This is a genomic window from Mucilaginibacter sp. (genome assembly GCF_036568825.1).
Taxonomy (GTDB): domain Bacteria; phylum Bacteroidota; class Bacteroidia; order Sphingobacteriales; family Sphingobacteriaceae; genus Mucilaginibacter.
In genome coordinates, this window is record NZ_DATCRU010000020.1 from 1 (window position 1) to 57,671 (window position 57,671).

Annotated in this window: 58 protein-coding genes (1 of these 58 running past the window's edge); 28 read left to right on the forward strand and 30 right to left on the reverse strand. The window is 41.0% G+C overall.

Annotated elements, in window-relative coordinates; translation table 11 throughout:
- Positions 1-500, forward strand: a 500-nt coding sequence (locus VIM89_RS04100; RefSeq protein WP_488154859.1) for a glycosyltransferase family 2 protein, incomplete at its 5' end; no start/stop codon positions are given.
- The gene (locus VIM89_RS04105) at positions 487-1,302 is read left to right on the forward strand and encodes an SDR family oxidoreductase (protein ID WP_488154860.1); all 816 of its coding nucleotides are present in this window, start codon (positions 487-489) and stop codon (positions 1,300-1,302) included. The genes VIM89_RS04100 and VIM89_RS04105, both read left to right, overlap by 14 nt.
- 12 nt (positions 1,303-1,314) lie before the next feature.
- Here the strand turns inward: VIM89_RS04105 and VIM89_RS04110 are convergent, their stop codons facing one another.
- Both VIM89_RS04110 and VIM89_RS04115 read right to left on the reverse strand, forming a co-directional pair.
- The gene (locus VIM89_RS04110; RefSeq protein WP_488154861.1) at positions 1,315-2,160 is read right to left on the reverse strand and encodes a PI-PLC domain-containing protein; all 846 of its coding nucleotides are present in this window, start codon (positions 2,158-2,160) and stop codon (positions 1,315-1,317) included.
- Positions 2,161-2,238: 78 nt separating this feature from the next.
- On the reverse strand, positions 2,239-2,778 hold the full coding sequence (locus VIM89_RS04115) for a DUF2911 domain-containing protein (protein ID WP_488154862.1): 540 nt from the start codon (positions 2,776-2,778) through the stop codon (positions 2,239-2,241).
- Positions 2,779-2,939: 161 nt separating this feature from the next.
- Between VIM89_RS04115 and VIM89_RS04120 the strand changes: the two genes are divergently transcribed.
- The gene (locus VIM89_RS04120) at positions 2,940-3,548 is read left to right on the forward strand and encodes an alpha-ketoglutarate-dependent dioxygenase AlkB family protein (protein WP_488154863.1); all 609 of its coding nucleotides are present in this window, start codon (positions 2,940-2,942) and stop codon (positions 3,546-3,548) included.
- Here VIM89_RS04120 and VIM89_RS04125 read toward each other — a convergent pair whose 3' ends face one another.
- Positions 3,549-4,139 (reverse strand): hypothetical protein, encoded by a 591-nt coding sequence (locus VIM89_RS04125; RefSeq protein ID WP_488154864.1) that lies wholly within the window; start codon positions 4,137-4,139, stop codon positions 3,549-3,551. It lies immediately after the preceding gene.
- A 212-nt stretch (positions 4,140-4,351) separates the two neighbouring features.
- Positions 4,352-4,723 (reverse strand): winged helix-turn-helix domain-containing protein, encoded by a 372-nt coding sequence (locus VIM89_RS04130; protein ID WP_488154865.1) that lies wholly within the window; start codon positions 4,721-4,723, stop codon positions 4,352-4,354.
- Positions 4,724-4,898: 175 nt separating this feature from the next.
- Between VIM89_RS04130 and VIM89_RS04135 the strand changes: the two genes are divergently transcribed.
- Together VIM89_RS04135 and VIM89_RS04140 are read left to right on the forward strand one after the other, a co-directional pair.
- Positions 4,899-5,420, forward strand: coding sequence for a DUF892 family protein (locus VIM89_RS04135; protein ID WP_488154866.1), 522 nt, complete (start codon positions 4,899-4,901; stop codon positions 5,418-5,420).
- Positions 5,421-5,687: 267 nt separating this feature from the next.
- The gene (locus tag VIM89_RS04140; protein WP_488154867.1) at positions 5,688-7,538 is read left to right on the forward strand and encodes a M1 family metallopeptidase; all 1,851 of its coding nucleotides are present in this window, start codon (positions 5,688-5,690) and stop codon (positions 7,536-7,538) included.
- A gap of 105 nt (positions 7,539-7,643) precedes the next feature.
- Here VIM89_RS04140 and VIM89_RS04145 read toward each other — a convergent pair whose 3' ends face one another.
- From VIM89_RS04145 to VIM89_RS04170, 6 genes are all read right to left on the reverse strand, one after another.
- Positions 7,644-7,976: a YtxH domain-containing protein gene (locus tag VIM89_RS04145; protein ID WP_488154868.1), complete on the reverse strand. Its 333-nt coding sequence runs from the start codon at positions 7,974-7,976 to the stop codon at positions 7,644-7,646.
- A gap of 128 nt (positions 7,977-8,104) precedes the next feature.
- Positions 8,105-8,299, reverse strand: a complete 195-nt coding sequence (locus VIM89_RS04150; protein ID WP_488154869.1) for a cold-shock protein — start codon at positions 8,297-8,299, stop codon at positions 8,105-8,107.
- Positions 8,300-8,379: 80 nt separating this feature from the next.
- Positions 8,380-9,036 (reverse strand): HAD family hydrolase, encoded by a 657-nt coding sequence (locus VIM89_RS04155; protein ID WP_488154870.1) that lies wholly within the window; start codon positions 9,034-9,036, stop codon positions 8,380-8,382.
- Positions 9,037-9,184: 148 nt separating this feature from the next.
- Positions 9,185-10,675: an L-arabinose isomerase gene (gene araA / locus VIM89_RS04160; RefSeq protein ID WP_488154871.1), complete on the reverse strand. Its 1,491-nt coding sequence runs from the start codon at positions 10,673-10,675 to the stop codon at positions 9,185-9,187.
- A gap of 53 nt (positions 10,676-10,728) precedes the next feature.
- Entirely contained in the window at positions 10,729-11,424 is a 696-nt protein-coding gene (araD, locus tag VIM89_RS04165) for an L-ribulose-5-phosphate 4-epimerase AraD (protein ID WP_488154872.1), read from the reverse strand.
- Positions 11,417-13,069: a ribulokinase gene (locus VIM89_RS04170; RefSeq protein WP_488154873.1), complete on the reverse strand. Its 1,653-nt coding sequence runs from the start codon at positions 13,067-13,069 to the stop codon at positions 11,417-11,419. Before VIM89_RS04170 ends, araD begins: the two co-directional genes overlap by 8 nt.
- Positions 13,070-13,228: 159 nt before the next feature.
- Between VIM89_RS04170 and VIM89_RS04175 the strand changes: the two genes are divergently transcribed.
- Positions 13,229-13,993, forward strand: coding sequence for a hypothetical protein (locus VIM89_RS04175; RefSeq protein ID WP_488154874.1), 765 nt, complete (start codon positions 13,229-13,231; stop codon positions 13,991-13,993).
- Positions 13,994-13,995: 2 nt separating this feature from the next.
- Here the strand turns inward: VIM89_RS04175 and lysA are convergent, their stop codons facing one another.
- Together lysA and VIM89_RS04185 are read right to left on the reverse strand one after the other, a co-directional pair.
- Positions 13,996-15,207 carry a diaminopimelate decarboxylase gene (gene lysA / locus VIM89_RS04180; protein WP_488154875.1) on the reverse strand — a complete coding sequence of 404 codons (1,212 nt, stop codon included), beginning with the start codon at positions 15,205-15,207 and terminating at the stop codon, positions 13,996-13,998.
- A 121-nt stretch (positions 15,208-15,328) separates the two neighbouring features.
- Complete coding sequence (locus VIM89_RS04185) at positions 15,329-16,639, reverse strand: aspartate kinase (protein ID WP_488154876.1); 1,311 nt, start codon at positions 16,637-16,639, stop codon at positions 15,329-15,331.
- An 88-nt stretch (positions 16,640-16,727) separates the two neighbouring features.
- Between VIM89_RS04185 and VIM89_RS04190 the strand changes: the two genes are divergently transcribed.
- From VIM89_RS04190 to VIM89_RS04200, 3 genes are all read left to right on the forward strand, one after another.
- Positions 16,728-18,137 carry a phosphohexomutase domain-containing protein gene (locus tag VIM89_RS04190; RefSeq protein ID WP_488154877.1) on the forward strand — a complete coding sequence of 470 codons (1,410 nt, stop codon included), beginning with the start codon at positions 16,728-16,730 and terminating at the stop codon, positions 18,135-18,137.
- Between the two features lie 212 nt (positions 18,138-18,349).
- Positions 18,350-19,120 (forward strand): phosphatase PAP2 family protein, encoded by a 771-nt coding sequence (locus tag VIM89_RS04195; RefSeq protein WP_488154878.1) that lies wholly within the window; start codon positions 18,350-18,352, stop codon positions 19,118-19,120.
- A gap of 158 nt (positions 19,121-19,278) precedes the next feature.
- A complete protein-coding gene (locus VIM89_RS04200) occupies positions 19,279-20,079 on the forward strand; it encodes a phosphatase PAP2 family protein (protein ID WP_488154879.1) in 801 nt (266 codons plus the stop codon).
- A gap of 6 nt (positions 20,080-20,085) precedes the next feature.
- Here the strand turns inward: VIM89_RS04200 and VIM89_RS04205 are convergent, their stop codons facing one another.
- The 6 genes from VIM89_RS04205 to VIM89_RS04230 form a co-directional block, all read right to left on the reverse strand.
- Entirely contained in the window at positions 20,086-21,435 is a 1,350-nt protein-coding gene (locus VIM89_RS04205; RefSeq protein WP_488154880.1) for a DUF3472 domain-containing protein, read from the reverse strand.
- 4 nt (positions 21,436-21,439) lie between these two features.
- On the reverse strand, positions 21,440-22,567 hold the full coding sequence (locus tag VIM89_RS04210) for a phosphotransferase enzyme family protein (protein WP_488154881.1): 1,128 nt from the start codon (positions 22,565-22,567) through the stop codon (positions 21,440-21,442).
- 217 nt (positions 22,568-22,784) lie between these two features.
- Positions 22,785-24,092 carry an ammonium transporter gene (locus VIM89_RS04215; RefSeq protein ID WP_488154882.1) on the reverse strand — a complete coding sequence of 436 codons (1,308 nt, stop codon included), beginning with the start codon at positions 24,090-24,092 and terminating at the stop codon, positions 22,785-22,787.
- A gap of 219 nt (positions 24,093-24,311) precedes the next feature.
- Positions 24,312-24,665 (reverse strand): hypothetical protein, encoded by a 354-nt coding sequence (locus VIM89_RS04220; protein ID WP_488154883.1) that lies wholly within the window; start codon positions 24,663-24,665, stop codon positions 24,312-24,314.
- Positions 24,666-24,865: 200 nt separating this feature from the next.
- A complete protein-coding gene (locus VIM89_RS04225; protein WP_488154884.1) occupies positions 24,866-25,051 on the reverse strand; it encodes a hypothetical protein in 186 nt (61 codons plus the stop codon).
- A 34-nt stretch (positions 25,052-25,085) separates the two neighbouring features.
- Positions 25,086-26,099 carry a glycosyltransferase family protein gene (locus VIM89_RS04230; protein WP_488154885.1) on the reverse strand — a complete coding sequence of 338 codons (1,014 nt, stop codon included), beginning with the start codon at positions 26,097-26,099 and terminating at the stop codon, positions 25,086-25,088.
- Positions 26,100-26,293: 194 nt separating this feature from the next.
- On the opposite strand from VIM89_RS04230, the gene VIM89_RS04235 reads away from it, so the two are divergent.
- The 5 genes from VIM89_RS04235 to VIM89_RS04255 all read left to right on the forward strand — a co-directional run bounded on the left by VIM89_RS04235 (position 26,294) and on the right by VIM89_RS04255 (position 30,885).
- Positions 26,294-26,872 carry a phosphohydrolase gene (locus VIM89_RS04235; RefSeq protein WP_488154886.1) on the forward strand — a complete coding sequence of 193 codons (579 nt, stop codon included), beginning with the start codon at positions 26,294-26,296 and terminating at the stop codon, positions 26,870-26,872.
- Between the two features lie 110 nt (positions 26,873-26,982).
- A complete protein-coding gene (locus tag VIM89_RS04240; protein ID WP_488154887.1) occupies positions 26,983-28,605 on the forward strand; it encodes an ArnT family glycosyltransferase in 1,623 nt (540 codons plus the stop codon).
- Positions 28,606-28,650: 45 nt separating this feature from the next.
- Positions 28,651-29,769, forward strand: coding sequence for an XdhC family protein (locus VIM89_RS04245; protein ID WP_488154888.1), 1,119 nt, complete (start codon positions 28,651-28,653; stop codon positions 29,767-29,769).
- A complete protein-coding gene (locus VIM89_RS04250; protein ID WP_488154889.1) occupies positions 29,766-30,362 on the forward strand; it encodes a nucleotidyltransferase family protein in 597 nt (198 codons plus the stop codon). The genes VIM89_RS04245 and VIM89_RS04250 overlap by 4 nt, the downstream gene beginning before the upstream one ends.
- Positions 30,363-30,393: 31 nt before the next feature.
- The gene (locus tag VIM89_RS04255) at positions 30,394-30,885 is read left to right on the forward strand and encodes a hypothetical protein (RefSeq protein ID WP_488154890.1); all 492 of its coding nucleotides are present in this window, start codon (positions 30,394-30,396) and stop codon (positions 30,883-30,885) included.
- A gap of 70 nt (positions 30,886-30,955) precedes the next feature.
- Here VIM89_RS04255 and VIM89_RS04260 read toward each other — a convergent pair whose 3' ends face one another.
- Positions 30,956-31,147, reverse strand: coding sequence for a hypothetical protein (locus VIM89_RS04260; protein ID WP_488154891.1), 192 nt, complete (start codon positions 31,145-31,147; stop codon positions 30,956-30,958).
- A 410-nt stretch (positions 31,148-31,557) separates the two neighbouring features.
- On the reverse strand, positions 31,558-32,283 hold the full coding sequence (locus VIM89_RS04265) for a DUF4397 domain-containing protein (protein WP_488154892.1): 726 nt from the start codon (positions 32,281-32,283) through the stop codon (positions 31,558-31,560).
- A 144-nt stretch (positions 32,284-32,427) separates the two neighbouring features.
- Between VIM89_RS04265 and VIM89_RS04270 the strand changes: the two genes are divergently transcribed.
- The 3 genes from VIM89_RS04270 (at position 32,428) to VIM89_RS04280 (ending at position 36,398) form a co-directional block, all read left to right on the forward strand.
- Positions 32,428-32,748, forward strand: a complete 321-nt coding sequence (locus VIM89_RS04270; protein WP_488154893.1) for a phosphoribosylpyrophosphate synthetase — start codon at positions 32,428-32,430, stop codon at positions 32,746-32,748.
- A 136-nt stretch (positions 32,749-32,884) separates the two neighbouring features.
- The gene (locus VIM89_RS04275) at positions 32,885-34,657 is read left to right on the forward strand and encodes an ABC transporter ATP-binding protein (protein ID WP_488154894.1); all 1,773 of its coding nucleotides are present in this window, start codon (positions 32,885-32,887) and stop codon (positions 34,655-34,657) included.
- Positions 34,638-36,398 (forward strand): ABC transporter ATP-binding protein, encoded by a 1,761-nt coding sequence (locus VIM89_RS04280; RefSeq protein WP_488154895.1) that lies wholly within the window; start codon positions 34,638-34,640, stop codon positions 36,396-36,398. Before VIM89_RS04275 ends, VIM89_RS04280 begins: the two co-directional genes overlap by 20 nt.
- A 90-nt stretch (positions 36,399-36,488) precedes the next feature.
- Here VIM89_RS04280 and VIM89_RS04285 read toward each other — a convergent pair whose 3' ends face one another.
- Both VIM89_RS04285 and VIM89_RS04290 read right to left on the reverse strand, forming a co-directional pair.
- Complete coding sequence (locus tag VIM89_RS04285; RefSeq protein ID WP_488154896.1) at positions 36,489-37,676, reverse strand: Gfo/Idh/MocA family protein; 1,188 nt, start codon at positions 37,674-37,676, stop codon at positions 36,489-36,491.
- A 131-nt stretch (positions 37,677-37,807) separates the two neighbouring features.
- Positions 37,808-38,656 carry a phytanoyl-CoA dioxygenase family protein gene (locus tag VIM89_RS04290; RefSeq protein ID WP_488154897.1) on the reverse strand — a complete coding sequence of 283 codons (849 nt, stop codon included), beginning with the start codon at positions 38,654-38,656 and terminating at the stop codon, positions 37,808-37,810.
- Positions 38,657-38,819: 163 nt separating this feature from the next.
- On the opposite strand from VIM89_RS04290, the gene VIM89_RS04295 reads away from it, so the two are divergent.
- Entirely contained in the window at positions 38,820-39,524 is a 705-nt protein-coding gene (locus VIM89_RS04295) for an NUDIX hydrolase (protein ID WP_488154898.1), read from the forward strand.
- A gap of 4 nt (positions 39,525-39,528) precedes the next feature.
- On the opposite strand, the gene VIM89_RS04300 is transcribed toward VIM89_RS04295, so the two are convergent.
- The gene (locus VIM89_RS04300) at positions 39,529-41,673 is read right to left on the reverse strand and encodes a sensor histidine kinase (protein WP_488154899.1); all 2,145 of its coding nucleotides are present in this window, start codon (positions 41,671-41,673) and stop codon (positions 39,529-39,531) included.
- Positions 41,674-41,791: 118 nt separating this feature from the next.
- On the opposite strand from VIM89_RS04300, the gene VIM89_RS04305 reads away from it, so the two are divergent.
- Both VIM89_RS04305 and VIM89_RS04310 read left to right on the forward strand, forming a co-directional pair.
- A complete protein-coding gene (locus VIM89_RS04305; RefSeq protein ID WP_488154900.1) occupies positions 41,792-42,238 on the forward strand; it encodes a response regulator in 447 nt (148 codons plus the stop codon).
- Between the two features lie 148 nt (positions 42,239-42,386).
- Positions 42,387-43,403 (forward strand): PorP/SprF family type IX secretion system membrane protein, encoded by a 1,017-nt coding sequence (locus VIM89_RS04310; RefSeq protein WP_488154901.1) that lies wholly within the window; start codon positions 42,387-42,389, stop codon positions 43,401-43,403.
- A 38-nt stretch (positions 43,404-43,441) separates the two neighbouring features.
- Here the strand turns inward: VIM89_RS04310 and rpoN are convergent, their stop codons facing one another.
- Positions 43,442-44,917, reverse strand: a complete 1,476-nt coding sequence (gene rpoN / locus VIM89_RS04315) for an RNA polymerase factor sigma-54 (RefSeq protein ID WP_488154902.1) — start codon at positions 44,915-44,917, stop codon at positions 43,442-43,444.
- A 186-nt stretch (positions 44,918-45,103) separates the two neighbouring features.
- Here rpoN and mscL point away from each other — a divergent pair, with 186 nt between their 5' ends.
- Positions 45,104-45,517, forward strand: coding sequence for a large-conductance mechanosensitive channel protein MscL (gene mscL / locus VIM89_RS04320; RefSeq protein ID WP_488154903.1), 414 nt, complete (start codon positions 45,104-45,106; stop codon positions 45,515-45,517).
- An 80-nt stretch (positions 45,518-45,597) separates the two neighbouring features.
- Here the strand turns inward: mscL and VIM89_RS04325 are convergent, their stop codons facing one another.
- Entirely contained in the window at positions 45,598-46,476 is an 879-nt protein-coding gene (locus tag VIM89_RS04325) for a ChaN family lipoprotein (protein ID WP_488154904.1), read from the reverse strand.
- 166 nt (positions 46,477-46,642) lie between these two features.
- Between VIM89_RS04325 and rpmH the strand changes: the two genes are divergently transcribed.
- The 4 genes from rpmH (at position 46,643) to tsaB (ending at position 48,193) form a co-directional block, all read left to right on the forward strand.
- On the forward strand, positions 46,643-46,801 hold the full coding sequence (gene rpmH / locus VIM89_RS04330) for a 50S ribosomal protein L34 (RefSeq protein ID WP_302903301.1): 159 nt from the start codon (positions 46,643-46,645) through the stop codon (positions 46,799-46,801).
- Between the two features lie 70 nt (positions 46,802-46,871).
- Positions 46,872-47,264, forward strand: a complete 393-nt coding sequence (rnpA, locus tag VIM89_RS04335; protein ID WP_488154905.1) for a ribonuclease P protein component — start codon at positions 46,872-46,874, stop codon at positions 47,262-47,264.
- Positions 47,261-47,503: a membrane protein insertion efficiency factor YidD gene (gene yidD / locus VIM89_RS04340; RefSeq protein ID WP_488154906.1), complete on the forward strand. Its 243-nt coding sequence runs from the start codon at positions 47,261-47,263 to the stop codon at positions 47,501-47,503. The genes rnpA and yidD overlap by 4 nt, the downstream gene beginning before the upstream one ends.
- Positions 47,504-47,509: 6 nt before the next feature.
- Positions 47,510-48,193, forward strand: coding sequence for a tRNA (adenosine(37)-N6)-threonylcarbamoyltransferase complex dimerization subunit type 1 TsaB (gene tsaB / locus VIM89_RS04345; protein WP_488154907.1), 684 nt, complete (start codon positions 47,510-47,512; stop codon positions 48,191-48,193).
- Between the two features lie 6 nt (positions 48,194-48,199).
- Here the strand turns inward: tsaB and VIM89_RS04350 are convergent, their stop codons facing one another.
- Both VIM89_RS04350 and VIM89_RS04355 read right to left on the reverse strand, forming a co-directional pair.
- Positions 48,200-49,621 carry a DUF5723 family protein gene (locus tag VIM89_RS04350; RefSeq protein ID WP_488154908.1) on the reverse strand — a complete coding sequence of 474 codons (1,422 nt, stop codon included), beginning with the start codon at positions 49,619-49,621 and terminating at the stop codon, positions 48,200-48,202.
- Between the two features lie 150 nt (positions 49,622-49,771).
- The gene (locus tag VIM89_RS04355; protein ID WP_488154909.1) at positions 49,772-51,361 is read right to left on the reverse strand and encodes a hypothetical protein; all 1,590 of its coding nucleotides are present in this window, start codon (positions 51,359-51,361) and stop codon (positions 49,772-49,774) included.
- A gap of 81 nt (positions 51,362-51,442) precedes the next feature.
- On the opposite strand from VIM89_RS04355, the gene VIM89_RS04360 reads away from it, so the two are divergent.
- Together VIM89_RS04360 and priA are read left to right on the forward strand one after the other, a co-directional pair.
- The gene (locus VIM89_RS04360) at positions 51,443-51,829 is read left to right on the forward strand and encodes a DUF423 domain-containing protein (RefSeq protein WP_488154910.1); all 387 of its coding nucleotides are present in this window, start codon (positions 51,443-51,445) and stop codon (positions 51,827-51,829) included.
- Between the two features lie 5 nt (positions 51,830-51,834).
- Positions 51,835-54,321 carry a replication restart helicase PriA gene (gene priA, locus VIM89_RS04365; protein ID WP_488154911.1) on the forward strand — a complete coding sequence of 829 codons (2,487 nt, stop codon included), beginning with the start codon at positions 51,835-51,837 and terminating at the stop codon, positions 54,319-54,321.
- 62 nt (positions 54,322-54,383) lie between these two features.
- Here priA and VIM89_RS04370 read toward each other — a convergent pair whose 3' ends face one another.
- On the reverse strand, positions 54,384-54,785 hold the full coding sequence (locus tag VIM89_RS04370) for a GxxExxY protein (RefSeq protein WP_488154912.1): 402 nt from the start codon (positions 54,783-54,785) through the stop codon (positions 54,384-54,386).
- Positions 54,786-54,876: 91 nt separating this feature from the next.
- On the opposite strand from VIM89_RS04370, the gene VIM89_RS04375 reads away from it, so the two are divergent.
- On the forward strand, positions 54,877-55,533 hold the full coding sequence (locus VIM89_RS04375) for a protein-L-isoaspartate(D-aspartate) O-methyltransferase (protein WP_488154913.1): 657 nt from the start codon (positions 54,877-54,879) through the stop codon (positions 55,531-55,533).
- Between the two features lie 215 nt (positions 55,534-55,748).
- Here VIM89_RS04375 and smpB read toward each other — a convergent pair whose 3' ends face one another.
- Together smpB and VIM89_RS04385 are read right to left on the reverse strand one after the other, a co-directional pair.
- On the reverse strand, positions 55,749-56,201 hold the full coding sequence (smpB, locus tag VIM89_RS04380; protein WP_488154914.1) for an SsrA-binding protein SmpB: 453 nt from the start codon (positions 56,199-56,201) through the stop codon (positions 55,749-55,751).
- Positions 56,202-56,227: 26 nt separating this feature from the next.
- On the reverse strand, positions 56,228-57,671 hold part of the coding region annotated (locus VIM89_RS04385) for an Nramp family divalent metal transporter (RefSeq protein ID WP_488154915.1) (this coding region is incomplete at its 5' end). Its footprint extends 425 nt past the window's final position; 1,444 of 1,869 annotated nt are visible.

The following is a 57,671-nucleotide window of genomic DNA, read 5'->3' on the forward strand; positions in this document are numbered from 1 at the left end:
GCGTAAGCGTGCGCATGGTTGATTTTAAAGGCGACTACCTGCATCATTCAAAACATACCTTAACAGGTGCCTGGGCTGCATTCATCAGGTTTGTCGGATTATCTTCTTATTTCCCTAAAGCTTATTCGGTTTCAAAAAGAAAAGCTGACTGGGTAGACGAGTTTGAAACCAAGGAAATAGACGTGTTGAATGACAACTGTATGATGCTGCGCCGATCGGTATTGGAAAAAACCGGTATGTTCGATGAGCGTTTTGGCATGTATGGCTATAACATCGACCTGTCGTACCGCATAAGGCTGCAAGGCTTCAAGAATTACTATTACTCAAAAACATATATCATTCAATTACCACGCAAGGCGGTTAACAAATTTAGCTGGAATTACTTCAGGCATTTTTATGGTGCTATGTTTATATTCGCAGCTAAATATTTGTTTAAACTGCCTGTGCTGAATATCAAAAACATAGGCGAGTTGTACCCATCGTCTTATGAAATTGAATGACAAAGTCGTAATCATCACCGGGGCATCATCAGGGATAGGCAAAGCATTGGCAATTGAGTTTGCCAGTCGCGGCGCCAATCTTGTTGTGGCATCCCGCCAGTATGTTGTCTTATGCGAACTCACTGAAAGCCTGATTAATAAATACAATATCCAGGCAGTTGCTGTGCAATGTGATGTGTCCAACGAAGAAGACTGCAGCCATCTTATCAAGCAAACCATTTTGACATTCAACCGGATTGATGTGCTGGTCAACAACGCAGGTATCAGCATGCGGGCTTTATTTAAAGATGTTGACCTGAAAGTTTTGAAAACGCTGATGGATGTTAACTTTTGGGGCACTGTCTATTGCACCAAATATGCACTGCCACATATTCAAAAATCACAGGGCAGCATTGTAGGCGTATCCTCCATTGCAGGATACAAGGGTTTGCCCGGACGAACAGGCTATTCCGCCTCAAAATTTGCCTTGAACGGCTTTTTGGATGCATTACGAATTGAGAACCTGAAAACGGGTGTTCACGTATTAACTGCCTGTCCGGGATTTACTGCATCCAACATCCGCAACACTGCATTAGCTAAAGACGGCACTCAGCAAGGCGAAAGCACACTGGAAGAAGATAAAATGATGACTGCCGAAGAGGTCGCAAAGATCATTACCGACGGCGTTGAAAATCGTAAGCGTACACTCATCATGACCGGTCAGGGTAAACTTACCGTTACGCTAAGCAAATTCTTCCCGGCGTGGCTGGATAAATTGGTTTATAAGACGTTTTCTAAAGAGAAGGATGCGTTGTTGAAGTAGCGTATATCACTTTTACTTATAGAAACTTTCAAAATACTGCGTACAATCGGCTATTTTATCCGTGTTGATCACATCTGCACCAGCCAGTCTTAGCTGCTCCCACACATTGGCATTATCAGGCGTTCCCCAAAAACGAAATGGTTTATCAATGGCATGTGCTGCGTCAATTACTTTTTTAATCCCAGCTAAATCTTTGGCAGGTAATTCGCCTTCACCTTTCCAGTGAGAATAAGTCTCAAAGTTATCACTGATCAATACCACCTTTGCCAAATCGGCCTGGGCGTAGTTGTGTGCAGGCAGACCATCAAAGTTGATGATATCCGGATAAGTATGAAATGTTGAGTCAGGCGGACGGTTACCACTAACAAATACCTGTATAGCCATCGGATTAACTTTCCTGTTAAAAACTGACGGATATTTATTAATCTCTTTTAAAAGCAGGGAATAAACATCTTTCCATTGGTCCTTTACATCAATCATCAGTCTGAAAGTGTAATTCGGATCAGAGCTTACCCGGTTATTATATTTTTTGAAAAGGGATACGATCGGGCCAATATACATTGAAATAAGTGTCCGGCCCGGCGTAATATCTGTTGTATCATGACCAATCATTAATGAGTCCTTCATCGCTGGAGTTCTGGGAAGAAACACATCTGCTTCTATTTCGGCGGCGTGATGAAAATATGCATCCGTGAAAGGAACAGCGTGCTGATAATCATTGTGCGAATGAATCTGCACATGGTCATGGTAATCGGATGCTGCTGATGTTTTTGAGGTTGTGCCTGGATTATTGCAACTGATAACAGACAGGGAGACTAGGACAGGTAATAATTGACGAATGGTAAGGTTGTTCTTCATTTTTAAGGTAGATTATCAAAGAAAAACCCACGAGTTATTTAAAACTCGCAGGTTTAAACACTTTTAGGCGACTGATGTTTATTTTGCGCTTACAAAAACGTCTGTATATTCCCATCTGAAGCCAAAGCCATTTTTCATTACGGCGAATTCAAGCTTTTCGTTTAATTCGCTTGTCTTTTTAGGCTTTACGCTAACAGTCAGCACTGTTTTGGCAGGATCCATATTTGCGCTGCCATCTTTTTTATCTCCCCATTGCCCTGTTTCTGAATTGAAGAATATTTTCCATTCTTTTTCGCCAGGTGTAGCAAAGAAACTGTATTTGCCTGCCGGTAGTTTTTTGCCTTCCACTACAATATCCTTATTGGTTTCAAATAGGGTCGCTTCATTGGCCCCGGCCCTCCAAAGTTTATCGTAGGGTAAAATTCCGCCGAAAATCTTTCTGCCTTTAACAGATGGGCTGCTGTAGTTGATCGTGATTGTGGCATCGCCGATCTTCCCGGTAGCAGTTGCAGGAGGGCTTGGCCTTTTAGATTTGTCTTCCTGGGCTTTTAACAGTCCGGGCAGCATGAGTGATAGCAGGATAATGGCCAGCACTTTTACAGGATAATTCTTTTTCATAGTACGATTTCTTGATTTTGGTTGTTAAGGATTTCTGACAATTGATTAAGAGATACAAATCTTGCAAAAAAAATTTAATGACAGTGTCGATTTGTTTAGCTTTTCTGTTAAGTTAAAAACAAGCTATGAATGAACAATACAAACGTTGAAATTTGCATACAATGGAACAATTAAGCTTTTTTGAACAATCAGGACAAAGTGCCGGTCTACCTGCCGGCCTGCTGGAATACCATGCAGGATTTTTCAATGCAGATGAAAGTCAGGATTTTTTAAATACTTTCATTAACACCGTTCCATGGATACAGGAAGATATACCGATGTATGGCAAACTGGTGAAAACGCCGCGCCTTACAGCCTGGTACGGCGACAGGGATAAAGAGTATATCTATTCGGGAACCAAACATTATCCAATTCCCTGGACTGAAGAATTATTGCAGATCAAAGAGAGAATAGAACCAGTTGCAGGAGTAAAATTCAACAGTGTTTTGCTGAATTATTATCGTGATGCTAACGATTCGGTTGCATGGCATAGTGATGATGAATACGAACTGGGTGTTAACCCAATCATCGCATCAATAAGTTTTGGGCAGGTGAGACGCTTTGATATCAGGCACAAACAGGAGCGCGACCGTAAATATTCCCTCTACCTCGAAAATAGCTCATTACTGATCATGAAAGGCGATTTGCAACACAATTGGGTGCATCAAATACCCAAATCAACTAAGCCACTGAAGGCAAGGGTAAATCTTACCTTCAGAGTGATCTATTAGTTAATTAAAAGTAAAGCCGAACTGCACGTTGAACCCGATAGAAGCCGGTGCCCCGTTGCCGAACCGTACCGGGAGCGAACCTGCAATAAAGTAGTTTACATATTTAGTGCGTGCATATACCTGGTTAAATACCGGCGTAAAACCGTAGCGTCCTGCTGTCTCAAAAGCCAAACGTGTAATAATGGTAAAGCCATGTTCAAAACGAAACATTGTTCCCGGATCGAATAACAGGTTACTCATCTTGCTGCTTGCGCTTGTAGCGGTAATAGTAGGTGTAAACTCGTAACTGAATCCGAAATGATCGCTGTACAAAACATTCACACCGACCGGAAAACCAATCTTGGTCGTTCCATTAAAATTCCAGGTGGTTGCATCTTTATCAATGGTTACTACAGGTACAATAAAGCTCAGGTAGCCAACTGCGCTGGGGTAAGTTTTTGAAGTTGCTGCGGATGGCGTAGCAGCAGGGTTCATTTTTGTTGAATCCGTCCTGGATTGTTGCGCTGATGCATTACCCGATAACAGTGTAAAAGGAATAACTATAATTAAGATTGTCCCGGGTAAATGTTTTGAACGTAAATTGTGCTTCATGATGTTAATTTTGAAATTATTAGCGGCTATTTTTCATTTAGTAGTGTAGGGCAGGTGAATCTTGCAGGATATTTACTTAAATAAGTAATTGTTAATCAAATTGCTAGATCTTTTATTTAAAGTTTAAAACAATTACAGGGTTGATGTAGGGCGAAGCTCGTTATATTTTCAAATATATAACGATATGCTGAAAATAGCCTAATAAAAATTGATTATTTTTTTAAACGTTCAGACTCGTTTTCTAAAAATGTTTTGAATCGCTTACGTAAAGCCTTATAATATTTGATAAGTTCAAGGCCTTCGGGAGTCAGGATTGACCCGCCACCTTTTTCTCCGCCGGCTTGGGGTACCACTACAGGAGAGACGGCCTGCGAATTCAGATGATTGATCAGTTCCCAGGCTTTTTTGTAGGACATATTCATAGCCTTTGCGGCGTTGCTTATTGAGCCGGTATCTTCGATCTTTTCAAGCAGTTCTAAAGGTCCGGGCCCAAAAAAGCGTTCCCCTTCTGATTCGAGCCATAATTTACCGCCAACTTTTATCTCAGGATCTTTCTTTAAAATATATTTTATCGATTTGGCCATGGTTCAACAAAATTAATGAAACGATGCAGCAAATTGCTTTTGCAGGTAACAATATCTACTTTTTAGTTATAGTAGAGATTGTTTCATTTTATGAAAGATTGAACAAGTAAATAAAAGGTGACAACACAATGTCAGAATTTTATTGTTAAGACCTTGATTATTAAAATTCTGACCTATGAACACTCTTAATATAACTCGTACCGAACTTGATTTAAAACAATTATTTATTCACCAGCTAAATAGGGTGAATTGTACTAAAGGATATCTCGCACGCAATCTGCCTAAGCTGCAGGAGATCGCCTCATTCAATACAATGAAACTAGCTATTCGCGAAAACCTGGAAGATGTATTTAAACAACAGGCACGGATTGACGAGATATATAATCTCCTGAAAACAAAGCCATCCGATGAGGGCTGTGAAGTTATCAAATCTGTTATCGATGAGGCTTATAATCTCAATAACAATTCCGGAAAATCAACCATCATTAATGATATGGATGTGATACTGTATATGCAGTTGATCGAAAATATCGAGTTGACATCATTCCGGATGTTGAAGATGATTGCCGGCTATATGGGCAATGCAGAGATCACACAAATGCTAACTGAGTGCTTTGATGAGAATGTAGATAATGATCGTTTATTTGTCTTAATATCAGAGGAATACCTGGAGAAGAAGGCCGAAAATCAAAAGTGATTTTATGGATTTTTGCAAAAAGAGAAGCCAGACCTTGCGATCTGGCTTCAGAAAAGTTATTTAATACCCCTATTAAAATAACTATGTCAAAGTAAGTGAATTATTGTGTTTTATCCAAATTTTGTAACCACTTATTTACAAAGTTTTTTAGTTTGAGCCTATCTGCCTTACTCACAAATAGTTGATTTTAGCATATAGCGACGGCCTGATTAATATGTATTTTGCTTCAAATTTTTTAGAATGTTAAAGACTACGTTATTATCAATTGTGCTCGCAATTATTTTTGTGCAGGCAAATTCACAGGAACTTTATATGCCCCGCGATATTAAGCTGGCATATAAAAAAGGTACGCGCTCACCAGATGGTCGCCCCGGGAAAAACTATTGGCAAAATTGGGGAAGATATGATATCAGCATTTCAGTTGCGCCACCAAACCCAAATGTTAAGGGAGTTGAACATATCACTTATGTAAACAATAGCCCCGATACACTCAGCAGGCTGAATATGAAATTGATCATGAATATTCACCGCCCCGGTGCAGCAAGATCCTCCAGCACATCTGCCGATTACCTGACCGACGGTATACAGGTGGATACTTTTAAAGTAAACGGCACAGCAAAAAACTGGAGCAATGTTACTGCCCGCGCCACTAACCAGGCTATCGCGCTAGCAAAGCCATTAATGCCACATGATTCAGTTAAGCTGGATATTGTTTGGCATTATCAATTAGCAAAGGGCCAGGGCAGGGAAGGTATAATCGATTCGACTTCTTTTTACCTGGCTTATTTCTATCCTCGCGTTTCTGTTTATGATGATTATAACGGCTGGGACAGGCTGGAGTTCCTGGACGCACAGGAATTTTATAACGACTTTAATGACTATAAACTGAATGTAACTGTGCCTAAAAACTTTATTGTTTGGGCAACTGGCACATTGCAAAATCCTAAACAGGTATTGCAACCGGAATATGCGGCCCGTTTAGAAAAATCTTTCACCAGCGATTCCACAATTCACGTAGCAACAGCGGAAGACTTGGCTAAGAAAAACATTACCGCTCAAAAAGACTGGAATACCTGGACATGGACAGCGAGTGATATCAGCGACATGGCAGTAGGAATCAGCGATCATTATGATTGGGACGCTGCCAGCGTATTGGTCGATGATGCTGCAAACCGTCGCGCCAGCATGCAGGCTGCATTCCCTGATAAATCACAGGATTTTCATCATTCTGTGCAATTCGGACGTAACGCCTTAGGCTGGTTCTCTCACAACTGGCCAGGCATTCCGTATCCATTCCCTAAGATGACAGCATTCCAGGGCTTTGCCGACATGGAATACCCAATGATGGTGAATGATAGTCATACAGGTGATTTGAAATTTGCCCAACTGGTGCAGGATCACGAGATAGCACATACTTATTTCCCATTCTATATGGGTATCAACGAAAGTCGTTATGCTTATATGGACGAAGGCTGGGCGACAACCTATGAGTTGTTGATAGGCAAGACAGAAACCGATGTTAAACACGCAGAAGATTTCTACAAACAATTCCGTGTTAATTATTGGATTCACGATAAATCAACTGCTGAAGATTTGCCGGTGATCACACCATCAAGCGAGGTACGCCAGGGTTATGGTAATAATGCGTACGGGAAGCCATCACTGAGCTATTTGGCTTTGAAAGATATGCTGGGCGATGAGCTGTTTAAGAAAGCATTGCACACTTACATGAACAATTGGCATGGCAAACATCCTATTCCATGGGATTATTTCAATTCGATGAACAGTGGATCGGGCAGAAATTTAAACTGGTTCTTCAATAACTGGTTCTTTACCAATTATTATGATGACCTGGCTCTGGAAAACGTAACTAAATCGGCTGCGGGCTATAAAGCTGATGTGAAAAATGTGGGTGGATTTGTTATACCGTTTGATGTTAAGGTAACTTATGCTGACGGTAAGACTGAAAGCTTCCATCAAACACCTGCTGTTTGGGAAAAAAATCAAAAGCAAATCGCTATCATGATCAAAACTACCAAAGCAATTAAATCGGTAGAATTGGATAACGGCATATTCATGGACGCTGATGAAAGCAACAATAAATGGACAGCTAAATAATAATATAATTCGTAGAGACGCTATGCACGGCGTCTCTACGAATTTCGCCCAAAAGAAAAATGCCCGTCAAGCGGGCATTTTTCCTAAGTGGGCTATCGATGGCTATTAAGCATCCTGAACGGAATCATTTAGCTCATCTGCGCCACTTTTTACCCTTGATTTTACGCTGTCAACTACACCGTCTTTATAATTTGACAGGTCGTTTACTGCGCTCCTGAATTTTGATTTAGATTTTTCGATGGTATCATTGCCGTATTCACGTACTCTGTTGGCGGCAGATTCAGCTTTATTGCGTGCTGAGCTGACAATATCATCAACATAATCTGCTATATCTTCTCTTAATTCAGAGCCGCTGCTTGGAGCCAATAGTAAAGCTACCGCAGCGCCAACTGCTGCACCTGCTAAAAGTGCCACTATTACTTTTGCCGAATCTTTCATTTTTCTTGTGTTTAAAAGGTTAATCTTTAAGAGTCTAACAACAGATAAAAGATAGTGTTTTTTAATTAAATAAAAAAGTCCCGTTGAAAAAACGGGACCAATACGATTACTGACTTAGGGAGTTATGATTAAATAACTTTTACATTTACCGCATTTAAGCCTTTACGTCCGTTTTGTACTTCGAACTCAACTTGATCGTTTTCGCGGATCTCGTCGATAAGGCCTGTTGAATGAACAAAGATATCCTGGCTACCATCAGAAGGGACGATAAAACCAAAACCTTTTGATTCATTGAAAAATTTAACTGTTCCTTGTTTTTGCATTATATTATTTTTTGAAAGTCCGCAAGATAGCTATAATATTTCGATAAATACAAGCGGTTGCCGCTGTACAAATTTTTATATCAATTATTTAATAAAGAATTAAAGAACGTATCGGTAAAGTCACCCGCAAAATGTAGTACGTTTTCAAAGGCTTTAAACTCATCTGACTGGTGGGTTGTCGTTAACACTACCGCATTCATTCCGGCATTTTGCGCTGCCTCAACACCTTTTGGAACATCTTCAAATACCAAACAGTCTGTAGGCTCTACGTTCAGTAATTGCGCAGCTTTTAGAAATGTTTCAGGATGAGGTTTGCTAAAAACAACATCATCAGCACTCACAATAGCTTTAAAGTAATGCCTGATATTCAGATTATTCAGAACAAAATCGATATTAAAAGGAATAGCGGCTGAACCTATTGCCATCGGTATTCCGGCTTGATAAGTCTTTTCCAGAAATTCCATCAAGCCAGGTAAAAGTTGCAAATTAGGCAGGAATTCTTGCTGATAACGTCTCTCTTTTTCAATAGATAGGCGATCCATTTCCTCATCTGTAAATTTCCCGGCGCCAAACATTCTCACCAACACTTCCTGGTTTTTGCCATACATCTGCGGTTTCACTTCATCCCAGGTAAAATGTCCACCCAGGATATCATTCAGTGTATACATCCAGCCACGGGTATGATATTCCATGTCGTTGATCATGGTACCGTTCAAGTCGAAAATAAAAGCGTGCATGTTAGTGATTAGAGATTAGTTGATCAGTGATTAGGTGTCTGAATCACTGATTTTTTAGATTTACCTTATTTCAAAGATTTTGATGGGCATAGTTACATAAAATCTGTGAAATCCTTTAATCAGTGTTAATCTGTGATTCAGACCAAAATCAACGGTAATACACCTCACTCCATTTCAGCTCATTCTTCAACTGGCGCAGGTTGGTTTCTTTGCCGATCAGTACACACTCAATGCCAGCCATCTCTGCAAAATCCTGTAAATGTTCTGCAGTTAGGTTTTGGCTATAGCAGGTATGATGTGCCCCGCCTGTTAGTATCCATGCTGCACAGCCTGTTTTCATATCTGGATATGGCTTCCATAGTACACGTGCTACTGGTAATTTAGGCAGATCGTGGGTTGGCGCTATAGCTTCCACTTCGTTTACCAATAAGCGGAAACGGTTGCCCATATCGATGATTGATGCATTGAGAGCTGGCCCGGAAGCTACATTAAACACCAATCGAACCGGATCAGCTTTGCCGCCAATACCAAGAGGATGGATTTCACATTTCGCTTTGCCATCTGCAATCGATTCGCATATTTCCAGCATGTGGGAGCCTAAAACCATCAGATTATTCGGATCGAAATGGTAGGTGTAATCTTCCATAAAAGCGTTGCCGCCTTTTAGTCCGCTGCCCATCACTTTCATGGCACGAACCAAGGCTGCAGTCTTCCAGTCGCCTTCGGCACCAAAACCGTAGCCTTTGCCCATCAGGCGCTGTGATGCAATTCCGGGCAATTGGACTATACCGTGTAAATCTTCGAAAGTGTCGGTATAGCCTTTATAGTTACCATCCTGTAGAAATGCAGTTAAGCCAAGTTCGATCTTCGCAGCATCACGTAAGGCATTATATTGATCGCCACCTTTTCTTAATGATGGAACAACTGCGTATTTTTCTTCATACTCATTGGTTAAAGTGTCGATCTCTTTGTCACTAATTGCATTGATCACTTTTACCAAATCTCCTACACCATGCGTATTAACAGAGTAACCGAATTTTAATTCAGCTTCCACTTTATCCCCATCGGTAACAGCTACATACCGCATATTATCGCCAAAGCGAACAAAACGAGCACCTTGCAGGTCATTCCAGCCTGTTGCAGCACGGCTCCAGGTATTGATTTGTTCCAGAACTTCATTGTCCTGCCAGTGACCAACAACGACTTTGCGTTCCAGGCGCATTCTCGACATGATGTAACCAAACTCACGGTCGCCGTGGGCGCTTTGGTTCAGGTTCATAAAGTCCATGTCGATGCTATCCCACGGAATATCACGGTTAAACTGGGTATGCAGATGAAGCAATGGTTTTTGTAATATTTTCAATCCTCCGATCCACATTTTAGCAGGGGAGAAGGTGTGCATCCAGGCGATGATACCGATGCAATTTTTTGCAGTATTGGCCTCCTGGCAAATGCTGTATATTTCTTCAGGGGATTTTACAGTCGGCTTAAAAACTACCCGCACAGGGATTTGTTGTGCTGAGTCTAATGCCCTAGCTATTTGCTGAGAATGTTCGGCTACCTGTTTCAAGGTTTCTTCGCCGTATAAATGCTGGCTGCCGGTTACAAACCAGACTTCAAAATCTTTTAAGTTGATCATATATGATATAATGAGTGAATGAGTGAATTAGTGAGTTAGTGAATTGTTATTGACTATTGTCCATAATAAGAATCCGGTCCGTGTTTGCGCTCGAAGTGCTTTTTAATCAGCGAATCCTTCATCCGTTTACATTCCGGGTTAATTTGTTCGGTTAAAAGCGCCATTTGGGCAATTGATTCCAGGACAGCGCTGCTGTAAACTGCTTTATCGGCATTTTTACCCCAGGTAAATGGTGCGTGATTACCCACCAGTATCATTTCCACCTGGTGATAATCGAGCTTGCGCTCATTCAGGCAATCCATTATCTGGAAGCCGGTTTGATACTCATAATCACCCTTGATCATATCGTCATGCATAGGTTGTGCACAAGGGATGTCCACTGTTTTATGATCAGCGTGCGTAGTGCCATAAATGGGAATATCACGCAGCGCCTGAGCCCAAGAAGTAGCATAAGTTGAATGTGTATGACAGATTCCGCCGATATCCCAATGCTTATATAAAACTGCGTGTGTTTTGGTATCGGATGACGGCCGCATATCGCCCTCTACCAGGTTTCCATCAAAATCAACGATCACCATATTTGCGGGTGAAAGCACCTCATAAGGAACGCCGCTTGGTTTTATTGCGAAAACGCCTAAATCACGATCCGCCTCGCTTACATTACCGAAGGTGAAAATCACCAGGTTCAATCTTGGCAATTTCATATTGGCCAGATAGGCAGCTTCGCGTATATGCTGATATTTACTCATGGTTATTAGTTGTGTTCTGTTCGATAAATTTGCCCAGTGCATGATACTTTTCGTACCGTTTTTGATATAATGCAGCTTTAGCCGGATCAGGGAAATATTCCTTATCAAATCCTCCGCCCATGGCTGCCATTGCTTCTTCTACATTAGGATAGATGCCTGCAGCAGTTGCAGCAAACATAGCGGCACCCAAAGCGCAGGTATGCTCAAACTGGTGAATGCGGATAGGCATCTGCATCACATCGGCCATCATTTGCATAATGTAGGGTGATTTTTTAGCCACACCGCCAATGCCGATCAATCCTTTTACTGGTACACCTTCACTATTAAAACGGTCGACGATGCTTTTCGCGCCAAAACAAGTAGCCTCGGCCCACGCTCTGAAAACACGTGGTGCGTCGCTGCCTAAACTTAAGTCGCTTATAGAACCTTTTAATAACTGGTTTGCATCTGGGGTACGACGTCCGTTCAGCCAGTCTACGGCCAGTTCTGCATTTTCATCTAGTGGTAATACAGCAGCCTGTTTGCTTAGCTCAGGAATGATTTTATTGGATATACTTTCCTGCAATTGCTTATCATCTATAAATTGCAGCGGCCACTCCAGCAGTTTCCTGAACCAGGCATAAGTATCGCCAAATGCTGATTGGCCCGCTTCCAGGCCTATCATGCCGGGAATTACCGAACCATCCACTTGTCCGCAAATGCCTTTGATCAGTTTGCCTTCCAGGTCCGATTTTGGCGCAACCAGCATATCGCAGGTAGAGGTGCCCATCACTTTGCTTAAATGATAAGGCTCAATTTGTCCGCCTACAGCGCCCATGTGTGCATCGAATGCACCTATGCCGACAATCACGTCAGTTGATAGACCTAACCTTTTCGCCCATTCTGCACTAAGCTTTCCTGCAGCCTGGTCTGATGTATAGGTTTCTTTTAAAAGGGTGGAGGTGTAGCCTTTTAATAATGGATCAAGCGATGAGAAGAATTCATCAGGCGGATAGCCACCAAATTCAGCAGCCCACAAAGCTTTATGTCCAGCCGAACAGCGTCCCCGTTTCATCTTATTAATATGGTCGCTACAGGTGAGTAGAAATGGTATCCAATCGCAATGTTCAACCCAAGAGTGGCAAGCTTTTCTAACCTGCTCGTCGGCTCTTAAAACATGCAACAGCTTTGCCCAAAACCATTCTGATGAATAGATGCCGCCAACATATTGCAGATAGTTGATATCGAATTTTGTTGCGTGGTCGTTGATCTCCCCGGCCTCTTTAACTCCTGTGTGATCTTTCCACAACACGAACATGGCATTGGGGTTATTTTCAAAGCCTGATGTTAAAGCCAGGGGAACACCAGCCTCATTAACAGCAACAGGTGTAGAGCCGGTTGTATCTACCGAAATGGCTTTAATACCTGATGCCACCGAAGCACCACCTGCCATTTTGATGCAGTTTTTAATAGTCTGCTCCAGGCCCTCTACATAGTCTAATGGATGCTGACGAAACTGGTTTTGGGCAGCATTGCAATATAATCCCTGTTGCCAGCGCGGGTAATAGAAGACCGACGAGGCCAGTTCCTTTCCATTCTTCGCGTCAACAATTACCGAGCGCACAGAATCAGTGCCATAATCAACACCGATAACAAATTGATCCATAATTATTTATAAATATAAACTAGTTGAAATTGGTAACGAAAAATAATAATTGTTAAAATAACACTTGTTTTTCCGTGGCGTAAACATAAACATTTTAAATAGTAATTTAAAAGTTAATAAAACGAATTGTTATATATTGCGTTTTAGATGCGTAATGAGATGATGAGACTTAAACTTCTACTCCTTTTATGCGTTGCTGGGATGTTGCTGAGTGCATGCTCTCATGTGTATGCTCCTGCGATGTACCACCAGGATATTGCCTATCAGCCCAAGCCCTCATCATTTGATGCCAAAAGCAGTCAGACATATGCATCTGTTGGCTTAAATAACTATACAGGCATTAATTATACCGATTTTCTTACCTCCGGACAGGTCAATCTAAGTGAGGGACACCAGTTTGATAACTTTAATGTGGCTTATGGTGCATTCGGCGTATTCGGCGACTACCAGTATTCAGGAAGTAAAACAGATGCCAACTATTTCTCAGATAAGTTTTTTGGAGCAGTAGGGGCACGGTTCTCAGCCAATGCTTTTGTTACCGATGGAAATGTAGATTTTCGATTTATTGGTGTAGAGATGGCTTACAGCCACGAATTTGGAGATTATGCTACCTACCGGCAGGAGTTGCTGAATCGCGGAGGTTATTTTGTTGACCCTCGTACCGATCTTTATACAATAGGCCTGACTACCGAGGTGTTATTTCACGGTAGAAATAATTCCATCCAGCATGGTATAAGAGGCTTTTTAGGAACTACTCTTGGCTATAATGATCTTGATGATAGCTATTATCATGATGACAATCTTGATACAAGGTTTTTTCGCCATTATTTCCCAAAGATCAGCTATTTCATCACTTTCAAGAATTACTTTGCAACAGCCGAAGCGGGAAATAACTTTTTTATTCGCTTTGGCTACAAATTCTGATCTTATTCGGAATACACACTCTGCACTTTATCGCGCAGATTATATCCTGACGACATCACCTCGCCATAGGCGCCTGCTGTGCGGATAGCAAAAATATCACCCCGGAATGATTCAGGTAATTCGACGTCTTTCTGGAAGCAGTCAGTACTTTCACATATCGGCCCAACCACGTCGTATTTAAGTTTGGCGGTTGGCGGTTGGCGGTTGGCGTTATTTTCACTTAGCTCATTCGCCTCGCTCCCTACACCTCGCGCCCCGCGTGTCAAATTCTCTATCTTCTGATAGGCTTGATACAACATTGGACGGATCAGTTCCGTCATCCCAGCATCCAGTACCAGGAAATTCTTTTTCTGGCCGATCTTTACATATAATACTCTTGATACTAACGCAGAGCATTGTGCCACCAGCGCGCGACCCAGCTCAAAATGTACTTCCTGACCGGGTTTTACTTTCAGGAAGTCTTTGAATACTTTAAAATATCCTTCAAAGTTGGCTACCGGGTTTGTATCGGGATTATAGTAATCTACACCAAGACCGCCGCCGGTATTCAATACCTTTACTGGGAAGCCGTGATCTTCAAACCAATCCTGCATCTCGTTAATGCGGGTGCAAAGGTTTTTATAAACTTCAAGGTCAGTTATCTGTGAACCGATATGGAAATGGATACCTGTAAATTGAAGACTGGTGCATTTTCTTAGCGCATCTATAACATCATTTAACTGCCAGGTATTGATACCGAATTTATTCTCATCAAGCCCCGTGGTAATAAAATGATGCGTATGTGCATCCACATTTGGATTGATGCGGATAGCGACTTTGGCTTTTTTGTTTTTTGCCTGAGCCAGCTCATTAATGATGAACAGTTCCTGAATAGATTCCACATTGAAACAGAAAATATCTGCATCCAACGCCGTGTTGATCTCTTTATCCGATTTTCCTACACCTGCAAACACCACTTTGCTCTTATCAAAACCATTAGCAATGGCAGTCGATACTTCGTTGCCGCTTACACAATCAGCCCCAAAACCATACGATTGAATTGCTGCTATAACCTTTGGGTTGAAATTGGCCTTCATGGCATAATGTACATGGAAGCCATATTTGTCAGAAGCAGTTTTGCAAGCCTCTAACGTTTTGCGGAGCAGACCCAAGTCGTAATAGTAAAACGGTGTTTCTAAACCTTGAAATCGTGTTATGGTATTGGTATCGAACATTTATTGATTCTATTCATTTTGCCGTCATTGCGAGGTACGAAGCAATCCCCGATTGGCATATCCGCCCTGTGTAGTTTGGGATTGCTTCGTACCTCGCAATGACGCTCTTTTAATAATCTATTTAAAACAATCTGTTGTGCAGACTGCGTAACGCCTCTGTTTTTTCTGTTGTATTTAATAATATAGACAGATTATGATCACTCCCGCCGTAGGAGATCATACGTAACGGGATATGCTTCAAAGCTTCCAATACACGTACTGCATAACCATGCTGCTCAGCACCAAAATCTCCTACTACGCAAATAATGGTTTGATTTCTATCGATATCAACAGAACCGAAGCTTAATAACTCGTTTTTTATCTCTTCAAGGTAAGTGGTATCATCAATAGTTAATGAAACCGCCACTTCCGAAGTAGTAATCATATCGATAGATGTCCTGTATCTTTCAAACACCTCGAACACACGACGTAAAAAACCATGTGCGAGTAGCATCCGGGTCGATTGTATCTTGATAGCAGTAATACCATCTTTAGCGGCAATGGATTTTATTTTATTCTTTTCGCTGTCGTTAGTGATCAATGTGCCCGGAGCTTTCGGATCCATTGTATTCAGCAAGCGAACGGGTATCTTATATTTCTGTGCAGGGAAAACGCTTTGCGGGTGCAATATTTTCGCGCCGAAGTACGCTAACTCGGCCGCCTCATCAAATGAAAGCTGTGCTATAGGTTTGGTGCCTTTCACAATCCGGGGATCATTATTATGCATACCGTCAATGTCGGTCCAAATCTGTACTTCCTCGCTGCGAATGGCTGCACCGATCAGCGATGCTGTATAATCACTACCGCCACGACGCAGGTTATCAATCTCGCCAAAGCTGTTACGGCAGATATAGCCTTGCGTAATGAACAGCTTATTATCCGGGTATTTATTTAATAATGGTGTAATATGCTCGGTAATATAATCTACTATCGGCTCATTATCCTCGTCTATCTTCATAAAATCTAGTGCAGGCAGTAATACTGATGACACACCGATCTCTTTCAGATAAACATGGTATAAGGTTGTAGATAGCAATTCTCCTTGTGCCAGGATGATCTTGTCCTCAATATTGGTGAACAGATCGTTTGACAGGTTGCTTAGCAGGTCAAAATGATAGTCGATCACTTCATTGCCTTGCTCCAGGTATTCGGGTTTGGCAAAAAGTTCCTTTATAAATATTTCGTATTTGTCTTTTAAAGCCTTTATCAGGTTAGCAGCTTTTGGTTTATCGCCCGCAAGGTAAGCCTGACCAATTTCAACCAAACTATTCGTAGTGCCTGATACTGCCGAAAGAACCACAATCTGCCTTTCAGAAGCATCGATTATATCCAGCAGTTTTTTCATCCTTTCAGGGCTTCCCACCGATGTACCGCCAAATTTTAAAACTTTCATTTTTTGTTTCTATTTAACACAAATGATTAATATTCTTGTATAGAAATTAAGGCGCTAAAAATAGGATTTTTAACCATTATAACCCACAATGATCAAAATTAAGTTTGGTACCGATGGCTGGAGAGCCATCATCGCAGATGATTTTACAGTTGAGAATGTAAAACGAGTAGCCTATGCAAACGCATTGTGGCTAAAGCAGGAATTTAAAAACCCATCGGCCGTTGTAGGTTGCGACCCGCGTTTTGCAGGCCCAATGTTTGCCGATGTTGTCACCCGCGTACTGGCGTCGCAGGGGGTGAAGGTTTACCGTGCCGAAAATACTTTTGTTTCTACCCCTATGATCTCGTTGGGAACCGTTAGAAAAGAAGCTTCAGCAGGTATTATCATCACCGCCAGTCATAACCCGCCGTCATATAACGGCTACAAGATCAAAGCCAGCTATGGCGGTCCGGCTACACCAGACGATATCGAAAAGGTAGAATCTCAGATACCTGAAAATTTATCGCTCGATCTGAAATCAATAGCTGATTATCAGAAAGACGGCTTGGTTGAGTTTATCAACCTCGAAGACATGTATGTGGCGCATGTAGAAAATAACTTCGACCTGGAACTGATCCGCACCAGCGGCTTAGGTTGGGCCTACGATGCCATGTATGGTGCAGGCATGAACGTAATGGAGCGTTTGTTCCCGGATATCACCCGTATTCACAGCGACCACAATCCTGGCTTTGCAGGTCAGGCTCCTGAGCCTATCCAGCGTAACCTGAAAGAGTTTGAAGATATCATCAAACTTTCAGAAGGGGAGATCGCTTCAGGTTTGGTAACGGATGGTGATGCTGACCGTATCGGTTTATATGACCAGGACGGCAACTTTGTGGATTCGCACCATATTTTATTGCTGCTGATCCACTACATGCATAAAGTAAAAGGTTTAAGCGGCGACGTATATTCAACCTTTAGCTGTACCAGCAAAATTCAAAAGCTTTGCGATGCTTACGGATTGAAAAATATCGTAACTAAGATCGGCTTTAAATATATCTGCGATCTAATTGTAAACTCTGGCAGGCCATTTCTTGTAGGCGGTGAAGAGTCAGGCGGTATCGCTGTAGTGGGACATATCCCTGAGCGTGACGGTATCTGGATCGGTCTGATCGTTTGGGAATTTATTGCTAAATCAGGACGTTCGTTAAGCGAACTGGTTCAAGAGATATATGACGTGGTAGGCAAATTTGCTGTAGAGCGTTACGACTTGCACGTTACTGAAGAGCTGAAACAGAAGATCATCAGCAATTGCAAAAGCGGATACAGCAGCTTTGGCGATTTAAAAGTAGCCCGCACAGAAGATATGGACGGCTATAAATTCTTCTTCGAAGATGAAAGCTGGGTAATGATCCGTCCTTCGGGAACTGAACCGGTATTGCGTGTTTATGCTGAAGCACCAGGCTCGGCAGAAGCATTCAAAATACTGGATAAAGTGAAGGCGGTTTTGTTAGGATAATTCAACTACAAATTAATATTTGTAAGCCATCTGTAAACACAGGTGGCTTTTTTTTATGAAATAATATTTCATACACAATAAATCAAATATTTTTTGGTTATACTATCCTTTATTGTAACGTTTATTCCAGATTAGGTTAGGGAGCCTCCGCACTATTGAATATTTTTTACTTAAGTATTTAATCCATATTTCAATTTAAAGTAGTAGTGCACGTGAAAAAGTTCCTGTTCATTTTTTTAGCTGTTATTTCATTAAAAGCAAATTCCCAGATTGTAGATTCAATTAAAAAAGACCTTACCCAGGTCCCTGACACGGTAAAGCATTTGCATAGTAAAGCGTATGCATTAATCGTCCCCGCTGGCCTGGTTGGCTACGGTGCCTTATCATTCGCAGTTCATCCTCTACGGAGATTCGATCATTTTGTAACCGGAGAGACGCATGAAATGAGCCCCGGCTTTAATACTAAAGCCGAAAGTTATTTTTTATTCGGTCCGGTTATCGCAGTATATGGACTGAACCTGGTAGGCGTTGAGGGCAAAAACAGGTTTGTGGACAGAACCGCATTGTTCGGCTTGTCGACAGCATTCATGAGTCTTTCCACCTTCCCGCTCAAAAGTATGACGCATCGTTTGCGGCCGGATGGTTCCGATTATTTGTCCTTTCCGTCAGGCCATACTGCAGCAGCCTTCGCCTTTGCTGAGTTTATGGCGCAGGAGTATGGTGATAAATCACCGCTTTATACTATCGTCGGATATAGTTTCGCCACTACAACGGGCATATTCCGTATATATAACCGGGCACATTGGTTCAGCGATGTGGTGGCGGGTGCCGGTTTCGGTATATTATCTACCAAAGCGGCCTATCTGGTATATCCGTATCTGCGAAACTGGCTTACTCATAGCGATAATACCGGTAAAAGTACACTCGTTATGCCAACATTTGAGAATGGTACTCCGGGGCTTTCTTTGTCAATGAGATTTTAATTTTTTTCCGGTTCATATAGCGTTTCTGTAGAAAAAGTTCAGATTTTATACAGATTGTTTATTTAGATAGCATTAAATTTTAGTTAAATAATCAAACAATTTAACACCCCTTAATTGTTTGATTATTAAATAGCTACACTAAACTAAATTTAATGCCTTTGAAAAAGTTAATATTCATTCTCTTAAGCCTTATATCTTTTGAAGTGAGTGCCCAGGTAACGGACACCAGCAAAAAGAAAGTTGTTGATACCATAAAAAAGGACCTTTTAACAGCGCCTGATACGGTTAAAAAGTTGCATAGCAATCCACTATCACTTATCCCGCCGGGTGCTGCTATTACTTATGGTGCAGTATCATTCTGGATAAAACCGATACGCCAGATCGATTTCGATGTACAGGGCGAAATACACAAAACGAACCCCAATTTCAACACTAAAGCTGAAAGTTATTTTTTGATAGGGCCAATTGTAATGACCTATGGTCTGAACTTAATAGGCGTAGCTGGTAAAAATACTTTTATTGACAGAACCGCACTGCTGGGACTGTCTGCAGCCTATATGGGTCTTGGTACTTTGTCGATCAAACATTTTACCCATCGTTTACGACCGAACAAATCTGATTATTTGTCGTTTCCCTCCGGCCACACTGCCATAGCCTTTATGGGAGCTGAGTTTTTTGCACAGGAATACTCAAGTCATTCACCGGTGTACACAGTAATTGGTTACACATTTGCAGTTACTACGGGTGTTTTCAGAATGTATAATCGCGACCATTGGTTCAGCGACGTGGTAGCAGGTGCTGGATTTGGTATTATCTCTACTAAACTGGCTTATCTCACTTATCCTTATATCCGTAATTGGCTCACTCATAAGGATAAGAATGGCAACAAGAAAAGCATGCTGCTGATGCCAACTTACCAGGATGGCATGCCGGGTCTTGCTTTTGCGAAGACATTTTAGAAAGCGTTAGGGCAGTTTATTTAAGTCAACAGTTGGCTTTTTACCCCCGGAAGGACGGGTGAAATAGATATTTCGTGGTGTATAATAATTAAAGAATCCGCAATTTTTCAGGTAGAAAGAACTTCCTTCTAATCCGCCTGCATAATCCATCCGAAAGCCTTTTACTGCGGTATTATCGCCTGTAAAACGTGCCTTGGTAAGCTCTGTCCAATTACCATTGCTAGCGCATATCCATTGGTTATTGAATAGTACTTCGCGGGTTTTTGTGCCTTCTTCCGGCTCAAAATTTTCCAGAAAGGAGTGAAGATGTTTTAGGTAAGTGTTCGTTTTAGGCCGGCTAAAGCTGGCGATCAGTTGCCATTTGTTTAGCTCCGGGGCAAAAAAGTAAGCGGTGTATTCGGTTCGACCCTTACCATCGGGCTTAGCATGTACCAGGAATTTATAAGCTTGACCTGCATGCCACGTATAATTGAGATAGCTTTGCCCGCCTGAGCCTTCGTTGCCAAATTCGCCCGTGTGAACATTATTTCCTTTTTTTAGCATGATGATTTTCTGGTCGTCAGGAATAGCTTTGGGGTCATCGGTGTTAAAAGGGCTCCAAACCGAGAAAAGTATGTGCCGCTCAGTAAGAGAGTTTACCTGCATGCCGAAATAGCCTTCGCCAAAGCCATCAGCCATAAAATAAGAGCCTAAGATATCATTGCCTTTGGGTACAGTTACTTCATTATAAAACCATTCGGCATTTACACCATCGGGAACTGTATAGCCTAAATGCACAGAAGGGCCACGACGTCCCCAGTAAAAGAACTGACCATTGTTGTTTCTTACAAAGGTTGTTTTATTGTTGATGGCAGCTCCTTCTAATTTTATGCTGCTGATATTGGCAAATAAGCTGTCGGTTTTTGCTATCCCTTTTATTTTGACAGCTACGTAGCCGGTATCTGTAGCGGTCCACTCGCCAACATAAACATCCTGAAAGGTGCCTGCAGATACTAAAATTTGTTTCGTTAGTCCCAGTGTAGTTATTGCTATTTTACTTTTACCCCCGGGGACTGCCATATTCAAATACAACTTGAATTTTCCGGTACTGCCTAAGCGGAAATATACAGTGTATCTGGCATCCAAATTACTCCAATGTACAATGCCTTCATCGTTGATGTTGCCGTTCGTGGTGTCTTTATCTGCACGCCAGGTATTGCCGCCGATTGGAACGGTGGTAAGTGTATCTATTGCCGTAGAGACACGATGCATTGCGTCTCTACCAAAAACAGGCAGAGTACAGATTGCACAAAGTATGATCGTAGAGACGTAATGCATTACGTCTTTGTGTAATTCTCTTTTAAACAAAAATGCCATCGGTTTAAGATTTATATTGATGCCAGGTGTCCGTAATGATCTGGCCAAGTTTTTCTCTGTTCTCTTCCAGTTTTTTTACCAAAGCCAGTTGAGCCCTTGTGCGCTGAAGATTATGATCAGGCGACTGAATTTTATAATAATGATCGCCTTCCAGGTAGTCAGTGAGGAAGCGAACCGTCTGTGCATAAGGCAAAAGAAGCACGCCTTTTAATAAGGAATTTAACTCTGATCCGGTTAGAAAAACAATTGCTTCTTTCAGATACCCTTTTGTATAAGATTCAAATAATGAAATATTTATGTCGATCAATTCAACAGTGCCTTCGTCCTCTGAAGCGGTATTTGCAATAGTGCGGATCGAGTCTCCAAAGTCATAAGCTACATAGCCGGGCATAACCGTATCCAGGTCGATGACGCATTGGGCATGGTCATCACTGTTTAATAAGACATTATTGAACTTGGTATCATTATGCACAATCCGAAGTGGTAACTCACCGGCCCGGCCAAGCCTTAATATTTCACTCATTTCATCCACACGTTGCCGGATAAATTCAACCTCGGGTAATACCTTGTGTAGCCTGCCAACTTTATCTGCGTCAACAGCCTGTTCAAATTTTGCTAAACGTGATTCGATATTATGGAAGTCGGGTATAGTGTCTTTTATGAGATTTGGCTCCATATCGGCAAGCAATGCCTGAAACCGCCCAAAGGCTTTACCGCCTTCATAGGCTTGTTGTGTGGTTGTGACCTGGTCATAGCTGCGTGTGTCTTTAAGGAAATGAAACACACGCCAATAGTTGCCTTCATCATCTTGAAAATAAGGTTTACCGTCACGTGTTTCCACTATGGTCATTACTTCTTTTTCAAGATCAGATCCCTGTACTTCAGCAAGCTTTTCCTTTAAATGTTCAGTAACATACAGCAGGTTTTGCATCAGGACAGGCACATCCTTAAATACATAATGATTGACACGCTGAAGCAAATAATCGACTCCGTTGGGATCACTGTTTTTGATTCGGTAAGTATCGTTAATATGCCCGCTGCCAAATGGAACAACGGACGCAATATCAGCATCGATCTTAAATGCTGCTACCAGGTTATAAATACGAGTGTCAGTCGACGTAAATTGGCTCATTAGTCGCCCAAATATCGGGAAACAAAGCTACTTAACAAGCGCCAATAAATAATAAAGGCTGCCCCTCCGACAGGGCAGCCTCCCATTATAATGATCTTTATCAGTATAGTCGTTAAAACAGAACAATGAAAGTCATATCAATCAAAACCTTTTTGCTTGCTTTATAACGACTTGATAAAGAGGAACAACAGGCTGATTGAATTTTGATATGCGGGGATTATAGGCCTTCATCGTGCTGGCTCATATCCAATCCCATCGATTCTTCTTGTGGTGATACACGCAGTTTGCTAATCAGATCAGTGATCTTTAATAAAAGCAATGAACCAAAGAAAGCAAATGCGGATACAACCACTAAAGCGACCAAGTGAACAAAAAATAAGTGTGTTTGGCCGTAGTACAAACCATTACCGGTAGTATTGCCACTGTTTACATTCTGATGTGCAAAAATGCCGGTCATCAGCATACCCACCATGCCGCCAACACCATGACATGGGAATACATCCAGTGTATCGTCAATAGTTGTTTTAGTACGCCATAAAACCACCAGGTTGCTAACCATTGCTGATATAATGCCCACAATAAGTGAATGTGGAATGGTTACAAAACCTGCAGCAGGAGTGATAGCAACCAATCCTACAACAGCACCAATACAAGCACCCATTACCGATGGCTTTTTACCACGGAGCATATCAAAGAATATCCAGGACATTGCTGCAGCCGCCGATGCTGTTGTAGTGGTTGCCAATGCTGTAGCCGCTAATGGTCCAGAACCTAAAGCTGAACCCGCGTTAAATCCAAACCATCCGAACCATAGCAGACCTGTTCCAAGCAATACATAACTAATGCGTGCGGGAGAATGGCTGGGCTCATTACGTTGTTTTAAATATAATGCCGAAGCCAGCGCCGCCCATCCGGCTGACATATGCACAACTGTACCACCGGCAAAATCAAGCACGCCTAATTTGAACAGGAAGCCATCAGGATGCCAGGTAGAGTGCGCCAGAGGAGCGTAGATAAATATCATGAATAGACACAGAAAGATAACGTAAGAGTTAAACCGGATGCGCTCAGCAAAGGCGCCGGTGATCAATGCAGGGGTGATCACGGCAAATTTTAATTGGAACATGGCAAATAGCACCAAAGGGATAGTAGGCGCCAGTTTCCAGGTAGCATTGCCCAGCATGCCTTTCATCATAAAAAAGGTGGACGGATTGCCGATAAAACCGCCAATGCTATCGCCAAAAGCCAGGCTGAACCCAAAAACTACCCAGATAACAGTGATGACGCCCATACAGACGAAGCTCTGCATCATGGTAGAAAGCACGTTCTTTTTGCTTACCATACCGCCATAAAAGAAAGCAAGGCCTGGTGTCATAAGTAATACGAGTGCAGTAGCAACTAATAACCAGGCCGTGTCGCCGGTGTCGATTTTGTTGCCCTTAATATTAACGGTTTCAAAGGATGGATAGATAAGTGCAAGAATAACTACAATAATAAGTATGGCGAATGGTATGAATTTTTTCATTTGACAAAATATTTTAAAGGCAATCCGCTTGCTAAAAAGGGCAATAGCAACCAGGCCAGCAAATAAATGATAGCCGGTACGGGACTACTTTCTGTTAAAAAGATTATGAACTACTAATAAGAATGGGTAGGAACGCCTGCAGTTTTATTCAATAGAAATTAAAGCCTATACAATAGACTGATGTCCTAAAATTAAAATACAGTATCCGATGGGGATATCCTACCAAAAGGCGTGAAACGGAAACAACAGGGCTGTTTGGGAGGCAAAGCTTTGCTTGTGCCCGCTTCCGGAGAAAAAGTTATAATGTTTGAGACGTGCCAGGTAATCGTTCTCCACAAAAAACATATGCTGTGCATAATGAACTGTTTTGTGTACCCGAAGATTAATGACAGGTGTAGACTCGACTGGACTGATTATGATCGAATAACTGGTGTTGCTATTCTTCGTCAGATCGCTTTTGCCCTTTGAAAGATAATGGCGATTGTTTTCATGCGAAGATGTCTCGCTGTTTTTAGTGAATGCGAGAGATACTAGGAAAAATAAAGGAAGAAATAATAAATATTTTATCCTCATTTCATAAAAATAGAAAATAAAATATAAAAAACGTATATTTTTTTTAATAAAAATTGAAAATAAAAGAATTTTATGTTGATTTTATGTCTTTATTTATAAGTAATTGTCTGTTTTTTATTAAAAACTGAATTATTTATAAATAAAAAATGTCCTTTATTATTCATAAAGGACATTCTGTAAATGGGTAATCTTTAAAAATCTTATTTTTCTAATATAAAAGTAAGATTAGTCCAGTTAGCGGCGGTTGTAGTGCCGGGGATAACTTGTTTTATTGTCCAGCCTTCATCCAGGAATTTATTTACATCCTTAATTTCGTATGCTGAATGACGATTGGTTATGGTTTGCTCGTAAACATTAATGTTCACTGTAATTACTTTTTGTGCCATGATGTTAATTGGTTAGACGGCCAAATGTAAGCAATTAAGCATTTATTAATGAAAGGGCAGGGGCATGGTGTCTTTCCAGCACATATTCCAGTATTTCGCGGGTGTTGTCCTGGTAGTCTACTTCAACTACTTTGCCGTTTTCAATCCAGTTGAGGATAGTCTCGTTGTGCTTTGGTTTTAAGCTTTTGATCACTGGGACACCCATTGATTTCAGTGCGGCAGCGTTCAGATGTTGCTCATACTGGCTTTTCATCGGGATCACCAGCAGCTTCTTCTTCATATATAAAGCCTCAGCAGGTGTTTCAAAGCCAGCACCGCAAAGCACACCCGCAGATTGTGCCATACTTTTGATAAACTTCTCATTATCGATAGGCTGAATGGATACATTCTTATATTTCAGCACCTTTTTGTTGTGCTTTGAAAATACATCCCACTCCACATCCTTAAATTCTGAAAGCCTTTTGATTAACCGGGCATCATCATAAGCAGGAAGATAAACGGTATAATGTCCTTTGAAAGATGTTTTCTGCTCGCGTACCTGCTTACGAATCACAGGTGTAAAGGTATTTTCATCAAAAGCTTTAAAGTGGAACCCGTATTGAGCAGTTACCGGGGCATAATTTTTCAGTATCAGCTTGCCTATCATATCCGTGTCATCTGGTTTAGGTGCGTGCTCACCTAAAACTGCTGCCTGGTGACTTAAGCCTATGCAAGGTTTATCCTTCATGTAGCAACCCCAGGCCGATACCGGTTCAAAATCATTGATCACCAAATCATAATCTTCAACAGGCACTCTATTGACTTCCTTTAAAAAATTCCGGAAACGGGATTTGTAAAAAGTCTTCCAAATATCAACACCACCGGATTTACCGAAAATAAAACCGAAACCATTGAATTTGTATTTAACAGGAAAGGGAAGGATCAGGTCGCCTTGCGTGCCACTTACCAGTACATCCACTTCGGCCATCTGTTTAAGGAGGGGCACAACGTCCATCGAGCGGCTTAAATGCCCGTTACCTGTACCCTGTATTGCATAAAGTATTTTCATCCTTGCGATAGTTTTACAAAGGTAGTTAGGCAACAATTAAGAAAATGTTAAGTTTTAGTTATGTATTTCCTATTTCATCCTATTTTCATATTTCTTGCTTAATTTTTCAACATTAAGAAACCATTATGAATACATCATGTTGAATTAATAATTTAATAATATACAGTTGTTTCATTTGTACAAAGCCGTATATCATGAATATTTCAATCTTAAAACCGGAAAACATTGTTAATGAGGTTTTTGCCCTGTATGAAAAATATGGAAAGCGAAAACTAACAGACCAGGAATTATCTCAATTAGAACAAGTATCGCAGGCCGCGGCGCTGGCTGAAGAAGAAGGATACGAGGATGAGGTAATATTGGCGGCATTTTTTCATAACGCCGGGGAAATATTAGGAGCAGATTATTTACGCGAGCATGGCTTCTCAGAGCGCCTTGCCACTTTGGTTGAAAGCGATCTGCGCGCTACCCGTTACCTGGCTCACAAATATCCCGAGTATTATGACCGTTTATCTGAAAGCGAAAAAGCCGATTTGGAAGCACGCGGTGGAAAAATGACCAAAGAAGAAGCCGATAAATTTGAGCTTGATCCTGATGCTGAACTATTTGTTCGTTTGCGCTATCTGAATGACCAGGCTAAAGAAACCAGGAAATATAAATTGAACATACCACACATTAAATTGCTGGCAATGAGTCATCTTTATAAAATAATGGATAAATATTTGCCGGCGTTCCTGATATCAAAACCATCTATACAACCTAGAATAGGCTAATTCAAGTCCTGGGTTTTTGACGATCCTTTTTAAAAAAGTGAACAAATAATTCGTGATTGTTTTAAAGAATTGTTCACTTTGCAGATCGGGAAAATACCCCTGTGCTTAAAATGAAGAAACTTACCGAAGGTAACGCGGCCTCTTATACGCTTGTACTTATCCTGGTTACATTTGTTTTACGACTCTTTATAGCTGCTTATACAGGCCTCGGGATCGGCGAGGCTTATTACTTTCGGGGAACTACTCACCTCGAGTGGAGTTATTTCGATCAACCCCCATTATTCTTTTGGTTAAGCGGCATAAGCATCAAAGTATTCGGATTAACTAATCTTGGCCTGCGTTTTCCGGCTGTGCTGCTGTTTGCTGGCACAAGCTGGCTTTTATTTGCAATAACAAGAAAATTATTCAACGCACGGGCTGGCTTTTGGGCAGTTGTAGTAATGAATCTAAGCGCTGTATTTACAGTGGCTATCGCCTGCTGGTTTCAGCCGGATGCACCGCTGATGTTCTTCTGGCTGGCGAGTGTTTATTTCATAATCGAGTTATTGTTTAATAATAAAGGTGATCAGAAAGTGATCAGAAGCAGCGGTCGCACCTGGTTTTTATGGATCATGACGGGTGTTTGCCTTGGCCTTGCTACGCTGAGCAAATACCACGTGCTGTTCATTTTTGCCGGAGTATTCATGTTTATCGGCACCAATAAAGAACTACGTCACTGGCTTTGGCACCCAGGGCCTTATCTAGCGATTTTGATCACTATCATATTTGCATTTCCGGTATTATGGTGGAACTACAATAACAACTGGGCATCCTTTGTCTTCCAGGGGTCAAGGGCCGGGACAGGTAAAAAATTTGCATTCCACTTTGATTGGTTCTTCCGCAGTATAGGCGGGCAGGCTTTATGGTTATTACCGTGGATATGGGTGCCGACTATCCGCGAGCTTTACCGCTCATTTGTGAACAGGCTGATGTCAAAAGCTTATAGCTTCACATTCTGGCTTTCGGTATTGCCTATTGTATTTTTTACCGTAGTAACCTTATGGGCCGATCTGCAATACCATTTCCACTGGCAGGCACCGGGTTATATGATGTTGTTTATGCCATTAGGCTTTGCCATCGACAAAAAAATAAGTCAGGGTGGTTCAGCAGGACGAGGAACACGTCGGTGGTTACGATTCTCGGCTTGCTTCACTATAATTACCATCGGTGTGCTGAGTTTCCACATGGTAACGGGTTTCTGGCAATATTATGGGCCAAAATGGATCGTTAAGGAATTTCACGGAGATAATGTCGACCCTACCATACAGGGAATAGATTATGATGATATAGGAACTCGTTTTGAAAAAGAAGGCTGGCTGCAAAATAAAAACATTTTCGCAGGTACCCCGCGCTGGTGGCTCACCGGTAAAATAGACTGGGCATTGAAAGGGCAGAAGGATGTGATCTGTTTTAGTTTCGATCCGCGTAATACTGCCTTTTTAAGCGACCCTAAGACTTTGCTGGGTAAAGATGCCATTATCGTTGCACAAGAAAATCAGGCAAGCATAGATGCGGATGTAAAACCCTATTTTGATTCGGTAAAGCAACTGCCCGATATCGAAATTATCCGTCACGGCAGGGTTGAACTGCATCTGCAGGTATATTACTGCACTAAATTTCATCAATCTGCTACACCACGTAATGATATGCCGCTGTACCGTCAGCTGAATGGTTTGCCGCCTTTCGGAAATTAAAACAGAGCTTTTGCTCACCGTAAGTATTCCGTATTTTTAAGCCGCATGAAGGAAATTAAGGCGATCATAAAGGCTTATGACGAAGCGGATAAAACTTCCGTTGGTTTGGCTTTGGCCACTGTTGTACGGGTGGAAGGATCATCTTATCGCCGCACCGGCGCCCGTATGCTGATTATGGATAATGGCGTTTGGGTTGGCGGCATTAGCGGCGGCTGCCTTGAAGGGGATGCTTTAAAACGCGCTCAGTTAGCAATAAGAAAATCAACCCCAACACTAATTACTTATGATACTACAGAAGATGATCCCTACCAGATCGGTGTAGGACTAGGTTGTAATGGTGTGATCGATGTGCTTTTAACTCCTTTAAATGTCAATGATAAAAACAATCCGGTAGAAGTGTTAAAACGTTGTATTGAAGCTAACCGCGAAACGCATATCCTCATAACAATAACCAAACTATCAGGCGATTGGAAAAGTGTTAGGGAAGGTGAAGTAATTAAATATACCAATGCATCAGACCTTGATGTCTTGGGCAATGATTTAATAGTACAGGAATTAAACAAAGCTGTTTCCGAACAAATTTCAATAGGACACTCCGGGCCATGTTATGTTGGAATGGAAGATGGCCGTGGATTGGGTTGTTTCATCGAAATTTTACCACCTGAGATCAGCATGGTTTTGATGGGGCATCAGTATGATGTATATCCATTAAGCCGTTTAATAAAAGAAATGGGCTGGAGGCTGACTATAGTGGCCGAGCCCCAAAAGATCAACCCACATATTATTACTGTCGCTGATGAAGTAGTTTCGCCAGCTAATTTCCAGAGTATCTTCATAGACAATTATACTGCTGTCATCCTGATGGCTCACGATTATAAAACCGATAAGAATAACCTACCCAAAGCATTGGGAACAGTTGCTCCTTATATCGGTATGCTGGGCCCAAGAATCCGGTCGGAGAAAATATGGCGGGAACTGACTGAGGAAGGAAAAATCAACCCCAATGAAAACATGGATAGGATACACGCACCTGTCGGACTGGATATTGGTGCAGTTACCCCTGAAGAGATCGCACTCTCACTTATTGCAGAAGTAAAAGCTGCACTTTCGGGTAGGGATGGCAGGTTTTTACGATTACGTACAACAGTGATTCATAACAGATGACTGGCGAGCCAAATATCATAAGAAATTACGCTGCTATTATCTTGGCTGCCGGGCAATCGAGCCGTTTAGGTAGGCCTAAGCAATTGCTGAGATATCAAAATAAAACACTTCTTCAGCATACCATAGATACGGCAAAGCAATCGGTTCAATCCGTCATTGTTGTTTTGGGAAGCAATGCCGATGCGATCCTGAAAGAGATTGACACTTCACGGGTTCTGGTAGTAATAAATGAGGATTGGCAAAGTGGTATGGCATCCACCATTCGTTGCGGTTTAAATGAATTGGACAGTACTATTGATGCGGCTATTTTAATGGTTTGTGATCAGCCTTTTGTTACCCCTGATTTATTGGACAACCTTATAGAAAAACAGGAAAAAACACGCAAACTGATTATACCTAGCCAATATGGTGATACTATCGGTACACCCGCACTCTTTTACAAACAATTCTTTAAAGAATTGACAGAACTCAAAGGCGACACCGGTGCAAAAAAGATCATGATGCAGCATAGTGATCTTTTGGCAACGGTATCTTTCCCACAAGGAAGTATCGATATTGATACAATAGACGATTATAAAGCGTTAGGGGAATAGCTATCTTTATTTTCAACTTAATCTATCAGCAATGAAAATTATTGTACCCCTTATTGTCGCTGTTTGTCTTATAATGATTGCCTGCAACCAATCGGGTAATAACCAGCAATTTCAATCCAAAATCGATAGTTTGCAGGCTAAATTGAATGATACCTATAAACCGGGTTTAGGTGAGTTTATGATGGGTATTCAGGAACATCATGCCAAGCTTTGGTTTGCGGGGATCAACAAAAACTGGCAACTGGCCGATTTTGAAGTTCATGAAATAGGAGAAACGCTGGATGATGTGAAAAAGTACTGCACCGATCGACCCGAAATAAAAAGTCTTGGCATTATTGATCCGGCAGTAAATACTATTAAAGCAGCCATTAGCAAACAGGATCTGGATAAATTCAAAGCAGGCTTTACCGAATTGACCAACAATTGCAATACCTGTCATAAGGACAATCAGCATGGTTTTAATATCATTATCATACCTACAGCGTCACCTGTAACTAACCAGGATTTTAAGCCCGCGAAATAATAAAAAGCATAAAAAAACCTCCCGGATAGCTGAGAGGTTTTTTATTTAAATGATGATCTGTATAGATTTATCATGCATGATGGTGATGATCCGGTTCGTCCTTTTTGATATAACTCTGTAAGTTGCCGTTTTCATCAATAGCCCAGTCGCTCAATTCCATTGGGGCTGCTTTTTTCTTTTGGATATTTTTTGGTCCGCGTAATGGAAGGATAATAACTAATAATAGGGCACTTATTTCAAGTACCAGAGATAATGTTGTCATGTTAATTATTTAGATGACTGCTTTATAGCAATTTTGTTGCCATTAGTACGGTCGGAATTGTAAAAAGTTTTATAAATGGCTGATATTGTATTGTTTACACTGATTATCTTTTGTGGTTGAAGCTTGGTTTTATTATCAATAATATCGCTATGACAGTACACTATTATCAAATTTGAAACATTAGCTGTATTCTACTGAAACTAAAATAAAAATTGCTTTTTACTAAAATTATGCGGATCATTTTGAGGGATGACTGACAACATGAAATATTGTCAAAATCAAATTTGTTAAAATTCCCCCAACTTTTATAAGGCAATCATTTTGATAGAGTTTTATCAAAGTGAGACAGGGGCTAAAAAGAAAGCAGATCGCCAATGTATCTGCTTTCGGTATCAGGAGGTAGGAAACGTTTAGTTGGTATAATAGGCATTGGTCACAATATCTGCTTTGAGTTTAAGATCAGCGTTTGATGTATTTGCAAGTCCATGCAGCCAGATAGTATATACAAGCCCGTTATTTAGTGTAACGCCCGAAAGAGTGGTAAGTACGGTATTGGTTCCGTGCTGGCGTATTTCGAAATTATAAGTTTGGTTCCCTGTCTTAGGAATAAAGGATGAAAATCCTTTGAAGCCTTTGTTGGTAACAAAGGCTGCGCTATCTTTTACAGCCAGATCAACAGCGGGTGCGTCCGGGCTTACATTGATAAAACGCAGTGTAGCTTTTCCGGCTGCAGGCTGGCTGATGGAGTCAGTCAGCAGGAATAATCCCAGGTTTACAGGATTATTAATCAAAAACAAAGAATAAGCTATATTGGGTTTAATTCTTATCGTATCAGAATATATCAGCGAATTGGTATAAGAGGCATCAATGTTTACAGTCCTAAGCCCGGGGTAAGCCTGAAAATAATCCAGGCCAAAACCGTAACCCAATGGAACCTGGTTTACCTTGTTGTTATTAAAATAAAGATCCAATGGTTGTTCTCCGGTAGCCGCCTGAAAAAACGTTACATAGGCAGATGGAGGAGGGGTGTAATCATCATTTTTGCTTTTTAAACACGAGGTGAATAATAAAGATAGAAAACAACCTATGCCCAACAATGCCATCCATCTATTTAGTGGGTTGCCGTAAAGTTTCATAATAATTCGTTTAGTAAATATAACTTTATCAGACATTACGTGTTCTTTGTAAGAAATGCTACAACTAGCTGTAAAATTTCCGGTTGCGGGCATATTTATGATAAATTTAACTTTATATTGCGTCAGGCCAAACCATTATTTGCTATGAAACAGAAATTCCACTATGCCACTATAACTGAGGCTATTGAGCAGCTTCATGAACAAGGTTACACGCTGGATTTTAACCTGCAAAAGGACAAATTAGTTGCTGATGGGAGAGAATACACGGCTGCCGATTTTGAGATAGCTGATCTGTACCGTTACGAAGGGCAATCAGATCCAGGGGATGAGGCTACTGTTTATGCATTGGCTTCGGTAGCTGGTGTTAAAGGCCTCCTGGTATCTGGCTATGGCATTTCGTCTGAATCAGAATCTGAAGAAACCATTAAACAGCTACACTATAAATACCTGCAGGCAAATTCATAATCTGAAAATTATTTAAAATCTTTTTTGTTGTCGTTCGTCTTTTTCTGTAAAAGGCGCTGATCGCGATTTGATTTATTAATTTCGTGACGACCTAAAATGCTTATTATTTTTACCAGACCTAAGGTCAATAATCAATATGCCTAAAAAAGAACCGCAACAAGATAAAAAACCCGGCATCTTCAGCCTGCTCAAGCCCTATAGGGGGCTGGTAATGTTGTTGATAATATTCGCGCTCATCAGCAATAGTATCAGTTTATGGTTGCCGAAGATCATATCGCATGGTATTGATGATTACATCAAAGCGTACGTACTGCATTTTGGCCAATCATTTCATTTCAATCTGAATCCGGTTATCGCCAAATTTTCGTTAGCGATATTTATGATATTCATATTTGCTTACCTGCAAAGTATCATTCAAACTTATTCTTCTGAAAAAGTGGCCCGTGATCTCCGCAGGCAGCTCTCTGAAAAAATATCAAAACAGAGCAATGCGTTTATCGACCAGGTATCGCCTTCAAAATTATTGACGAACCTTACAGGCGACGTGGACTCGATCAAGATGTTCGTGTCACAGGCATTGGTTTCAATTGTCTCGTCCGTATTTATCATCGTGGGTGCAAGCGTAATGCTGCTAACCATTAACTGGAAATTGGCACTTTGTGTGATAGCTATCATACCCATCATCGGTATCACATTCGCTGTTGTTCTGAAAAAGGTGAGGGTATTGTTTAAAGAGAGCAGGGCGGTGATTGATTGGCTCAATAAAGTAATCAACGAAAGTATATTGGGTTCAGCCTTAATCAGGGTGATCAACTCGCAGCAACTGGAGTTTGATAAATTTCTGAAAGCCAATAGTAAAGCCAGGGATTATGGTCTCTCTATCCTGAGATTATTTGCCGGTTTGATCCCGGTTATCACTTTTACGGCGAATATAGCTACGTTATCCATATTAGTTTTGGGCGGACATTTTGTGATCAACAAAACCATGTCCCTGGGTGATTTTGCTGCATTCAACAGTTACCTCATTCAGTTGATCTTCCCGATACTGGTAATTGGTTTTATGAGTAACATCATCGCCCAGGCTACCGCATCTTTTGAACGTATCAATGGCGTATTGAATGCGCCAGAACCCCCGCAAACCGGAACTATCACCGAGCCATTGCAAGGTAATATCGAGTTAACAGATGTGAATGTTATCTACGGTCAAAAGCCCGCTTTGAAAGATATTTCTTTTTCAGTAAAAGCAGGATCGAAGATAGCTATCATTGGTCCAACTGCTGCAGGTAAATCACAACTGTTATATCTATTAACTGGCTTAATAAAACCTGGCTCAGGTACAATAAAGTTTGACGGCAGGCCAATTGATGCTTATAACAGCGAGGCATTTCATAGCCAGGTTGGCTTTGTGTTCCAGGACAGCATCATATTTAATATGAGTATACGCGAGAACATCGCCTTTAGTGATACAGTAACTGATGAATCGTTGCAAAAGGCAATTGATACGGCAGAATTACACGAATTTGTTAATGCGTTACCAGAGAAATTAAGCACCGTGGTTTCTGAGCGCGGCGCCAGTCTTTCAGGCGGACAAAAGCAGCGTATTATGCTGGCAAGGGCATTGGCAGTGAATCCTAAGATATTATTACTCGATGATTTTACCGCCCGTGTAGATAATAATACGGAGAAGAAGATATTGGAGAATGTCCATAAGAATTATCCCGGATTGACTCTAATCTCAGTAACGCAAAAAATAGCGTCGGTGGAGCAATATGACCAGATCATCCTTTTGATGGAAGGTGAAATAGTAGCCACAGGCAAGCACGACGAACTGATGCATACCTGCACAGAGTACGTACAGATATTTAACTCACAGCAAAGTACCAGCAATTATGAATTACGATCTAAATAAATTTTCAGCGCAGCAGGAAAAAACATCCACCCTGGCAGCACTGAAAAAGCTGCTGGAACTGATCAGGCATGAGCGCAAAATTCTCTGGCTGTCGTTGGTAGCCATCCTTGTTAACTCTGGCGTCAACTTATTTGGACCATTGATGATCGGTCGTGCCATTGATAAATATGTGATGCACGGCAACTATCATGGCGTACTGGTTTATGGAGCCATTTTACTGGGCATGTATATCTGTGGTTTGATTGCCAGCTATCTGCAAACCAAACTGATGGGCGGAGTTGGGCAGCGCATGTTGTATACTTTGCGCAACGCCATATTTAACAAGCTGCAGCAATTACCAGTTGCCTTCTTTAATCAAAATAAAGCCGGTGACCTGATCTCGCGTGTTAATAATGATACGGATAAGATCAATACTTTCTTTAGCCAGTCGCTGATGCAGTTTGTTGGCAGTATAGCCATTATGGTTGGTGCGGGGATATTCTTATTGTCTATAAATGTGAAATTGGGTGCTGCTACTCTGATACCTGGTGCCCTGGCCTGGATATTTACGAAAATTCTTTCCGCATGGGTAAAGCGGAAGAACATGGCAAACCTGAAAAGTGTAGGAGGGATGAGCGCCGAAATACAGGAGAGCCTAAATAACTTCCGTGTGATCATCGCCTTTAACCGTCGTGATTATTTCAGAAAACGTTTTGATGAAGCTAATACAGATAATTACAATACAGCTATCAGGGCAGGAATAGCCAACAATATATTTTTACCGGTTTATACCTTATTGTCAAGCGTTGCACAATTGGTGGTGCTTGCTTATGGTATCTATTTGATATCAATTGGCGATTTTAGCGTGGGTTTATTAGTGAGCTACCTTTCTTACGCCAATAGCTTCTACAATCCGTTACGGCAATTAGCTACCTTATGGACAAGCTTCCAGACAGCTATGGCAGGATGGGACAGGATATCGCAAATACTTTCACTGGAAACTAACCTGGTAACAGTACCTGGAAAATCGAATGAAACCTCAGATGCTTTACTGGAGTTCAGGAATGTACATTTTGCGTACCCGGGTGGCAACGAAATTCTGCATAATATCAATTTCAAACTGGAGCGCGGTAAAACTTACGCACTAGTTGGTCCGACAGGTGGAGGCAAAACAACAACCGCATCCTTAATTGCCCGTTTGTATGATCCAACTCAAGGCACAGTTTTTCTCGATGGAAAAGATATCCGCTCTTATGAATCGGACGTACGTACACAAAAGATAGGTTTCATTTTACAGGAACCATTCTTATTTACAGGCACTGTGAAGGAAAATATCCTGTACGGTAACGAATTATATAAAGATTCAACCAACAAAGAATTGGAGCAGGCGCTTGGTAAGTCAAATCTTGGCAGTTTATTGGCTATGTTTGAGAATGGACTGGAAACAAAAGTGCTATCATCTGGTGATAGCATTAGCCTAGGTCAAAAGCAATTGATAGCCTTTATGCGGGCAGTTCTACGTAATCCTGAAGTGCTGATCCTGGATGAAGCTACTGCGAATATTGATACCATTACAGAGCAGTTATTAAGCGATATCCTAGAAAAATTACCGGAAACCACTACACGCGTTATTATTGCACACAGGTTGAATACTATTCAAAATGCTGATGAAATATACTTTGTAAATTCAGGTGAGGTAATACCAGCAGGTTCGCTGGATCATGCGATCAATATGTTGTTGCAGGGAAAAAGGGTTAGTTGAGATTAGCGATCAGTGACCGGTTAATCAGTTATCAGTGCTTTGATAAGACTTACGAAGTTTCAAAAACTTCGTAAGTCTGTTATATCACAATTAAAGGTCTCTTCGCTCAACAGCACCAGTTTTCTTGTCTTTCAGAATCAATTTCTTTTCACCATTTGGCAGGATTTCTTCCTTAATTAAATAGAATTGATCATCATAGGAAGCAAACTCATGCCCTTCAGTCACGTCAGTTCTGCCACGCCATACATCTAATTGCACAGGTTCCCAATTTCTGGATTTTGCCGAACGATAAGCTGCATCGATAATACAGTTTACTACATAGCCATCATAAAAACTTTCCATCGGCTCACGCTTTTGCTCGATGGATTCAAACATGTCGGTAAACATGTGGCTATAACCCAACTCATGCACTTCATCGCCAACAGGGAACAACCAGCCGCTGCTCGATTCGGCTTTTTCAGCCACATAATTGGTGCCTTTTCCAGTGCTGAACATTTCGAAGCCAGTACGCAGGAAGTTGTTCAGCCAGATGGTGCCCTCGCTACCCATTACTTCATCGCGCAAGTCCATACCTCCACGGAAACACCAGCTTACTTCAAACTGACCGATCACGCCATTAGCATATTTTACCAGGCCGATGGCATGATCCTCAGCAGCGATAGGATGTACCTGGGTTGCTGCCCAGCACATTACTTCAATCGGTTTTATATCCTTGCCAATAAAGTTTCTTGATATCTCGATGCAATGACAACCTAAATCCACAATAGCGCCGCCACCTGATTGCTCCATATTCCAAAACCAGTCGCTATGCGGGCCAGGGTGTGTTTCCCTCGATTTTGCCCATAGTACGCGACCAATGCTACCGGCCTTTACACTATTAAGAGATTTCAGGAATTTAGGCGTATAGCATAAATCTTCCAGGTAACCACCCATAATACCTGCCTTTTCTACCATTTCCAACATCTTTTTGGCTTCTTCGCCTGTACGTCCCAATGGTTTTGTGCACAGCACATGCTTGCCGGCTTTTGCACAAGCCTCAACTGCGCCTAAATGCAGATCGTTAGATAAAGCGATCACTACCACATCAACATCAGGATGCCCAACAACTTCTTCAAGACTGTTGCTGTAATGTGGCAGATCGTAATCTTTGGCAAATTTTTCGGCCCTTTCCATACTGCGCGAGTAAACGCTTACCAATACATCTTTCCTGCGCTGAGCAGCCAGCGAGTCAGCATAAAAGCGGGCGATGAAGCCCGAACCAAGCATAGCTATTTTCATTTTTCTTTATAGTTGTTTTATTAGTTGTAGTGGTTGAAATTGTTGTAGTGGTTGTAGAGGATTAGATAGGGTTAGTTGGACGTTGACCACCAATTTTCAACTAATACAACCACTACAACTTTTACAACCTTTTAAACCTGTTTTTCCCATCCCGTATCCTTTAAAGCCGGGTCATTTTCTTTTTTCAGGAAATCGTTTCCGGATAATGATTCGGCTTTCCATTGCAATATTGCTTCATCAGGCACAACATCAACAGGGGTTTTCCATGAAGTGGATGTTTCGTTATAAGCCAAATTGGATTGAGATGAGAAACAGGATATGATAGACCAACGGGGGTAATCGGATAAGTTGGCCTCAGACCTATGTAATAAGTTACTATGGAAGAATAAGGCATCACCCGGATTTAATTCGCTATATACCAACTCCATGGTTTTTAATGCATTGCCAACCATGGTCATATCGGCTCCAACTTGCTCCCCAGAAAAGCCATGGTTTACACGGCCTAATTTATGTGAACCTTTGATTACTTGTAAGCAACCATTCTCTTTATTAGCGGGTGTCAAAGCCACCATCACACTGATCAACTGATCAGGAAACATAAATTGGTTTTTGTACCAATAGCCATAATCCTGGTGCCATTCCCATGCGCCGCCCACTTTTGGTTCTTTTTGCATCAGTTTAGAGTGGAAATGGCACACCGGCGCATCGCTGTCTAATAGCTGAGCCACTGAGTTTATCATTTTTTCACTGCGTGTAAGATACCCGAATACGTCATTTCCTGGAGTAAACCATAAGGATAACCTGGTTTTTTTACCGCTCAGGTCATTCAGATCTAACGCATTTTTGCGCATCGCATCGTCTTCAATTGCAGTTTTATACAACTTATCTGTTTCCTGCTGTGAGCAGAAATTTTTTACCACCACATAGCCGTCGCGATGGAAATCGGCTATTTGATCCGGGTTAAAACGTGTAAAAGACATATAATTGGTTTATGTGTTAAAGCTATAACATTACGCTCTATTTTAGATAACCTTTCTTTAAAAATTGTTTTAATTTCTGTTAGATTAACATTAGAAAAGAGATGGGATATTAATTTTTAATACTTCAGATTTATTTTTACAATTGTAAACCAAGACAACCTTTATGCAGAAATATACCGGCGCCAAGCGAATTTTAGTAGCAACAGATTGTATCATTTTTGGATTTGACGGCTGGAATATAAAACTGCTGCTTGTGCAAAGGGCAATCGAGCCCGAAAAGAATAAATGGAGCCTGATGGGAGGATTTATTCAGGCTGATGAATCTCCGGAAGATGCTGCGGTTCGTGTGCTGGAACAGCGCACCGGACTGAAAAATGTATATATGGACCAGTTTCATGTATTTGGTAAACCTGAGCGCGATCCGGTGGAAAGAACACTGTCAATTGCTTATTATGCGTTGATCGATATCCATCAGTATGAACAACAACTCAGTGAGGAATATCATCCGGAATGGTTTTTACTTACTGAGGTTCCCGAACTAATATTTGACCATAATGAGATGGTAAAACTGGCCTTACGTCAACTGCGTTATAAGGCTGCTTTACATCCGATCCTGTTTCAATTATTACCTGAGAAATTTACAATACCTCAATTGCAAGCCCTGTACGAAGGTGTTTACCAAACAGAATTTGACGACCGTAACTTTAGCCGTAAACTGCTTTCGACAGGTTTACTGGTGAAATTGCCGGAAAAAGATAAGACTTCATCCAAGAAAGGGGCTTTTTATTATCGTCTTGATCAGTCGCACTATAAGGAAAACATGGAATCATTTTTAAACCTGGTGCCAAATCCGGACAAATTCTTTTAACTCCTTACTCCAGATTTTTAGGAAATGAAATGGTAAAGGTCGTGCCTTTATCCGGTTCGGAATGTACATCGATTTTGCCCTTATGATCTTCAATTATCCCGAATACTATGGATAAACCAAGGCCGGTGCCTTCACCTACCTCTTTGGTAGTAAAGAATGGGTCGAAGATTTTCTGCTTTACTTCTTTGCTCATGCCAACTCCGGTATCCGTTATCTGAATGATAACATAATCCGGGCTATCAGAGGTGATGATCGATATGGATTCATTAACCTGATTTTCTTTAGTCCTGATGGCCTGTATCCCATTATTGATCAGGTTAACCAATACCTGGTTGATTTTGCCGGGATAACAATTCAATAGCGGGAGCTTATTCAAGATAGGTTTCATCTCGATATTGTAAGGAATCGAACTCCGCAACAAGATCAATGTATTCAGTATGGCCTTATTGATGTCGATCAATTTTAATATTTTCTCATCTGTACGGCTAAAAGTGCGCAGGCTTTGTACGATTTCTGCCGTTCGGTGGGCTCCTTCTTCAATCCCGTCTAGCAGGGTGATTATTTCCTTCTTTAGAAAATCGACATCAATGTTTTCATTATATTGATTTGCCAGTGCAAATAATTCTTTTCTATCTGGTTTTTCACCGGCTTCCTTGTACTTATCCAGCAATGAAAATATCTCCAGAAAGTCTAACCGTAACGGTTTAACATTTGAGCTGACGAAATTAATAGGGTTGTTGATCTCATGAGCAATACCAGCTGTAAGCTGGCCCAGCGACGCCATTTTTTCGGTTTCTATCAGTTTAGTTTGGGTCGATTGCAGATTCTCGATGGTTGCTGAAAGGTCGTGATTGGTTTGTATCAACTGATTGGTTCGTGCATTTACTTCTGATTCAAGCAGAATATTTTGCTCGGTGATGAGCCGCTCATTTTCTTTAGCAATGTTAAGAGAAAGTTGCTGCATCTCGATAGTTTGCCGTCGGTAAAAGCTGATCTTATCGGCAAGAGCTATTGAAAATAATATCAACTCAATTGAAGAGGTATAAAGCACAATATTGACTGTGAAATCATTATGTATAATATACCCTCTGCTGCGTGCTACTGATATCAATATTGATAGAAGAAAAATACCCCATCCCAGCATAAAATACTTTGCCGGTTTAAAACCCCGGAAGTATAATAACCCGCCTATGCACAATAAGCTTACTGCAGTTATCACACTCGAATAAGTGATGAAGTTATATGCAAATAACACATATCCGGTTATAATGGCAATAAGAGCTATCGTATACAAGGCATACAACAAATAATAAAATTTGTAATAGGATTTAAGTGTTTGTTTTAACTGCAAAAACTCTGATGTAAATAATAGTATCGAATAGCCAAAAAATATTCTTGTAAAAGGAATGAAGTAATTATTCAGAATAACTTTTTTGGTCAGGAAAAAGGTAATGCCATACCCGCGCAGAAAAAGTTGTGACAGACCTAAAAAAATAATATAGAATACGTAGTATAAGTAGCTCAGATCCTTAATAATGGTGTAGAGCATCAGGTTATAAAAAGCCATTATCAAGACAATACCCATAAATCCACCGGCTACAATATTGTTGAAATCCGAGCTTTTAAAATACTCGTTGGCACTGCTTATCTGAATGGGTATTACGCCGGGCGCGCTGCTTCTGATACGCAGGTAGACAGTGCGGACGGAATCCGGGAAAATGATGCAGTTAATAAAGGTGTTGTTTTGTTTGATCAGTTTCGAGTCGCGCGAAGGAATGTCAGAAGTAAATGTAACGATGTGCGTGCTTTTGCCAGGATCGGCATAATAAATGTCAAAATTATCAATTACTCCCGGTCCAATGTTTATTGGTACGAATGCACGTGTGGTTTTATTTTTTAGCACAAATTTGAGCCATGTGGTCGACTTGGAATAATTCAAAATAGGTAATGACGAGCTAACCGGATGGAAGTTCGTATCAGATATAATATCCTGTATTTTGTAGGAAGCTGACGGGTCTTCCAGTTCAAGAAAATAATTATGAGTTAAAAGTTTTGTCTCTTTTTCGTGGATGGTTAATGTATCTGCCGGGGCTGCGAAAAGTAAAGTATTTTGTATGATAAGGCCTATGATTAGGAATATTTTTCTCATTTTTACAAATGGCGCTTTAGCAATTGGTTCGATTTACCATTAAAAATGCGCAGAAAATTAAACTTTTAAGAATTTTTTCAGTTAAAGTTTGTATACCTAAAACGCTAAATCTAGTTATATGTCCTACGGAGTACTGTACGTTGACGACGAAATTAATAATCTAAATAGTTTTAAGGCAGCGTTCAGGCGCGATTTTGATATCTATACCGCACACTCGGCCCGGGAAGGACGGAAAATTTTGGATACTAATGAAATTGGCGTAATTATTACCGATCAGCGCATGCCGGGAATGACAGGTATCGAATTCCTTGAATCAATTTTGCCGGTATATCCTGATACGATCAGAATCCTTCTAACAGGTTTTTCGGACATGAATGCGGTGATGGATGCTATCAACCGGGGACAGGTTTATAAGTACCTGGTAAAACCCTGGCAGAATGATGAGCTGAAGCTCTATATTCAAAATGCATTGGAGATTTACCACCTGCGCCGTGAAAACAAGGATCTGGCCCAAAAACTGCATCAGGCTAATTTACAATTAGCTCAACTGACTAAACAAGGATAATAATTTTTTCTTCTCAAACGACAGGGCGTACATTTTCTATATCATTTCTGATTTTTATTTTGTTTATTTGAAAAGAATAAGTGATTATTTCTTATTCATATTAAACCTTATTGAACTCTGTTTAGGAAGTGTAGTATTGCCCTCCAGGATGAAGAAACTTTTACACTCGCTTATTTTAATCTTATTCTTCCAGATAAGTAATGCGCAGCAAAAGCCGCAATACACGCAATATGTATTTAATAATTTATTACTGAACCCTGCTGTAACCGGTATCGAAAATTATATTGATCTGAAAGCGGGCTATCGTAGTCAATGGACAGGTCTTCAGGGAGCCCCGGTAACAAGTTACCTGACCGTTAGCGCACCATTCGGATCTGATTTTGTGCAGGGTGATGCAGCTTCCATGTCGCCGGGTAACGAAGCAAATCCTTATAGTCGTTTATATAGTCAAAATTATGAAGCTGCTGAGCCGCATCATGGATTGGGTTTTATGATGGTATCCGATCAGGCCGGGCCGATAGGCACTACCAATATCGACGCAACTTATGCCTATCATATGGGGCTGGCAAGTAATTTTAATTTATCGTTAGGCGTTGCTGCCGGGCTCAATCATATCAGCTTGAATACATCCCAGCTATTACTCGAGAATCCGAATGATCCGGCGATCACTAATGGGAACAATAGCCAATGGAAGCCCGACCTAAGTATAGGCATATGGGGATATTCCGCAGATTATTATTTCGGAGTTTCGGCTCAACAGCTGTTGTCCCAGAATCAATATTTTACAACGACCAACAACAATTACAATAAAAGTAAAACAGTCCCACAATATTTTGTGACCGCAGGCTATAAAGTGTACCTATCAGACGATATGACACTGATGCCATCCGCTTTGCTGAAAATTATACAACCTGAGCCTGTTGCCTTTGATGTAAACATGAAGCTGGCATTCAAAGACCGGTTCTGGATAGGGGCAGCCTACCGGAACCAGGATTCAGTTGCCGGACTTTTGGGCCTTAATATCAGTTCGCTTATCAATATCAGCTATTCTTATGACTATACTACCTCAGCTTTGCGCACAGTAAGCAATGGCACGCACGAGATAGTAATCGGCCTGATGCTGAATAACCAGGATAGGGTGGTGTCGCCGCGTCGCGGATGGTAATATTAATATTAATGGAGAATCTAAGGAATCAGGGTAGGTTACAATTCCTTTCTTAACCGTGCCACAGGGATATTCATCTGTTCGCGATACTTGGCAACTGTACGGCGGGCAATATTGTAACCGGCGTCTTTCAAAATCTCGGTCAGTTTTTCATCAGCTAATGGATGACGCTTATCTTCTTTGCCGATATGCTCTTCCAGTATCTTTTTCACTTCTTTGTTTGATACTTCTTCGCCGCTTTCGGTTTGGATAGCTTCTGAGAAGAATGATTTCAGCAGGTAAGTGCCATGTTCGGTTTGTACATATTTTGAGTTGGCTACACGTGACACCGTCGAGATATCCATACCAATCCTGTCGGCAATATCTTTCAGGATCATTGGCTTCAGGTTCTTTTCATCACCTGTCAGGAAAAACTCATACTGATATTGCATAATGGCATTCATGGTTTTAAGCAATGTTTGCTGACGCTGTTTTATAGCATCAATAAACCATTTTGCCGAATCGAGCTTTTGTTTTACAAACTGAACTGCTTCTTTCAGTTTTTTATCCCGTTGAGACGCCTTATCATAATGCTCAAACATTTCCTGATACGAGCGACTTACACGAAGCTCTGGCGCATTTTTGGCATTTAAGGTCAACACCAGTGTGCCGTCATTGTTAGTGATGTGAAAATCTGGTATTACCTGTAACTGTTTGGTATTAACCTCGCTGGAATCACCAGGCTTGGGATTCAGTTTTAATATTTCGTTGATTACACCCCTCAGCTCAACGGAGCTCATATTAAGAGATTTCTCCAGCTTATCGTAATGCTTCCGGGTAAATTCCTCTAAATAATTTTCAACTACCTGGATAGCTTTTCTAACTATCGGGTCACCGTTTTCTTTTCTTTTCAGCTGAATCAGCAAACATTCCTGTAAGCTGCGTGCGCCTACACCCGGAGGGTCAAAGCTTTGTATGATTTTCAGCATTTCCTCAACCTCTTCATCTTCAGCAAAGATGTTTTGAGAGAAAGCAAGGTCATCTGTAAGTGAAGTGGTAGAACGGCGCAGGTAGCCATCATCATCCAGGCTGCCTATAATTTGCTGACCTATCCTGAAATCTTTGTCAGATAAAGGAAGCAAGTCAAGCTGGGCCTGTAAATTTTCAAAAAAAGAGCTTTGTACGGCTATAGGGATTTCTTTGCGGTCATCCTCGTCATCACCATTTTGATCATAGCGCGAGCCATATTCATTCAGGTTATCTTCCTGTAAATAGTCGTCGATATTGAACTCATCTGCCGGCCCTTCATTTTCATCGTTGTTGTAGGAATCCTCTTCCGGATCGCGGTCAGGATACTGTTCTTCGGGCTCATTCAGGTTAGTTAAACTAATATCTTCAAGCGCGGGATTTTCCTCCAGCTCCTCCTTAATACGTGTATCAAGCGATACTGTAGGCACCTGCAACAGCTTTATAAACTGTATCTGCTGCGGAGAGAGCTTTTGTAAAAGTTTCTGTTGAAGATTCTGTTTTAGCATATTTAGACCGCCAAAAATACATCAATTAATGTTAACTAAAAAGTTAACTTTTTGATTAAGATTACACCCCTTTAACGTAATTCGGTTATAAGTGTTTACCTTGCTGCGGTAATATTATTTTTTGTAATTGAATATTTTAATATCTTTAATTAACTAACCACTCCATTCACTAAATCCTTTTTTGCTATGGCTATTGTAAAAGAGTTTAAAGAGTTCGCAATGCGCGGCAATGTAGTCGATCTTGCTGTCGGTGTCATCATCGGTGCTGCCTTCGGGAAGATCGTTACTTCCCTTGTAAATGACATCATAATGCCGCCCATCGGCTACCTCACCGGTGGTATTGATTTCAAAAATCTGAAGATCATGATCAAAGAGGGCGACCCGACCAAGAAGATAGCTGATGTTTCCATCAACTATGGTAATTTCATCAATACCCTGATTGAATTCCTGATCATTGCCTTCTGTATCTTTATGATAGTGAAAGCTATTAATTCGCTTAAGAAACCGGAACCTGTTCCTGAGCCTACTCCAGATCCGGGGCCAACCAAAGAAGAAGTTTTACTGACTGAGATCAGAGATTTGTTAGCAAAAGGCAAATAATATTAGTCTTTAACTATTGAAACGAGAAATTAATACCCTGATCAGCAATATGCCGGTCAGGGGTGTTTTATTTGTGCTGACTAATAAGTTTTAGGAAGTTTAGGGTCAGTCAGTATGATGTAGTCGTTGTCTTTACTGAACTTATTCCAATCCGGGTTATCAAACTGCTCATCCGAAAAACAGGCTATATTCAGGATACTTGTTTTTGATGAATACTTTTTCAATTGTGCCGCCGCTCCCAATTTTTCTTCGCTGTGGAAGCCTCCGTTCATTTGCAATATTTTATAATCCCGGTGTTTCTTTACAAACTGAGCTATTGACCATCCCATAGTTACATCCCACAAACTTTGCGCCTGATATAATTGCATGTCGCCCATATTGGCATGGCCGCCCATCGTCTGGACAAATTTTTTGTAATAAGAACCGGTCGCGGTATCTATTGGCAGGTGAGGAAGCCAGGCTTTTGCACTTTTATTCAGTTTAGATAAACTGGTCAATCCCATGCGGTTCACCATATTCACATAACGTGCAGGGGCATTTGCTGCGATAACAGGGATTTGCTGTGCTTTTGCCAATTCGATTAACGGACGGTAGTCTTTATAGTTGTGCCATGCCCGCGCCTCGGCTATAAAATTCTTTTCGCGGATCAATCCTTCAAGGTATTCGTTTAACACATTCTGGCAGTCGGTTTCGAACATCTCCATAGAAAGTGCTGTTTTGCCTGGATACTTTTCCGCCAGTTTAGTAAATAAGGTCAGCTCGAGAACATGGCAGGTTGAATCATTATGTTCTTCGCCGAAAAAGAGCACGTCGGCATTATTCATGTCGCTGATGATATCATCAACAGATATCACTTTCTGGTTCCGTGTATCATAAATTTTGTAATGACGGGAAAAATCCTCCTGGCAGAAGACAAACAAGGGTAGGAATAAGAGCGATAAGATAATGCTGATCTTCATAACAATACGAGTAAATCTAAGGAAATAACACTGTATATGGTTAAATTGTGCCCTCGATTCGCCTGCAAAATAAGTATTTAACAAATAAGTAATTTGTATTTGATAAGTTTAAAAAATACGCTACATTTGCACTCTTGTTTTTAAAAGCGAATAGAATAAAAATACAATGAAAAGAACGTTCCAGCCTTCTCAAAGAAAAAGAAGAAATAAACACGGTTTCCGTGAGCGCATGGCAACTGCTAACGGCAGAAGAGTATTAGCAGCTAGAAGAGCCAAAGGCAGAAAGAAATTAACAGTTTCTGACGAACGCAGCCACAAAGCATAATTCAGACTAAATTGCTTATTCCTCCATATGGGGGTGGGGGCCGGCTGTTTTTACAATTGCGGTTCTGACTATGAGCAAAACATATACTTTTACAAAAGAAGAACGTTTATGTAATAAGAGGCTGATCGATCAGCTTTATCATAACGGTTCTTCTTTTTTATGTTATCCTTTTAAGGTTTCGTGGACCTTAACTGCTGATCCGCAGCCGTTTCCGGCGCAGGTTTTATTTTCAGTATCTAAGAAAAGATATAAAAAGGCAGTCGACCGTAACCTGATAAAGCGACGCCTGCGCGAAGCTTACCGCCTGAACAAACAACAATTTTTATATTCATTACTGAGCGATGCTGGCAAAAGCATTGTTTTTTCAATTGGCTTTATCGGGAAGGAAATAGCCCCGTATGATTTTATTGAAAAAAAGATGCTGAAGATGTTATCACAGCTTTCGGAGCAAGTGACCAAATGAAGATGGTAGTTGATATATTAAAAAAGATAATAGGTAGCTTTTTTGTTATCCTGATCAGGATATATCAATACTTTATCTCGCCGCTTACCGGGGCCGCTTGCCGTTACACACCAACTTGTTCGCAATACGGTGTTGAAGCCATAAAAAAATACGGAGCCTTCAAAGGCGGCTGGTTAACTTTAAAACGCATTGCCAGTTGCAACCCATGGGGAGGGCATGGCCACGACCCCGTACCATAAAACGCTATGAGCCTGATATTACAAATAGAAACCGCTACCACCGTATGCTCAGTAGCACTCTCAGAGAACGGAAATGTGCTTGCCAGCAAGGAAATACAACAACGAAATGTTCATGCTGAAGTGATCACCTTGTTTATTGATGAGGTTTTGAAAACCACAGGCAAACAATACAGTGAACTGAGCGCTGTTGCAGTAAGCTGCGGGCCAGGTTCGTATACCGGCTTGCGGATCGGCATTTCAGTTACCAAGGGCTTATGCTATTCGCTGGATATTCCATTTATTGCAGTTGAAACACTGGAAGCTATGACGGATGGAATGATTGCTGATGCCATTGAACAAGATGTACTATTTTGCCCAATGATCGACGCACGCAGGATGGAAGTATTTACCGCTGTGTTTGACGCAAAAGGCAACAGGGTAAAACCAACCTCGGCAGAGATAATTGACCAGGATAGCTTCTCAGATCTGCTTAAAACCAATAAAATGATATTCTTTGGCGATGGAGCAGCAAAATGCAACGCAGTATTAGGTGTAAACCCGCATGCTCAGATCATCCCCGATTTTCAAAACTCCGCACGTCATCTTACCAAAAAGGCTACTGAGAAATTCAATAGCAAAGCTTTTGAAGATACGGCCTACTTTGAACCCTATTACCTGAAAGATTTTATCGCAGGAAAAAAATCTGTTTAGATTTTATTAGTACGCTTTAAATATCCTGTTCCACAAGCGGGCAAGGAAACCTTTGTTGCCATCAGGAATGGTATTGGCATTTAATGGGTGCTCAACTACAGGACCGAATTTTATAGCGAAACCAAAATAAATATCAGCACCAGTGTAGGAGCCATTAGTATAGGTTGATCCCTTACCGGTAGAGCCTGCAAAAGTCACAGTACTCAAAAGCCTGTCGCTGCCAATAAAAACCTCCATATTGTTGGGCTTATACATAAACTGCAAACCAACATTAAACAGGTTTAAATTATCATATGAGGCCATGATGCTGCCATTTAAGCTTTTATATTGAAACCGGTTAACCATTGCTCCGGCAAAACCATCATAAAACAGGTCTTTTGATGCAATCAGTGTTGGGATATATTTAAACGTATTGTCATCACTAATACTATATGTCTTTGTAGCGCTCAGTTCGGCACGGCCATCTGTGGATGAGTTGAAAGAGGTGTTTTGATAGCCTGATTTGATCAGGTCATAAATAGAACCATATATATTCCTTTCGCGCTTGGTCGATGACAGCCCGTTTATAGTGGTTGTATTATCAAAATTACTTATAGTAGAATTGCTATACCAGTGTATAAATCCGAGGTCCTTGATATTTCCCTGGAAAGTAATGTTTTCATCAGTGGTATAAGATAATCCTGCTGTGAACTGTAAACCAGGACTGCGTGATGTAGGGAAGAAACTGCTTTTGTCAAAACTGCCGGGACCTTTACTATATTGATATTTTCCGCGAAGCGAAATTGTTGCAGCATCACCTAACCTGTCAAAGCTCAGGTGTGATTCGTAAATATCCAGTTTGGTATAATCAATACCCATCAAAAAGCCTACTTTGAAACCGACAGCAACCTGGTTGCTTATTTTCTCACGGTAAGTAAAACCAAGACTATTGTATATCTGGTTATAAAAATGATCGTTAAGAACGTTGTCGTAAATATTGTTGGGGAATGCGGAAGGTCCGTTAAAAAGACCGATCGTTTCGTCCGTAAAAGCGCCTCTGCCTTCAGATTTTGTTTCTAAAAATAAGCCTAATTCTTCATAGCCGTTTAAGTTGGCAAACATTTTAACCATCAGCTCATAGACAGATGCATTGGCATTTACCCTGTTTATAGAGCCGCTACCAATCTGTAGCGCTGAGTTATCATATGTCGAATTGAATGCCCTGCTCAATAAAGTTGATTGCGCATTGCCTTTCAGTAAGAAATTGCCGTCAAAATTGGGAATAAGGAAGTTAGAGGCCCATTTTCTGCTGGTATCGGGAATAACTGTTCGTTGTGAAGGGTTCTCAAATGAATCGTATAAGGTACCGGTATTATACAACGAAAATTGTTGTGAAAAGCCCTTAACTGCTATAAGTAAGAAACAAGAAATAAGTAAAATCTTCTTCATTAAAGTAATAAGGGGCTTCGTGTAAAAGTTAAACTATTAAATATAATCTTTTAAAGTTTTAGTTTCTAATCAAATTATTGTTAACAGTTAAGTGCCTTAAACGAATTTTTAAAGGCGATAGTTATGCTCTAAGCGAACATTTTTTTTAAATTATTCATTTACAGTTGTACTATCATTGCTTAAACGCATACAAAAATTTGTATAATAATTCTTATCGGATGAAGTAAACTGCCATGCAGCAGCATAGAAATTTTTCCATCCCGGCATCATGTTGACAAAAGCATCATAGAACTCTGGTTTCATATCCTGCTTAAATAATTGCTGAGCGTTTTTAAAGTGGATAAAGAATGATATGTTGCTTCGTTCAGTTAATAAAACATCAAATTTGCTATACCCGTCCATCTTATTCATAAACTTCCGGTTATTATAACTGTCATCATAGCTTTTCATTTCTGAAATACTATTTGTCAGCACCAGGTAATTGTCAAATATTTTAAAATAAGGCCTTTTAAAAACACTGAATGCATCGCCCAATAATAACTGGGGTAACTTTTCATAATTTAACAGCCCTATATTATCATCATACATCTGACTGACATTGTTTAACAGTGTTCGCATCCGCGAACCGTCTTTCACTTCTATGAGCGCAATTTTCTCATGGAAACGAGTTGTAACTTCCGCAAACTCAGTGCCAAGCAGTTGCGTGAACTCTTTTTTCAGTCCGACGCCGGTTTCCTTTTTTATTTTGCTGATAAGAGTTGACCTTTCATTTTTCAAATCATTTTTCGATTGCCAGTCGGCCAGATCCGATTCAAATTTCTCCGGATCAGATAAAGCAAAGCTGGTTGAATAAGCAGTTGTTGAAGGGAAAATATCCTTTAAATTAGTATTAACGGGCTTTTGGTAGCTGAAAATGCCAAGATAACTGTCATCCGGATTGTCTTGTATTTTTGTTATACCGTTGAACATCAACGCATCATTTTTGTAATTGAGGCTTAATGCGGCGAATGCAGGCATTTGCCTGAAACTTTTAAAAAGGTCAGTATTTTGATTGACGAATAATTGCCCAAATAGTGGCGAAAGAGCCTCATAATTGATATACAGGTTTGCCAGTGAGTTAGAGCTCTGACGGTCAGATAGTAACACAAATGCCTGCTTCTCTTTTTGATAATCATATTTGGCACAGGATTCTATCAATTCTTTTGAGAAACTTCCTGAAAGCGTTTGGTCGTCTTTATCAATCAGATAAAACCGTCTTTTAATATCGCTCAGGTAAATAACATATCCTTGTTTTTCGCCAATATTAAATGTATTAAGTACCAAACCATTTTTCTTTTGCTTGGATAACTCATCAAATAGTTGAGGTTCAAAGCCTTTTGGGATTGACATCGTGATCAGAAAATCTACATTATCACCTTTTTGAGGATGCAGCGATACATACAAGTTTTGCCCATTTAAATGCGGCTCTATTACAGGGTTTTGAAGGACCCGTTTTTTAAGAGCAGCAAACTCGGCCATTTTGTCTTCGCCAATAATATTTTCAAAAAGCTTATTACCGGAAAAAATATCATAGAGACTTTTTTCATTATTAAACTCAAGTATTAGCGAGGCGTCATTAGGAATACTGCGTAACACCTGTGTGGCTTGCTGTGAAGTACCGTTTAGGTTTTTAAAATATACGACCGTCACCAGTACAGTAGCTATCAGCAATATGATGGTGATAAATATGAGTCGTTTCATGTTATGTATTACAAAGGTAGATTTTTACCCTATAGCCGTAAAGTAATACTTTCAATTGGTAACTTAGCACTTTATATCTACATGAACAGACGAATTATTATTACCGCTTCGATATTTGGTTTACTGGCGGTGATCTCAGGTGCTTTTGCAGCCCACGGATTAAAGCAATATTTATCAGCGTCGCAATTAGAAATATGGCATACCGGCGTGCAATACCAGTTTTATCATGTATTTGCACTGTTGTTCCTGTCGATTTTTGCCAAAGAAGAGAACCGCTTAACTAATTGGGCCTATTATCTATTTACTTTTGGTATTATCTGCTTTTCCGGTTCGATATATTTATTGGCATGCCGCGAATTATTGGGTTGGAGTTGGATAATTGCAATGGGACCGGTTACACCGCTTGGTGGTCTGATGTTTATTGGAGGATGGATCGCTATGGGATTAGCTGCCTACAGAAATAAGTAATTATAATGCTCGAATTTGCCGAAGTACAACATACCGATAGGGAGACGCTTTTTGTCGAGGTGATTTTACCTTTGGCAATAGCGAAGAACTATACGTATCGCGTGCCCTTTCATCTGAATAGTGAAGTGGCGATAGGTAAGCGTGTGGTAGTGCAATTCGGTAAGAGCAAGTTATACACAGCTATCATCGCTTCCATAGGCAATCAGGCTCCCGAAAAATACGAAGCCAAATATTTGATGGAAATACTGGATGACCGCCCGGTTGTTTCAGAGCGTCAATTGCAATTCTGGCAATGGCTGGCTGAATACTACATGTGCACAGTTGGTGAGGTGATGAATGCCGCTTTGCCATCAGCATTGAAACTGGCCAGCGAAACCAAGGTTGTTTTGAATAAAGGCTTTGAGTTCGACAGAACTGCTTTGCACGATAAAGAATTCATGATAGTGGAGGCACTTGAGTTACAGTCAGAGCTAACGGTTGGTGATATTGCTAAGCTACTCGGACAAAAAACCGTAATGCCTATTCTGAAATTGATGTTTGAGAAAAACATCATCAACATTTCGGAAGAGGTGAGTGAACGTTACAAACCACGCAAAAAGACTTTTATAAAGCTCAATCCGATTTATAACGATCCGGATAATTTAAAGGAGCTCTTCCCGATACTGGAGAAGCGCGCTCCCAAGCAGGCCGATGCGTTACTGGCTTATATTAAACTGGCGCGTCATCAAAAAGGCATTTCTAAAAATGAACTGATCGAAGAAAGCGGCGCAGGAGATGGAAGTATCAAAGCCTTGATTGAGAAAGAAGTATTTATCGCCGAAGAAAAGAATGTAAGCCGCTTATATTTTGATGAGGATGAATTCAGTAGTGATTTTTTACTGAGCGAGAATCAGCAAAATGCACTTATTGAGATAAAAGAGCAGTTTGAGCAAAAGGATGTGGTTTTACTGCATGGAGTTACTTCATCCGGCAAAACACAGATCTATATCCGGTTGATAGAGGATATGATCAATTCCGGCAGACAGGTGCTTTACCTTTTGCCTGAAATTGCGCTTACTACACACATTATCGAACGCCTGCGGCAATATTTTGGCAGCAGTATCGGCGTTTATCACTCCCGGTTTAATGACAACGAAAGGGTAGAGGTTTGGCAAAAAGTGTTGAACCACGAATACAAAGTGGTGCTGGGTGCGCGTTCATCTGTCTTTCTTCCTTTCGATGATCTGGGAATGATCATTGTTGATGAGGAACACGAAACTTCTTACAAACAGTTCGATCCTGCTCCCCGCTACAATGCTCGCGATGCAGCTATTTATCTTGCGAATAGTTACGATAGCAAAGTGTTGTTAGGCTCTGCTACGCCATCTTTTGAAACGTATTATAACGCCCGTACCCACAAATACGGTTTGGTGGAATTATTGGAACGATTTGGCGGAGTAGAACTGCCGCAAACCGAAGTAGTAAGCATTGCCGAAGAAACCAAAAAGAAAACCATGCAATCGCACTTTACCAGTGTATTGATGGAAGACATGGCAAAGGCGCTGTCTAATAAAGAGCAAGTTATCCTATTTCAAAATCGCAGGGGGTACGCGCCATTGCTTATCTGCCGGACTTGCGCTTACACCCCTAAATGCATCAATTGCGATGTGAGTTTGACCTACCACAAAAGCAGCGGGAAGTTGCATTGCCATTATTGCGGATATCGAGAAGATGCACCATCTATTTGCCCAGCGTGCGGATCGACGCATTTGGAATATAAAGGATTTGGTACCGAAAAGGTAGAAGATGAGCTTACTATGTTGCTACCCGAAGCCCGTATCAGCCGAATGGATTTAGATACGACGCGCTCCAAAAATTCTTTACAAAATATTCTGAATGATCTGGAAGAAAAACGGATCGACATTCTCGTAGGTACGCAGATGGTAGCAAAAGGATTGGATTTCTCGGATATCACAGTAATCGGTATTATCAATGCAGACAGCTTATTAAAATACCCTGACTACCGTGCCAACGAGCGTAGTTTCCAGATGCTGGCCCAGGTAAGCGGACGTGCAGGACGTAGAGGTAAGCAGGGTAAGGTTGTTATCCAGACGTATGACCCTAATCATAGGGTTATTAAGCAGGTGATCGAAAACGATTATAAAGACCTTTATCTAACCGAGATGGAAGAACGCCGGAGTTTTAAATATCCGCCATTCTATCGTATCATCAACCTGGATATCAAACATAAAAACGCTGATATTTTATACAACCAGGCCGAGTACCTGGCGACTGAGCTTCGCAAAAATTTCGGCGACAGGGTAATCGGCCCTGAAGTGCCGCTGATCAGCCGTATCCGAAATTATTATATTAAGTCTATTATGCTCAAGTTTGAAAAAGATGGGGTGTCTATTAATCGTGTTAAGTCGGTGATAAGAGATATTATTACGCAGTTTCAAACTACTAAATTGAGTAAAGGTAGTATTATCCAGCCGGATGTCGATCCGTATTGATACGATTTTGAACACGATTTTCAGGATTTTATAGATTGACAGGATAAAAATCGATTTTTAGATTAGTGTTTTGTGTCGATGTCTTTTGGTGAGATAAGTTTTTTATTATAGACTCTTTTAAACTCAAGGCTTAACCCACCGAAATTTATGAGCAAGCCATCTGCGACATTATAGGCTTCCAGGTAATTTATAGCCTGCGCTTTATGGACTGCTTCAAGCAATTCAATTGCCTTTAACTCAACCATTATGCAATTTTCGACAAAGAAATCTATACGTCTTAGTCCAATTTGCTCATTCCTGTAGAATATTGGCATTTCTTTTTCTCTTTCAAAAGATAGATTGTTAAAAGAAAATTCTATCGCCAACGCTCGTTGATAAATAAGTTCCTGAAATCCACTGCCTAATGAATTATGCACTTGCATAGCACAACCAATTATTTTATGAGTTACATCGTTTATATCCATTTTTAATATTATTGGCCAAGAAATTTAGTAATTTTCGCTGCGATTTTTAATCATGTAAATCCAAAGAATCTTAAAAATCGTGTTCAAATAAATGGCATACAAGTTCACAGATAATTACCGCGAGAGAGGCGCCCGTAAACAGTTAGTTGATATATTAAAAAAGAAGGGTATTGAGGATGAATCCGTACTAAAAGCTATAGGTAAAGTTCAGCGCCATTACTTTTTTGATGAAACTTTCTGGAACCAGGCTTATAAAGATATCGCCTTCCCAATAGGTGAGGGGCAGACTATTTCGCAGCCTTATACGGTTGCTTATCAAACCCAGTTACTGCATATCAAAAAGGGCGATAAGGTGTTGGAGATCGGCACAGGGTCAGGCTACCAGGCTTGCATCCTTGTGGAACTGGGCGCAAAAGTTTATACCATTGAACGCCAGGAAAAACTATATGAGCGGACTATCCAGGTTCTGCCATATATGGGTTACAAGCCAAATTTCTTTTTAGGCGATGGCTCAAAGGGTATACCTGAACATGCACCTTATGATAAGATCATCGTTACCGCCGGCGCTCCAATGGTTCCTGAAGAATTATTAAGGCAGCTGGCAATTGGCGGCATATTGGTAATTCCTGTAGGTGATGCCGAGACCCAAAAGATGGTCACCATACTAAAAACTGCTGAGAATGATTATGAAAGACACGTGCTGGATACATTCAGGTTTGTGCCATTGGTGGGGGATAGGGCTTGGTAAGATTGAGAACCAGTAGCAGGAGCAGTATTCCCTATAAAAAACGATGTCATTTCGATGAGCAGTGAAGGAGTGCGCCTCTGGGCGAAGAGAAATCTTATACGAGTTGCATTGACGTTTTGCAAGGCGAAAAAGTTTTCTCCTCACGCCACTCCACACATATCCTGCCAGTTCGTCGAAATGACATGATTTATAAAATCCACATAGATTAAACGCAACTATCTTTTCATCGCTCTATCCATCTCAATCTTAGTATCGCGCTCTTTCATGGTTTCGCGCTTATCGTAAGTCTTTTTACCTTGCGCTAAGCCAATCTCCAATTTAGCAAAACCGCGTTCATTAATAAATAAAGCAAGTGGGACTATAGTCAATCCTTTTTCTTCACCGCGGGTTTGCAGTTTCTTAAGCTCTTTTTTGTTGAGTAATAAGACGCGGTCGCGTTTGGCTTCGTGGTTATAGAATGAACCGTAAGAATATTCAGATATATGCAGGTTACGCACATAGAGCTGGTTATCTATAAACGTACAGAAAGCATCATTCAGGTTAGCTTTACCATCCCGAATGGATTTGATCTCAGTACCCAGGAGTTTTATTCCCGCTGTGTATTTGTCGAGTATCGTGTATTCAAAATAAGCTCTCTTGTTTTTTATATAGATATCCTGCTGGCTCATCCCTGCTATTTTTGTGCAAATATAGCTTATTGTGGTTTGACCACAAGTACCGGAATGTTCACCTTGTGCCTTACAGAGTTTACCGTTGTACCAAAAATAAGATCCTTAAGCGCTTTATGGCCGTGTGAGCCCATTACGATAAAGTCAACATTCTCTTCATTTACAATTTTTGCGATGGCACTTGCTGCCGTACCATAACCGATTCGTGCTTCGGCTTTATAGCCGTTTTCTTTAAGTGTATCTACGTATATATCGAGGTTATCCACGTCGCTCTGTGTTTCATGGTCCATTACTTCTGTGCCATAATAGCGTGCACCCGCCGTTTCAACTACGTGTATCAATGTGTATTTAGCATGTTTATGGCCCTGCATAATAGCATGGCGGATACAATCACGGTCGTTTTTAGAAAAGTCGATGGTGACGGCAATGTGGTTATAAGATATTGCAGTCAGATCAGTAATAGTAGTAGCCAAACCATGCGGCACCTGTGAAGGTTGATCATGATGTTTAAACAACATCGGCCTTAGAAATACATAAACTAACAACAATCCGATGCCAACCGTAACCGGAATTACAAGAGCGTATATCCACACAGCAGCTGAAGGGGATTGCTTTACCCAATCATTAAGCTGATCTACAACCAGTTTCCCATTTAGCCCAATGATCAGTACAGCGCACGCCCAAGCCACTATTTTAGTTTTCGTACTAATGGCAAATTTACCCATTCGTTTACGATCCGAAGTGAAATGTATCAACGGAACGATGGCAAATCCTAATTGTAAACTGAGTACCACCTGACTTAAAATGATGAGGCTGCCTAATCCACTCTCGCCAAAATAAACGATGGTAAATACTGCAGGTAAGATAGCTAATAGGCGTGTCAGCAAACGGCGTAACCACGGCTCAATACGAAGGTTAATATGTCCTTCCATAATGATCTGTCCTGCAAGGGTGCCGGTGATGGTAGAGCTTTGTCCGGATGCGATAAGAGCAATTGCAAAAAGCACCGGAGCAAGTTCGCCAAAAATATGTTCCAATAATTTGTAAGCGTCCTGAATCTCCGCAACCTCGAAATAGCCGTTCCTGAAAAATGCGCTGGCTGCCAGTATTAATATGGCGGCATTGACAAAGAATGCAAGATTGAGCGCTATAGTTGTATCAAACAGATTGAACTTTATAGCTGATTTAATTCCCTCGTCTGTCCTTGTGATCTGCCGGGTTTGCACTAGAGACGAATGCAGATACAAATTATGTGGCATTACCGTGGCGCCGATTATCCCGATCGCGATATAGAGCATTTCGTGACTTACTTTGTCGCCTTTAAATAAGTTGGTAGGAATAAATCCTTTGGCTATGCCGGGGAGGTCAGGGCCGACGATAAACATTTCGATCAGGTAAGATAGCCCGATAATAGATATCATCGCAATAATAAAGGCTTCCAGTTTGCGCATGCCCTTGTTCATCAGGAAA

Bases quoted from the DNA above. Each gene is read 5' to 3' on its own strand.
- VIM89_RS04105 (WP_488154860.1), top strand. From the start codon at position 487: ATGAAATTGAATGACAAAGTCGTAATCATCACCGGGGCATCATCAGGG.
- VIM89_RS04110 (WP_488154861.1), bottom strand. From the start codon at position 2,160: ATGAAGAACAACCTTACCATTCGTCAATTATTACCTGTCCTAGTCTCC.
- VIM89_RS04115 (WP_488154862.1), bottom strand. From the start codon at position 2,778: ATGAAAAAGAATTATCCTGTAAAAGTGCTGGCCATTATCCTGCTATCA.
- VIM89_RS04120 (WP_488154863.1), top strand. From the start codon at position 2,940: ATGGAACAATTAAGCTTTTTTGAACAATCAGGACAAAGTGCCGGTCTA.
- VIM89_RS04125 (WP_488154864.1), bottom strand. From the start codon at position 4,139: ATGAAGCACAATTTACGTTCAAAACATTTACCCGGGACAATCTTAATT.
- VIM89_RS04130 (WP_488154865.1), bottom strand. From the start codon at position 4,723: ATGGCCAAATCGATAAAATATATTTTAAAGAAAGATCCTGAGATAAAA.
- VIM89_RS04135 (WP_488154866.1), top strand. From the start codon at position 4,899: ATGAACACTCTTAATATAACTCGTACCGAACTTGATTTAAAACAATTA.
- VIM89_RS04145 (WP_488154868.1), bottom strand. From the start codon at position 7,976: ATGAAAGATTCGGCAAAAGTAATAGTGGCACTTTTAGCAGGTGCAGCA.
- VIM89_RS04150 (WP_488154869.1), bottom strand. From the start codon at position 8,299: ATGCAAAAACAAGGAACAGTTAAATTTTTCAATGAATCAAAAGGTTTT.
- VIM89_RS04155 (WP_488154870.1), bottom strand. From the start codon at position 9,036: ATGCACGCTTTTATTTTCGACTTGAACGGTACCATGATCAACGACATG.
- araA (WP_488154871.1), bottom strand. From the start codon at position 10,675: ATGATCAACTTAAAAGATTTTGAAGTCTGGTTTGTAACCGGCAGCCAG.
- araD (WP_488154872.1), bottom strand. From the start codon at position 11,424: ATGAGTAAATATCAGCATATACGCGAAGCTGCCTATCTGGCCAATATG.
- VIM89_RS04170 (WP_488154873.1), bottom strand. From the start codon at position 13,069: ATGGATCAATTTGTTATCGGTGTTGATTATGGCACTGATTCTGTGCGC.
- VIM89_RS04175 (WP_488154874.1), top strand. From the start codon at position 13,229: ATGATGAGACTTAAACTTCTACTCCTTTTATGCGTTGCTGGGATGTTG.
- lysA (WP_488154875.1), bottom strand. From the start codon at position 15,207: ATGTTCGATACCAATACCATAACACGATTTCAAGGTTTAGAAACACCG.
- VIM89_RS04185 (WP_488154876.1), bottom strand. From the start codon at position 16,639: ATGAAAGTTTTAAAATTTGGCGGTACATCGGTGGGAAGCCCTGAAAGG.
- VIM89_RS04190 (WP_488154877.1), top strand. From the start codon at position 16,728: ATGATCAAAATTAAGTTTGGTACCGATGGCTGGAGAGCCATCATCGCA.
- VIM89_RS04205 (WP_488154880.1), bottom strand. From the start codon at position 21,435: ATGGCATTTTTGTTTAAAAGAGAATTACACAAAGACGTAATGCATTAC.
- VIM89_RS04210 (WP_488154881.1), bottom strand. From the start codon at position 22,567: ATGAGCCAATTTACGTCGACTGACACTCGTATTTATAACCTGGTAGCA.
- VIM89_RS04215 (WP_488154882.1), bottom strand. From the start codon at position 24,092: ATGAAAAAATTCATACCATTCGCCATACTTATTATTGTAGTTATTCTT.
- VIM89_RS04220 (WP_488154883.1), bottom strand. From the start codon at position 24,665: ATGAGGATAAAATATTTATTATTTCTTCCTTTATTTTTCCTAGTATCT.
- VIM89_RS04225 (WP_488154884.1), bottom strand. From the start codon at position 25,051: ATGGCACAAAAAGTAATTACAGTGAACATTAATGTTTACGAGCAAACC.
- VIM89_RS04230 (WP_488154885.1), bottom strand. From the start codon at position 26,099: ATGAAAATACTTTATGCAATACAGGGTACAGGTAACGGGCATTTAAGC.
- VIM89_RS04235 (WP_488154886.1), top strand. From the start codon at position 26,294: ATGAATATTTCAATCTTAAAACCGGAAAACATTGTTAATGAGGTTTTT.
- VIM89_RS04240 (WP_488154887.1), top strand. From the start codon at position 26,983: ATGAAGAAACTTACCGAAGGTAACGCGGCCTCTTATACGCTTGTACTT.
- VIM89_RS04245 (WP_488154888.1), top strand. From the start codon at position 28,651: ATGAAGGAAATTAAGGCGATCATAAAGGCTTATGACGAAGCGGATAAA.
- VIM89_RS04250 (WP_488154889.1), top strand. From the start codon at position 29,766: ATGACTGGCGAGCCAAATATCATAAGAAATTACGCTGCTATTATCTTG.
- VIM89_RS04255 (WP_488154890.1), top strand. From the start codon at position 30,394: ATGAAAATTATTGTACCCCTTATTGTCGCTGTTTGTCTTATAATGATT.
- VIM89_RS04260 (WP_488154891.1), bottom strand. From the start codon at position 31,147: ATGACAACATTATCTCTGGTACTTGAAATAAGTGCCCTATTATTAGTT.
- VIM89_RS04265 (WP_488154892.1), bottom strand. From the start codon at position 32,283: ATGAAACTTTACGGCAACCCACTAAATAGATGGATGGCATTGTTGGGC.
- VIM89_RS04270 (WP_488154893.1), top strand. From the start codon at position 32,428: ATGAAACAGAAATTCCACTATGCCACTATAACTGAGGCTATTGAGCAG.
- VIM89_RS04275 (WP_488154894.1), top strand. From the start codon at position 32,885: ATGCCTAAAAAAGAACCGCAACAAGATAAAAAACCCGGCATCTTCAGC.
- VIM89_RS04280 (WP_488154895.1), top strand. From the start codon at position 34,638: ATGAATTACGATCTAAATAAATTTTCAGCGCAGCAGGAAAAAACATCC.
- VIM89_RS04285 (WP_488154896.1), bottom strand. From the start codon at position 37,676: ATGAAAATAGCTATGCTTGGTTCGGGCTTCATCGCCCGCTTTTATGCT.
- VIM89_RS04290 (WP_488154897.1), bottom strand. From the start codon at position 38,656: ATGTCTTTTACACGTTTTAACCCGGATCAAATAGCCGATTTCCATCGC.
- VIM89_RS04295 (WP_488154898.1), top strand. From the start codon at position 38,820: ATGCAGAAATATACCGGCGCCAAGCGAATTTTAGTAGCAACAGATTGT.
- VIM89_RS04300 (WP_488154899.1), bottom strand. From the start codon at position 41,673: ATGAGAAAAATATTCCTAATCATAGGCCTTATCATACAAAATACTTTA.
- VIM89_RS04305 (WP_488154900.1), top strand. From the start codon at position 41,792: ATGTCCTACGGAGTACTGTACGTTGACGACGAAATTAATAATCTAAAT.
- VIM89_RS04310 (WP_488154901.1), top strand. From the start codon at position 42,387: ATGAAGAAACTTTTACACTCGCTTATTTTAATCTTATTCTTCCAGATA.
- rpoN (WP_488154902.1), bottom strand. From the start codon at position 44,917: ATGCTAAAACAGAATCTTCAACAGAAACTTTTACAAAAGCTCTCTCCG.
- mscL (WP_488154903.1), top strand. From the start codon at position 45,104: ATGGCTATTGTAAAAGAGTTTAAAGAGTTCGCAATGCGCGGCAATGTA.
- VIM89_RS04325 (WP_488154904.1), bottom strand. From the start codon at position 46,476: ATGAAGATCAGCATTATCTTATCGCTCTTATTCCTACCCTTGTTTGTC.
- rpmH (WP_302903301.1), top strand. From the start codon at position 46,643: ATGAAAAGAACGTTCCAGCCTTCTCAAAGAAAAAGAAGAAATAAACAC.
- rnpA (WP_488154905.1), top strand. From the start codon at position 46,872: ATGAGCAAAACATATACTTTTACAAAAGAAGAACGTTTATGTAATAAG.
- yidD (WP_488154906.1), top strand. From the start codon at position 47,261: ATGAAGATGGTAGTTGATATATTAAAAAAGATAATAGGTAGCTTTTTT.
- tsaB (WP_488154907.1), top strand. From the start codon at position 47,510: ATGAGCCTGATATTACAAATAGAAACCGCTACCACCGTATGCTCAGTA.
- VIM89_RS04350 (WP_488154908.1), bottom strand. From the start codon at position 49,621: ATGAAGAAGATTTTACTTATTTCTTGTTTCTTACTTATAGCAGTTAAG.
- VIM89_RS04355 (WP_488154909.1), bottom strand. From the start codon at position 51,361: ATGAAACGACTCATATTTATCACCATCATATTGCTGATAGCTACTGTA.
- VIM89_RS04360 (WP_488154910.1), top strand. From the start codon at position 51,443: ATGAACAGACGAATTATTATTACCGCTTCGATATTTGGTTTACTGGCG.
- priA (WP_488154911.1), top strand. From the start codon at position 51,835: ATGCTCGAATTTGCCGAAGTACAACATACCGATAGGGAGACGCTTTTT.
- VIM89_RS04370 (WP_488154912.1), bottom strand. From the start codon at position 54,785: ATGGATATAAACGATGTAACTCATAAAATAATTGGTTGTGCTATGCAA.
- VIM89_RS04375 (WP_488154913.1), top strand. From the start codon at position 54,877: ATGGCATACAAGTTCACAGATAATTACCGCGAGAGAGGCGCCCGTAAA.
- smpB (WP_488154914.1), bottom strand. From the start codon at position 56,201: ATGAGCCAGCAGGATATCTATATAAAAAACAAGAGAGCTTATTTTGAA.